Origin of the sequence: Mesorhizobium sp. M0601, assembly GCF_040320845.1 — a bacterium.
Taxonomy (GTDB): Bacteria; Pseudomonadota; Alphaproteobacteria; order Rhizobiales; family Rhizobiaceae; genus Mesorhizobium.
Window position 1 is genome coordinate 1 of sequence record NZ_JAMYQK010000023.1, and the last position, 57,671, is coordinate 57,671.

General features: G+C 63.3%; 43 protein-coding genes and 2 pseudogenes (1 of these 45 running past the window's edge). 19 read left to right on the top strand and 26 right to left on the bottom strand.

Annotated elements, in window-relative coordinates; translation table 11 throughout:
• Window positions 1-39: 39 nt before the first annotated feature.
• Window positions 40-1,368 (bottom strand): omega-aminotransferase AptA, encoded by a 1,329-nt coding sequence (aptA, locus tag NKI41_RS20035; RefSeq protein WP_352471500.1) that lies wholly within the window; start codon window positions 1,366-1,368, stop codon window positions 40-42.
• Between the two features lie 243 nt (window positions 1,369-1,611).
• On the opposite strand from aptA, the gene NKI41_RS20040 reads away from it, so the two are divergent.
• The gene (locus tag NKI41_RS20040) at window positions 1,612-2,253 is read left to right on the top strand and encodes a TetR family transcriptional regulator C-terminal domain-containing protein (RefSeq protein ID WP_023675865.1); all 642 of its coding nucleotides are present in this window, start codon (window positions 1,612-1,614) and stop codon (window positions 2,251-2,253) included.
• Window positions 2,254-2,354: 101 nt separating this feature from the next.
• On the opposite strand, the gene NKI41_RS20045 is transcribed toward NKI41_RS20040, so the two are convergent.
• Window positions 2,355-3,221 (bottom strand): helix-turn-helix transcriptional regulator, encoded by an 867-nt coding sequence (locus tag NKI41_RS20045; protein ID WP_352684711.1) that lies wholly within the window; start codon window positions 3,219-3,221, stop codon window positions 2,355-2,357.
• Between the two features lie 105 nt (window positions 3,222-3,326).
• On the opposite strand from NKI41_RS20045, the gene NKI41_RS20050 reads away from it, so the two are divergent.
• Entirely contained in the window at window positions 3,327-4,178 is an 852-nt protein-coding gene (locus tag NKI41_RS20050) for an SDR family NAD(P)-dependent oxidoreductase (RefSeq protein WP_352684713.1), read from the top strand.
• On the top strand, window positions 4,175-4,897 hold the full coding sequence (locus NKI41_RS20055) for an SDR family oxidoreductase (RefSeq protein WP_352684715.1): 723 nt from the start codon (window positions 4,175-4,177) through the stop codon (window positions 4,895-4,897). The genes NKI41_RS20050 and NKI41_RS20055 overlap by 4 nt, the downstream gene beginning before the upstream one ends.
• A gap of 30 nt (window positions 4,898-4,927) precedes the next feature.
• Here NKI41_RS20055 and NKI41_RS20060 read toward each other — a convergent pair.
• The 6 genes and pseudogenes from NKI41_RS20060 to NKI41_RS20085 all read right to left on the bottom strand — a co-directional run.
• A pseudogene (locus NKI41_RS20060) lies at window positions 4,928-5,305 on the bottom strand (DoxX family protein).
• Between the two features lie 61 nt (window positions 5,306-5,366).
• Window positions 5,367-5,825, bottom strand: a complete 459-nt coding sequence (locus NKI41_RS20065; protein ID WP_352505556.1) for a carboxymuconolactone decarboxylase family protein — start codon at window positions 5,823-5,825, stop codon at window positions 5,367-5,369.
• Between the two features lie 13 nt (window positions 5,826-5,838).
• Entirely contained in the window at window positions 5,839-6,357 is a 519-nt protein-coding gene (locus NKI41_RS20070) for an RrF2 family transcriptional regulator (RefSeq protein ID WP_352684717.1), read from the bottom strand.
• 100 nt (window positions 6,358-6,457) lie between these two features.
• The gene (gene preA, locus NKI41_RS20075; protein ID WP_352542429.1) at window positions 6,458-7,771 is read right to left on the bottom strand and encodes an NAD-dependent dihydropyrimidine dehydrogenase subunit PreA; all 1,314 of its coding nucleotides are present in this window, start codon (window positions 7,769-7,771) and stop codon (window positions 6,458-6,460) included.
• Window positions 7,772-7,773: 2 nt separating this feature from the next.
• Window positions 7,774-9,138: an NAD(P)-dependent oxidoreductase gene (locus NKI41_RS20080; RefSeq protein ID WP_352473535.1), complete on the bottom strand. Its 1,365-nt coding sequence runs from the start codon at window positions 9,136-9,138 to the stop codon at window positions 7,774-7,776.
• Window positions 9,139-9,352: 214 nt separating this feature from the next.
• Window positions 9,353-9,475, bottom strand: a pseudogene (locus tag NKI41_RS20085) (gamma-glutamylcyclotransferase); the annotation flags it as partial.
• A gap of 173 nt (window positions 9,476-9,648) precedes the next feature.
• Here NKI41_RS20085 and NKI41_RS20090 point away from each other — a divergent pair.
• Both NKI41_RS20090 and NKI41_RS20095 read left to right on the top strand, forming a co-directional pair.
• Window positions 9,649-10,425 (top strand): VOC family protein, encoded by a 777-nt coding sequence (locus tag NKI41_RS20090; protein WP_352684719.1) that lies wholly within the window; start codon window positions 9,649-9,651, stop codon window positions 10,423-10,425.
• Between the two features lie 157 nt (window positions 10,426-10,582).
• Window positions 10,583-10,975 carry a DoxX family protein gene (locus NKI41_RS20095; RefSeq protein ID WP_352684720.1) on the top strand — a complete coding sequence of 131 codons (393 nt, stop codon included), beginning with the start codon at window positions 10,583-10,585 and terminating at the stop codon, window positions 10,973-10,975.
• A gap of 20 nt (window positions 10,976-10,995) precedes the next feature.
• Here NKI41_RS20095 and NKI41_RS20100 read toward each other — a convergent pair whose 3' ends face one another.
• The 3 genes from NKI41_RS20100 to NKI41_RS20110 all read right to left on the bottom strand — a co-directional run bounded on the left by NKI41_RS20100 (window position 10,996) and on the right by NKI41_RS20110 (window position 16,017).
• Window positions 10,996-11,802 carry a class I SAM-dependent methyltransferase gene (locus tag NKI41_RS20100; protein WP_352684722.1) on the bottom strand — a complete coding sequence of 269 codons (807 nt, stop codon included), beginning with the start codon at window positions 11,800-11,802 and terminating at the stop codon, window positions 10,996-10,998.
• Between the two features lie 151 nt (window positions 11,803-11,953).
• The gene (locus NKI41_RS20105; protein WP_352684723.1) at window positions 11,954-14,395 is read right to left on the bottom strand and encodes a GcvT family protein; all 2,442 of its coding nucleotides are present in this window, start codon (window positions 14,393-14,395) and stop codon (window positions 11,954-11,956) included.
• Window positions 14,396-14,478: 83 nt separating this feature from the next.
• The gene (locus NKI41_RS20110) at window positions 14,479-16,017 is read right to left on the bottom strand and encodes a trimethylamine methyltransferase family protein (RefSeq protein ID WP_352684725.1); all 1,539 of its coding nucleotides are present in this window, start codon (window positions 16,015-16,017) and stop codon (window positions 14,479-14,481) included.
• A 217-nt stretch (window positions 16,018-16,234) separates the two neighbouring features.
• Between NKI41_RS20110 and NKI41_RS20115 the strand changes: the two genes are divergently transcribed.
• On the top strand, window positions 16,235-16,825 hold the full coding sequence (locus NKI41_RS20115) for a transglycosylase SLT domain-containing protein (RefSeq protein ID WP_352684727.1): 591 nt from the start codon (window positions 16,235-16,237) through the stop codon (window positions 16,823-16,825).
• A 14-nt stretch (window positions 16,826-16,839) separates the two neighbouring features.
• Here the strand turns inward: NKI41_RS20115 and NKI41_RS20120 are convergent, their stop codons facing one another.
• The 6 genes from NKI41_RS20120 to NKI41_RS20145 form a co-directional block, all read right to left on the bottom strand.
• Window positions 16,840-19,248: a dipeptide ABC transporter ATP-binding protein gene (locus NKI41_RS20120; RefSeq protein ID WP_352684730.1), complete on the bottom strand. Its 2,409-nt coding sequence runs from the start codon at window positions 19,246-19,248 to the stop codon at window positions 16,840-16,842.
• 63 nt (window positions 19,249-19,311) lie between these two features.
• Window positions 19,312-20,469 (bottom strand): ABC transporter permease, encoded by a 1,158-nt coding sequence (locus NKI41_RS20125; protein ID WP_352684732.1) that lies wholly within the window; start codon window positions 20,467-20,469, stop codon window positions 19,312-19,314.
• Window positions 20,470-20,481: 12 nt separating this feature from the next.
• The gene (locus NKI41_RS20130) at window positions 20,482-21,516 is read right to left on the bottom strand and encodes an ABC transporter permease (RefSeq protein ID WP_352684734.1); all 1,035 of its coding nucleotides are present in this window, start codon (window positions 21,514-21,516) and stop codon (window positions 20,482-20,484) included.
• A gap of 220 nt (window positions 21,517-21,736) precedes the next feature.
• Complete coding sequence (locus NKI41_RS20135; protein WP_352473524.1) at window positions 21,737-23,389, bottom strand: ABC transporter substrate-binding protein; 1,653 nt, start codon at window positions 23,387-23,389, stop codon at window positions 21,737-21,739.
• A 260-nt stretch (window positions 23,390-23,649) separates the two neighbouring features.
• On the bottom strand, window positions 23,650-29,700 hold the full coding sequence (locus NKI41_RS20140; protein WP_352684736.1) for a translocation/assembly module TamB domain-containing protein: 6,051 nt from the start codon (window positions 29,698-29,700) through the stop codon (window positions 23,650-23,652).
• Window positions 29,700-31,625, bottom strand: a complete 1,926-nt coding sequence (locus NKI41_RS20145) for an autotransporter assembly complex protein TamA (RefSeq protein WP_352473521.1) — start codon at window positions 31,623-31,625, stop codon at window positions 29,700-29,702. Before NKI41_RS20145 ends, NKI41_RS20140 begins: the two co-directional genes overlap by 1 nt.
• Before the next feature lie 273 nt (window positions 31,626-31,898).
• Between NKI41_RS20145 and NKI41_RS20150 the strand changes: the two genes are divergently transcribed.
• The 7 genes from NKI41_RS20150 to NKI41_RS20180 all read left to right on the top strand — a co-directional run bounded on the left by NKI41_RS20150 (window position 31,899) and on the right by NKI41_RS20180 (window position 44,577).
• Entirely contained in the window at window positions 31,899-37,379 is a 5,481-nt protein-coding gene (locus tag NKI41_RS20150; RefSeq protein ID WP_352684739.1) for an alpha-2-macroglobulin family protein, read from the top strand.
• 201 nt (window positions 37,380-37,580) lie between these two features.
• Window positions 37,581-39,671: a penicillin-binding protein 1C gene (pbpC, locus tag NKI41_RS20155; RefSeq protein ID WP_352684741.1), complete on the top strand. Its 2,091-nt coding sequence runs from the start codon at window positions 37,581-37,583 to the stop codon at window positions 39,669-39,671.
• Window positions 39,668-40,411: a M15 family metallopeptidase gene (locus NKI41_RS20160; RefSeq protein WP_502901224.1), complete on the top strand. Its 744-nt coding sequence runs from the start codon at window positions 39,668-39,670 to the stop codon at window positions 40,409-40,411. The genes pbpC and NKI41_RS20160 overlap by 4 nt, the downstream gene beginning before the upstream one ends.
• A 218-nt stretch (window positions 40,412-40,629) precedes the next feature.
• Window positions 40,630-41,658, top strand: coding sequence for a sulfate ABC transporter substrate-binding protein (locus NKI41_RS20165; RefSeq protein ID WP_352473515.1), 1,029 nt, complete (start codon window positions 40,630-40,632; stop codon window positions 41,656-41,658).
• Window positions 41,659-41,676: 18 nt separating this feature from the next.
• Window positions 41,677-42,528 (top strand): sulfate ABC transporter permease subunit CysT, encoded by an 852-nt coding sequence (gene cysT / locus NKI41_RS20170; RefSeq protein ID WP_352473514.1) that lies wholly within the window; start codon window positions 41,677-41,679, stop codon window positions 42,526-42,528.
• Window positions 42,521-43,405, top strand: a complete 885-nt coding sequence (gene cysW, locus NKI41_RS20175) for a sulfate ABC transporter permease subunit CysW (protein ID WP_352473513.1) — start codon at window positions 42,521-42,523, stop codon at window positions 43,403-43,405. The genes cysT and cysW overlap by 8 nt, the downstream gene beginning before the upstream one ends.
• A 131-nt stretch (window positions 43,406-43,536) precedes the next feature.
• Window positions 43,537-44,577 (top strand): sulfate/molybdate ABC transporter ATP-binding protein, encoded by a 1,041-nt coding sequence (locus tag NKI41_RS20180; RefSeq protein ID WP_352465240.1) that lies wholly within the window; start codon window positions 43,537-43,539, stop codon window positions 44,575-44,577.
• Between the two features lie 14 nt (window positions 44,578-44,591).
• Here NKI41_RS20180 and NKI41_RS20185 read toward each other — a convergent pair whose 3' ends face one another.
• Together NKI41_RS20185 and NKI41_RS20190 are read right to left on the bottom strand one after the other, a co-directional pair.
• On the bottom strand, window positions 44,592-44,990 hold the full coding sequence (locus NKI41_RS20185) for a type II toxin-antitoxin system VapC family toxin (protein ID WP_502901225.1): 399 nt from the start codon (window positions 44,988-44,990) through the stop codon (window positions 44,592-44,594).
• Window positions 44,990-45,262, bottom strand: a complete 273-nt coding sequence (locus NKI41_RS20190) for an antitoxin (RefSeq protein WP_352473543.1) — start codon at window positions 45,260-45,262, stop codon at window positions 44,990-44,992. Before NKI41_RS20190 ends, NKI41_RS20185 begins: the two co-directional genes overlap by 1 nt.
• Before the next feature lie 284 nt (window positions 45,263-45,546).
• On the opposite strand from NKI41_RS20190, the gene NKI41_RS20195 reads away from it, so the two are divergent.
• Both NKI41_RS20195 and NKI41_RS20200 read left to right on the top strand, forming a co-directional pair.
• The gene (locus NKI41_RS20195) at window positions 45,547-46,533 is read left to right on the top strand and encodes a sulfate ABC transporter substrate-binding protein (protein WP_352473511.1); all 987 of its coding nucleotides are present in this window, start codon (window positions 45,547-45,549) and stop codon (window positions 46,531-46,533) included.
• A 247-nt stretch (window positions 46,534-46,780) separates the two neighbouring features.
• Complete coding sequence (locus tag NKI41_RS20200) at window positions 46,781-47,230, top strand: RrF2 family transcriptional regulator (RefSeq protein WP_006202816.1); 450 nt, start codon at window positions 46,781-46,783, stop codon at window positions 47,228-47,230.
• Here NKI41_RS20200 and NKI41_RS20205 read toward each other — a convergent pair.
• The 7 genes from NKI41_RS20205 to NKI41_RS20235 all read right to left on the bottom strand — a co-directional run bounded on the left by NKI41_RS20205 (window position 47,227) and on the right by NKI41_RS20235 (window position 55,209).
• The gene (locus NKI41_RS20205) at window positions 47,227-47,772 is read right to left on the bottom strand and encodes a gluconokinase (RefSeq protein ID WP_352684746.1); all 546 of its coding nucleotides are present in this window, start codon (window positions 47,770-47,772) and stop codon (window positions 47,227-47,229) included. The genes NKI41_RS20200 and NKI41_RS20205 overlap by 4 nt on opposite strands.
• A 5-nt stretch (window positions 47,773-47,777) precedes the next feature.
• Complete coding sequence (locus NKI41_RS20210) at window positions 47,778-48,764, bottom strand: ABC transporter permease (RefSeq protein ID WP_352684749.1); 987 nt, start codon at window positions 48,762-48,764, stop codon at window positions 47,778-47,780.
• Window positions 48,761-49,741, bottom strand: coding sequence for an ABC transporter permease (locus NKI41_RS20215; protein ID WP_352684752.1), 981 nt, complete (start codon window positions 49,739-49,741; stop codon window positions 48,761-48,763). Before NKI41_RS20215 ends, NKI41_RS20210 begins: the two co-directional genes overlap by 4 nt.
• Entirely contained in the window at window positions 49,738-51,279 is a 1,542-nt protein-coding gene (locus NKI41_RS20220) for a sugar ABC transporter ATP-binding protein (RefSeq protein ID WP_352473508.1), read from the bottom strand. Before NKI41_RS20220 ends, NKI41_RS20215 begins: the two co-directional genes overlap by 4 nt.
• 80 nt (window positions 51,280-51,359) lie before the next feature.
• On the bottom strand, window positions 51,360-52,484 hold the full coding sequence (locus NKI41_RS20225) for a sugar ABC transporter substrate-binding protein (protein WP_352473506.1): 1,125 nt from the start codon (window positions 52,482-52,484) through the stop codon (window positions 51,360-51,362).
• A gap of 296 nt (window positions 52,485-52,780) precedes the next feature.
• Window positions 52,781-53,812, bottom strand: a complete 1,032-nt coding sequence (gene gntR, locus NKI41_RS20230) for an HTH-type transcriptional regulator GntR (protein WP_352684755.1) — start codon at window positions 53,810-53,812, stop codon at window positions 52,781-52,783.
• A 164-nt stretch (window positions 53,813-53,976) separates the two neighbouring features.
• Entirely contained in the window at window positions 53,977-55,209 is a 1,233-nt protein-coding gene (locus NKI41_RS20235) for an MFS transporter (RefSeq protein WP_352684757.1), read from the bottom strand.
• Window positions 55,210-55,383: 174 nt separating this feature from the next.
• Here NKI41_RS20235 and NKI41_RS20240 point away from each other — a divergent pair, with 174 nt between their 5' ends.
• The 4 genes from NKI41_RS20240 to mocR form a co-directional block, all read left to right on the top strand.
• Window positions 55,384-55,671 carry a DUF3175 domain-containing protein gene (locus NKI41_RS20240; protein WP_352684759.1) on the top strand — a complete coding sequence of 96 codons (288 nt, stop codon included), beginning with the start codon at window positions 55,384-55,386 and terminating at the stop codon, window positions 55,669-55,671.
• 119 nt (window positions 55,672-55,790) lie between these two features.
• A complete protein-coding gene (gene iolE, locus NKI41_RS20245) occupies window positions 55,791-56,702 on the top strand; it encodes a myo-inosose-2 dehydratase (protein WP_352684762.1) in 912 nt (303 codons plus the stop codon).
• 201 nt (window positions 56,703-56,903) lie between these two features.
• A complete protein-coding gene (locus NKI41_RS20250) occupies window positions 56,904-57,110 on the top strand; it encodes a LacI family DNA-binding transcriptional regulator (protein ID WP_352453276.1) in 207 nt (68 codons plus the stop codon).
• Between the two features lie 4 nt (window positions 57,111-57,114).
• Window positions 57,115-57,671, top strand: the 5' portion of a protein-coding gene (gene mocR / locus NKI41_RS20255; protein ID WP_352465252.1) for a rhizopine catabolism transcriptional regulator MocR. 910 nt of this gene lie beyond the right edge of the window; only the first 557 of its 1,467 coding nucleotides appear in the window; the start codon lies at window positions 57,115-57,117; the stop codon falls past the right edge of the window.

Genomic DNA, 57,671 nt, shown 5'->3' on the forward strand with positions numbered 1-57,671 from the left:
CCCTCCCCTCAAGGGGGAGGGAAAGCTGCAGCGCGTTCCTCAATCCACCGCCCTCAGCACTTCGCGCACGTGGTCGATCAATTCGTTGATCTGGCCCTTGGTGATGATCAGCGGTGGCGACAGCGCGATGATGTCGCCGGTGGTGCGGATCAATGCACCGCGCTCGAACGCCTTGACGAAAGCCGAGAAGGCCCGCTTCGTTGGCTGGCCGGCGATCGGCGCCAGCTCGATCGCGCCGATCAGGCCGATGTTTCTGATATCGATGACGTTCGGCTCGCCCTTCAGCGAGTGCAGCGCGTCCTCCCAGTACGGCGCCAGTTCCTCGCCGCGCGTCAGCAGCCCTTCTTCCTTGTAGGTGTCGAGCGTGCCCAGCGCTGCCGCGCAGGCGATCGGATTGCCCGAATAGGTGTAGCCGTGGAAGAACTCGATCATGTGCTCGGGGCCGGTCATGAAGGCGTCGTGGATTTCCTTCTTCACGAACACCGCGCCCATCGGGATGACGCCGTTGGAGACGCCCTTCGCCGTGGTCATGATATCCGGCGTGACGCCGAAATAGTCGGCGGCAAACGGCGTACCGAGACGGCCGAAACCGGTGATGACTTCGTCGAAGATCAGCAAGATGCCGTGCTTGGTGCAGATCTCGCGAAGCTTCTGCAAATAGCCCTTCGGCGGCAGGATGACGCCGGTGGAACCGGCAACCGGCTCGACGATGACGGCGGCGATGGTCGAGGCGTCGTGCAAGGCGACGATGCGCTCCAGCTCGTTCGCCAGTTCCGCGCCATGCTCCGGCACGCCCTTGGTGAAAGAGTTCTTTTCCGGCAGATGCGTGTGGGGCATGTGATCGACGCCGCCGAGCAGCGTGCCGAACATCTTGCGGTTGGTGACAATGCCGCCGACGGAGATGCCGCCGAAATTGACGCCGTGATAGCCGCGTTCGCGGCCGATCAGACGGGTGCGCGAGCCCTCGCCTTTGGCGCGGTGATAGGCGATCGCCATCTTCAGCGCGGTCTCGACCGATTCCGAGCCGGAATTCGTGAAGAACACATGGTCCATGCCCTTCGGCGCGATGTCGACCAGCCGGTTCGCCAGCTCGAACACGATCGGATGGCCCATCTGGAACGCCGGCGCATAGTCGAGCTCGGCCGCCTGGCTCTGGATCGCCTCGGTGATCTTCGGGCGGCAGTGGCCGGCATTGACGCACCACAGGCCGGCGGTGCCGTCGAGAACCTTGCGCCCGTCGCTGGTCGTGTAATGCATGTCCTTGGCCGACACCATCATGCGCGGCGCCTGCTTGAACTGCCGGTTTGCCGTGAACGGCATCCAGAATGCGCTGAGATCGTTCGGCGTGACTTTCAGCCGGTTGGACATGACCAAGACTTCCCCTTGTAACCTGTTTCGGTGCGGCTAACGCTTGGTCTTTCCAACGCTTGGTCTTCGCGACGTTTTCGTGCTACGCAAATTTTTGACCGGTTGGACAAACGTTAGCACCGCCTTATCAGCGGTCAAGGGATTACTAGCGGAAATGCGGCTTTCGAAGTGCGCTCCACAGGGCGAGGAAAAACTGGTCCAGAGAATTGGTCCAGACACTCCTCACGGCGAAGGTTTTGCGGGGTGACGGGGGCGGTCGAAAGCTCCCCTCCTCGCCGCACCCGCATTCAGCTGGAAAAGCGCGAGCTCATCCTGGAGGCGGCGCTAGAAGTCTTCTCCACCAACGGTTTTCGCGGCTCGACCATCGACCAGATCGCCGAAGCCGCCGGCATGTCGAAGCCGAACCTGCTCTATTATTTCCGCCGCAAGGAGGACATCCACGAGACGCTGATGCAGCGGCTTCTCGACACCTGGCTGGCGCCGCTGCGCGAGCTCGACGACATTGGCGATCCCTTGACCGAATTGCGCAGCTACATCAGGCGCAAGCTCGAAATGGCGCGCGACTTCCCGCGCGAGAGCCGCCTGTTCGCCAACGAGATCCTGCAGGGCGCGCCGCGCATCATGCCGATGCTGGAAGGCGAGTTGAAGACGCTGGTCGACGAGAAAGCCAATGTCATCAAGGGCTGGATGCGCGCCGGCAAGATTGCCCGCACCGACCCCTGGCACCTGATCTTTTCGATCTGGGCGACAACGCAGCATTATGCCGATTTCGACGTCCAGGTGCGCGCCGTGCTCGGCCCCGACCGCGGCGGCGACGGCCGCTTCGAGGACGCCGCAAGGTTTCTCGAGCAGCTGTTCATCGACGGGCTGAAGCCGAAGGGCTGAGGCAGCTCGGCTGTCGCAAACCTCCCCCATTGCTTCGTCATCCTGGGGCGCAGCAAGGAGCGGAGCGACGCAGCGCAGACCCCAGGATGACGAAGCTGGGTTCACGCGCTGCGCCGCTCGGCCGGCCGCGCATCGAGCAGCTTCTGCAGCTTGGCGATCGAGTTCTGCTCGGCGAGCGGCGTGTAGACGATCAGTTTCATGTCGTCGTCGATCGACAGGCTCATATGCTCGAACGCCATGGCACCCGCTATCGGATGGCTGACATGCTTTACACCCGATAGGTTACGGGCCACGTCGCGTAGCGGCCACCAGGCGCGAAACTCCGGGCTCGAGCGCGTCATCAGCGCGATCAGCCGCTCGAAATCCGGATCGCCGACATATCTGGCGCTTTCTGCCCGGAATGACGCCAGCACGGCACGTGCCAGTTCCTCCCAATCAACGAGCAGGCGCCGATGCTGCGGGCTGGTGAAAACCATATGGACGATGTTGCGGGCATCGCCCTCCAGCAGGCCATAGTCGCCAAACACGGCTGCCGCGGCAGAGTTCCAGGCCAGCACGTCCCAACGCCGCCCAAGGACATAGGCCGGCTGCAGGACCAGGCTCTGCAGCATGTGCAGCAACGGGCTATCGACCTTTTCCGGCGCGTCGACGCGACGCTCCGGCTGCGGGCGGCCGGCAAGAATGAACAGATGCCGTTGCTCGGCCGTGTCCAGGCGCAACGCCTGACTGAGCGCCGTCAGCACCTCGACGGACGGCCGCACGTCGCGCCCTTGCTCCAGCCAGGTGTACCAGGTCGTGCCGACGCCGGCGATCATCGCCACCTCCTCGCGCCGCAGCCCGGGTGTGCGCCGGCGCAGGCCGGTCGAGATGCCCGTGGCCGAAGGCGTCAGCCTTTCCCGTCGCGAGCGCAGAAAGGCGCCAAGCTCGCGGCGGCGGCTGTCTTCGGCGGAGTGTGTCGGTGAATCCATCGGTGCTATTATAGCAGTATCGATACCAGGATAAAGTTTGAACTGTTTGGCAAGTGGCCGGTGCCCCATCTTTCCGTTCAGAGCGATGACACGGAGGCTCTGAACATGGAACTGAAAGACAAGACAATCCTGATTACAGGATCGACCGACGGCGTCGGCCGCGTCGTCGCGCAAAGCCTCGGCGCCGGCGGCGCTCGTATCCTGGTGCATGGCCGCGACGCGACTAGGGGCAAGGCGACCGTGGCCGAAATCGAAGCCGCCGGCGGCAAGGCCGAGCTGCTGGTCGCCGACCTCTCCTCCCTGGCGGAAGTCCGCCGCCTCGCCGAAGCGGTGCGCGCAAGGACCAAGCGGCTCGATATCCTTATCAACAATGCCGGCGTCGGCACAGCCGGCCCCAACTCCAAACGACAGGTTAGCGCCGACGGCTACGAGTTGCGCTTTGCCGTCAATTATCTCGCCGGCTTCCTGCTCACCATGGAGCTGCTGCCGCTGCTCAAGGCCAGCGCGCCGGCGCGCATCGTGAACGTCGCCTCGGCCGGCCAGCAGGCGATCGACTTCGACGACGTCATGCTGACCCGCTCCTACGACAGCGTCCGTGCCTACTGCCAGAGCAAGCTGGCGCAGATCATGTTCACCATCGACCTGGCGGAGCAGCTGCACGGCACCAATGTGACCGTCAACAGCCTGCATCCGGCAAGCTACATGAACACCACGATGGTGCGGCAGGCGGGCGTCACACCCTGGAGCTCGGTCGAAACCGGCGCCGAAGCCATCATCAACCTCGCCACATCGCCCACGCTGGAAGGGCGAAGCGGCCTCTATTTCGACGGCCAAAGGGAATCCCGTGCCGACGCGCAAGCCTATGACGTGAAGGCGAGGCAGCAGTTGCGCGAATTGAGTCTCGGCGTTGTCGCGCTCGCACCCGTTTCCGCAACATCGAAGAAAGAAAATTCATGACCGAGAAAACGCAGCACGCCGTGATCGTCGGCGGCTCCTCCGGCATCGGCCTCGCCACCGCGAAAAAGCTGCTTGGCCCGGGCATGAAGGTGACGATCACCGGGCGCAACCGGGAAAGGCTCGACAATGCATGGCAAAGCCTTGGCGGCGCGGTCGAAAAAGCTGCTTTCGATGCCGCGAAGCCGGACGAGGTTCGCCGGTTCTTCAACGATCTCGGCCCTTTCGATCACCTGGTGCTGGCCGCCAGCGGCGGCAAGGGGCTCGGTCCGTTCGAAACACTTGACCTGACCGACATCGGCGGCGGCGTCGACGAGAAGGTCCGGCCACAGCTCTCCTGCCTGCAGGCCGCTTTGCCGACGCTGAACAAGAGCGGCTCGGTGACTTTCATCTCGGCGGTGTCGGCACAATTGTCGGCGCCGGGCGTCGCCGGCATCGCCGCCGTCAACGGCATGCTGCTGACCGTGGTGCCGATCCTGGCGATGGAGCTCAAGCCGTTGCGCGTCAATGTCGTGGCGCCAGGCGTCATCGACACGCCCTGGTGGGACTTTTTACCCGATGAACAGCGCCATGCGGTGTTTGCCGACTATGCCGGCAAGACGCCGGTCGGCCGTATCGGCCGCGCCGAGGACGTCGCCGAGGCAATTGCGTTCCTGGTTTCGAACAGCTTCGTCACCGGCCAGGTCCTGACCTGTGACGGCGGCTTGCGGTATGCGGCGTGAGCGGCCGCCTCCAAGAGGCGTCAGTAGCTGTCAAAGCGACTGCGCGATCAGCGCCAGAAATCCTCCGGCCAGCGCGACGTTGCCGGCAAAGCCATTGATGCGGGACGCGCGCTCCGGGCCCTGATGGTCCTAGAAGTTATGGAACATCGGCGTGGCGACGATCAGGAACAGGATCAGGCATGCCGCCGCCGGAGCGGTCCAGATGCCCGCGATCACCAGTGCTCCGGCAATGATCTGCAGGACGATCCCCAGCCAAAGAACCAGCCGTGCCTGCGGCACGCCGCGCGTCGTCATCAATTGGCTCACCAACGCCGCGTTCTCAATGTTGCGCAGGCCGGCAAAGACAAAGGCGCCGCCAAGCAGCAGGCGGGCGGCGAATAGGACCTCACTATCAAAGTTTGAAAACATGCTGTCGGGTCCTTGGGCAGAAAAGAGGCGCGCGGCGGAAGGCCGCGCGCCTGGTCCATGCTCAGGCGGCCAAGACTGCTGGCATCGGATGGATTGCATGAAACGGAACGCAAAGCCGGTTCCAGGTGTTGATCATGCCGAGCGCAACCGAGAGCTTGACCAGCTCCTCTTCCGAGAAATATTCGAGCGTCCTTGCATAGAGTTCGTCCGACACACCGTTGTCGGCAATCCTGGTCAGCGCGTCGGTCCAGGCCAAGGCCGCGCGTTCGCGCTCTGAAAACAGCGGCGATTCCTTCCAGGCGGAGACGAGATAGAGCCGCTGCTCGCTTTCGCCGTCGCGGCGCGCTTCGCGGCTATGCATCTCGACGCAATACGAGCAGCCGTTGATCTGCGACGCCCTGAGCTTGATCAGATGCAACAGGCTTTTTTCGAGCCCGCATTCGTCGACTGCCTTGTTGAGCGCTGACACCGCCTTCATGATCTCCGGCGCCGCGCCGAAAAATTGCAGCCTCTGTTTCATCGTCTGTAGCCTTTCATGCTTGCTTGGTTGAACTTGATTTCTGCGGCCGCCGATGGCGCTCGACGAAGGCGCAGTTCGCGGCGACCGAACGGGGATCGGCATCGGCCGTGTATTCTGCAACGATGTCGGACAGCCAGGCGTCGGCGAGCGCGGCGCGATAGGCGCGCTCGGCCTTCAGCATGGCTACGTTGATGCCGCAGGGTTTGACATAGACCGAGGCATCGAGCTTCGCTGGGCCGCGCTGGCGGATTTCGGCGCAGCGGAACGCCGGTTCACGCCCCTCGACGGCCAGCACGATGTCGAGCAGCGTTATGCGTTCCGCCGGCCGCGCCAGCCGGTAGCCGCCGGACGGCCCCGGCACTGATTCCAGAATGCCGGACGCAGTCAGCGCGTTGAGATGCTTAAGCAGATAGCTCGGCGACAGCCCGAACGCTTCGGCCATGGCAGCACCTGGCAAGGTCGCGGCGCCATCAACGCCGGCGAGCATCGCGGCGCAGTGGATGGCTGCTTCGACGCCTTCGCCCAGCTTCATTTCGCTCTCCTGTTCATGGATATAGATTATCTTGGATATCTTTTATCCGCAATAGGAAAGTCAAAAAGCGGCGCCCATGGACGCCGCTTTTTTCGCAATGCTATTCCGCCGCCACCTTGGCCATCGGATTGTTGGGATGCGTCGTCCAGTTGGCATAGATCGGCGACACTGGCCTACCAGTGCGCTCATCGATCGCGCCAACCGCCAGTGGCTCCATGGTGATGCAGTTCTCGACCGGGCAGACATTGACGCAGAGATTGCAGCCGACGCATTCGGCCTCGATCACCTCGAAATGCCTGACGCCGTCGACCATGCTGGTGATGGCCTGGTGCGAAGTGTCCTCGCAGGCGATGTGGCAGCGGCCGCATTTGATGCAGGCCTCCTGGTCGATATGCGCCTTTGCGACGTAGTTGAGGTTGAGATACTGCCAGTCGGTGACGTTGGGAGTGGCGCGGCCAATGATGTCGTCGAGCGAGGCATGGCCCTTCTCGTCCATCCAGTTTTCCAGGCCGGCGATCATCTCCTGCACGATCTTGAAGCCATAGGTCATCGCCGCCGTGCACACCTGCACATTGCCGGCGCCAAGCGCCATGAACTCGGCGGCGTCGCGCCAGGTGGTGATGCCGCCGATACCGGAGATCGGCAGGCCCTTCGTTTCCGGGTCGCGCGCGATCTCGGCCACCATGTTCATGGCGATCGGCTTCACCGCCGGGCCGCAATAGCCGCCATGCGAACCCTTGCCGTCAATCGTCGGCTCCGGTGCGAAATTGTCGAGATTGACGCCGGTGATCGAATTGATGGTGTTGATCAGCGACACCGCGTCGGTGCCGCCGGCAAGGGCAGCTCGTGCCGGCTTGCGTATGTCGGTGATGTTGGGCGTCAGCTTGGTGATGACAGGCATGCGGGTGTTGGCCTTGCACCAGCGCACCACCATTTCGATGTATTCCGGCACCTGGCCGACCGCCGCACCCATGCCGCGTTCCGACATGCCATGCGGGCAGCCGAAATTGAGTTCGATGCCGTCAGCGCCGGTCTCCTCGACTACCGGCAGGATCGCCTTCCAGGCATGCTCCTCGCAAGGCACCATCAGCGAGACGACGATCGCCCGGTCGGGCCAGTCCATCTTGACCTGCTTGATCTCGCGCAGATTGACCTGCAGGTCGCGGTCGGTGATCAGCTCGATGTTGTTGAGGCCGAGCAGACGACGGTCGGCGCCCCAGATCGCGCCGTAGCGCGGACCGTTGACGTTGACCACCGGCGGGCCCTCTTCGCCGAGCGTCTTCCATACCACGCCGCCCCAGCCCGCCTTGAAGGCGCGAATGACATTATAGGCCTTGTCGGTCGGCGGCGCCGAAGCCAGCCAGAACGGGTTCGGCGACTTGATGCCGACGAAATTGTTGCGGATGTCTGCCATGCTCATGCCCTCCCGTTCGAGGTCAGTGCCCGATGAATGCTCTCCGCCGCATCGCGGCCTTGCGCGACGGCTGAAACAGTCAGGTCGTCGCCGCCGAAAATGCAGTCGCCGCCAGCCCAGACATTGGCCAGCGAGGTGCGCCCTTCCGCGTCGACCTTGATGCGGCCGGCTTCCAGCGCGACCTCCGCACCGCTGCCGTTGAGCGCAGCTGGGACAAAGCTCTGGCCGATCGCCTTGAACACCTGATCGGCGACGAGCGTCAGCCGCTCGCCGGTGCCGACGAGCCTGTCGCCGTCCATCGCGGTGTATTCGAGCTCGATCGCCGACACCTTGCCGGCATCGGCAATGACCCGCTTCGGCTGCAACCAGTGCCGGATGATGACGCCGTTGGCGGCAGCCAGATCCTGCTCGAATTCGGAGGCATTCATGTGCTCCGGGCCGCGCCGATAGCAGATCGTCACCTCTTCGGCTCCGAGCAGCTTCGATTGCACCGCCGCGTCGATCGCCGTCATGCCGCCGCCGATGACGACAACACGCCGGCCGACCGGCAGGCTGGCCAGATCACTGGCCTGACGAAGCTCGGCAATGAACTCGACGGCATTGGTGACGCCTTGCGCCTCCTCGCCATCCGCTCGCAAGGCATTGACGCCGGCAAGCCCCATGCCGAGGAACACCGCATCGTAATTCCTGGTCAGGTCCGACAGCTGGTAATCACGGCCGAGCGCCTTGCCGTTCTGGATGTCGATGCCGCCGATCGACGTGACATAGTCGACTTCGGCCTGGGCAAAATTGTCGACGCTCTTATAGGCGGCGATACCGTACTCATTGAGCCCGCCGGGCTTCGGGCGGGCTTCCAGGATGGTCACGTCGTGGCCGTGGCGGGCAAGCCGATGCGCGGCCGCAAGCCCGGCCGGTCCGGCGCCGACCACGGCGACCGTTTTGCCGGTCGGTTCGGAGCGGTTGTAGAACTGCTTGTTTTCGGCCATGGCGACATCGGTGGCGTAGCGCTGAAGGCGACCAATCTGCACTGGCTTGCCTTCGGCCACCTCCCGCACGCAGACTTCTTCGCATAGCGTCTCGGTCGGGCAGACGCGGGCGCACATGCCGCCCAAAATGTTCTGATCGAAAATCGTCTTGGCCGAACCGATCGGATTGCCCGTCGAAATCTGGCGGATGAACAGCGGGATGTCGATCGAGGTCGGACACGCATTCATGCACGGCGCATCATAGCAGAAATAGCAGCGGTCGGACTCGACCAGCGCCTCGTGATGATCGAGCGGCGGGTGCAGGTCGGCAAAATTATCGGCATATTGTCCCGGCGAAAGCCGCCCGCCGGCAATGCCTTGCTTGAACTGGCCTTCTGGCATCGTCAGTTCCCCATGTTCTTGTTTTGGAGAAGGCTAGCACGTTTTATTTTTTTATCAATTGGTCAATTTTCTGTGCAACTGCTGAAAAGCCACGACTAAACATGACAAGTATACTCATGGTACAAAAGCCGCCGACAGGGAAGCTTGGCCATAGCGGCACTGCCGTTGCTGGACTGAGTGGTCAGCCTGGTAAGCTTAGCGTTGGTTTTGATCACCGAAGGCAAAGGGCCCTGAAGTCTTCGTCCGTCAGCTGCGTCCAGCTGCCATCGGCGCCGGGATCGGCCTCCTCCCGATGGCACAGCGCGACAAGTTCGGAAGTGAGCGACATCCGGCGCATGGATCAACAACCCCTCGTTGACTGCGAGCAAAGTCGAAAACCGCAGGGCGCGCAACCCGGTAACATTTCCAATTTGCCGTCATCTTTTTTGGTTGGCTGTCGGATTTTCGTCGTGAAGATCGTCCTAGAATGGATCGCGCATGATCGATGTACAAACCGCAAGGAGCACGACAATGCCACAGTCCCCCATGCCCTTCTTCTGGTACGAGCTGATGACCACCGATCTCGACGCCGCCGAGGCGTTTTACACCTCAGTGGTGGGCTGGAGGGGGCAGCCTTTCGAAGGGGCCCAGGGCATGCCGCGCTATATCGTCATGAATGTCGGCGAGCGCGGCGTCGGCGGGATGATGACGCTGCCCGATGACGCGCGCAAGATGGGCATGCCGCCGGCCTGGGTCGGTTATATCCTCACCAGGGACATCGATGCCGCAACGGCCTCCCTCAAGAAGGCTGGTGGCGCGGTTCACCGCGAGCCCGACGACATTCCTGGCGTCGGCCGCTTCGCCGTCGTTGCAGACCCGCAAGGCGCGATGTTCAACTTCCTGCAGCCCAGCGGCCCCGACCAGCCGCCGCTACCGTTGGCGACCCCCGGCAACATCGGCTGGCATGAGCTCTACACGTCAGACTGGAAGGCGGCGTTCGATTTCTATTCCAGCCAGTTCGGCTGGGAGAAGGGCGACGCCATGGATATGGGTCCGATGGGCGTCTACCAGCTTTTCGCCTTCGGCGGCGAGCCCGTTGGCGGCATGATGAACAAGCCCGAGCAGATCCCGACGCCGGTCTGGCAGTTCTATTTCAACGTGCCCGGCATCGACGCGGCAGCCAAGCGCGTCACCGACAATGGCGGCAAGATCCTGATGGGTCCGATGGAGGTCCCCGGCGGCAGCTGGATCGTACAGTGCACGGATCCGCAACGCGCCCATTTCGCGCTAATGGCACCGACGCGGTAACAGGCCGCGCCAATTGCGGGGCCGCCATCGTGCGGCCCCAAGGCTGCAGCACGCCTCACGACTCACTCACCGACAGTTGAATGCAGGCCGGACTATGTGAATGGTCCGGCCTTTGGCGATGACCTATGGCCGGGCTAGGTGAAAAATGGAGTCGTAGATGAAGCTTTTCGAAGGCCTCGCCGGATATCAACCGTTCGCCCTTGCCGCCTTGCGCATCATGACGGCGCTGCAGTTCATTGAGCACGGCACCCAGAAACTGTTCAATTTCCCCGTCGGCGACCATGCCGGCACCATGAGCGGGCTATCGCTGACCGCGGCCATCCTGGAATTCGGAGGCGGCATCCTGCTGGTATTGGGGCTTTTCACCAGGCCGGTGGCATTCCTTCTCAGCGGCGAGATGGCGATCGCCTATTTCATGGCGCACATGCCGCAGAGCTTCTTCCCGGTCAACAATGGCGGCGATGCCGCGATCTCCTTCTGCTTCATCTTCTTCTATCTGGTATTCGCCGGCCCCGGCGCCCTGGCACTGGACAACCGCAAAACATCGTAGCCGGGCGGATCAGCGCGCGCTCAGCCCGACTTGCGCGCAATCAGGCCCGCGAAGGCGATGAACCCGAAGAACTCTCCGGCTTCGACACGCCGGCGCGCCTCGTGCTTCAGCCCGTCGCCAAGCGCCTTGTCGAGTCGCTTCCAGCCGGCCAGAACATCGGCGCCGCGATCGACCAGAGTCAGCATGTAGTCGGGCGCGGCAATTTGGGCGTAGCCGTAGCTGTCGAATTTTTCGACGACAAAGCCCGCCGATTTCGCCAGCAGCGGCAGCCGGCGCGTCAGCCAGCGGTCATTCACCAGCGCCGCCATTGCGGCATCCACGCAATCCTGCAGCGGATCATGATCGCCGATGGCGACCGTCGTCGTCGCGTAATCGCCGTCGAAGATCGCCAGGCAGCCGCCTGGGCGAAGCACGCGCAACGATTCCGTCAGGGCCTTTTCGGGACCGGGCACATGGGTCAGGCAGGTATGGAAGATGACCACATCGAACGAGTTGTCCTCGTGCGGCAGCGACCTGGCATCCCCTTCGACGAAGTTCAGGTTGGGGATATCCGCGGCAAGCTCGCGCGCCTTCGCCAGAAATATCGGCGACGGATCGAGCCCAACAACCTCGTTCACCCCCGGCCAGCGCGCAAGCTCGCGACTGATCGGTCCCGAGCCGCAGCCGCCTTCGAGGACGCGTGCCCTTTCCGGAAAATCGATCGAGGAGAAAAACGAGTGGCGGATTGCCTTCTGGCGCGGGTCTGCGGCCCGCAACTCCATCGCGTTGATAAGAACCGCGACAACAGCCGGATCAGCGGTTGTGATCTGCGCATACACATCGGGCATGGTGGACCTCCGAAGCAATTGCCCAGCCTTCCGCCGCAGCTCGACAATAAAACCAAAGGTCACCGCGCGAAAGAATTTTCACTATCGCGAAATCGTCCTCCCCCTTTCATCGTGCCACCGGCACGGCGACTTCGCCATGCCACTCGGTTCCTCAACCGCGCATCCGCTCGAAATTGGCGTCAAACAGCGGTGTCTGCTGCATACGTGCGGCGTAACGCTTGCCCAATAGCTCGATCTCGAAACCGTTGGCCTCATCGGCGATCTCTTTCGGCACGTAACCGATGGCGACGGACTTTTTTGAATGATGCGCGTAGCCACCCGACGTGACCCAGCCGCGCACGGCACCGCCATACCAGATTGGCTCGTCGCCGATGACGTCGGCATCGGCAGCATCGACGACAAAGGCCCGCAACCGCAGTCTGCCGCCTTGCTTGCGCTCCGCCAGCGCTGCCTGCTTGCCGATGAAATCGGCCTCTTTGCCATAGGCGACGAAGCGGTCGAGGCCGGCCTCCAGCGGCCCATAGATCGGCCGGTATTCGCGCGCCCATGAGCCGTAATTCTTCTCGAGCCGCAGCGCATTGAGCGCGCGCGAGCCGAACAGGCCGATGCCGAATTCCTCGCCCGCCGCCATCAGCGCCTGATAGGCGGCACGCTGATATTCCGGCGCCACCCAGATTTCGTAGCCGAGGTCGCCGGTGTAGCTGACGCGCCCGACCAGGCACGGTGCCATGCCGATATCCATCCTGCTGATGGCCATGAACGGAAAGGCCGTATTCGACACGTCAGATCGTGTGACCTTTTCAAGAAGGTTCCGCGCGCTCGGCCCGGCGATCGACAGGCCGGTGAGTTTTGCTCCCAGCGCCTCGATGTTAACAGAGCCGTCCTTCGGCAGATGCGCTTCGAACCAGCGCATGTGGTACTGCTCGGCGACACCGCTGCCGGCCAGGAACCAATCCTTGCTTGCAGAATTTGGACCGCCGAGATTGGCCAGCGTGAAATCGCCGATCAACCTGCCGTCTTCCTTCAGCATCGGCGCCAGCGTCATGCGGCCGGGCCTTGGCAATTTGCACGCGAGCATACTGTCGAGCCAGGTTGCTGCGCCCTCACCGGTCACTCTGTATTTGGCGAATGACGAGATTTCCGACAGACCAACGCGTTGCCGAACCGTCTCCACTTCTTTCGCGACATGCTCGAAGTCGCTCGAGCGGCGCCAGGAGAATTCGTCCTTGACCCCTTCGGGCGCATACCACAGCGGCACTTCCAGCCCATAGGCGACGCCCCATTGCGCGCCCTCGGCCGACAACAGACCATAGACCGGCGTCGTCTTGAGCGGTCGCCCAGCCGGCAGTTCCTCGTTCGGGAAGCGGATCGAAAACCGCCGCGAATAATTCTCGCGCACCTTGGCGTTGGTATAGGCCATCGTGGCCCAGTCACCGTAGCGTGACACATCCATCGCCCAGATGTCGGCGCCGGGATCGCCCTCGATCATCCAGTTCGACAGCGCCAGGCCGACGCCGCCGCCCTGCGAGAACCCCGCCATGACACCACAGGCCACCCAGAACCCCGGCAGGCTGCGCACCGGCCCGACCAGCGGATTGCCGTCCGGCGCGAAGGTGAAGGGTCCGTTGATGATCTGCTTGATGCCGGTGTTCTGGAACGCCGGGAAATGCCGGAAGCCAACCTCCAGCGACGGTGCGATGCGGTCGATATCGGGCTCCAGCAGTTCGTGGCCGAAATTCCATGGCGTCTGGAATTCGGACCATGGCTTGTTGGCCTTTTCATAAGTGCCCATCAGCATGCCGCCGCGTTCCTGGCGCAGATAGAGCTCGCCGTCGAAGTCGACCGCATGAATGATCTCCGTGCCGGTCTTCTGGTTCCAGGCGGCGACCTCCGGCATGTCCTCGGTGATCAGGTACATGTGCTCCATCGCCAGCACCGGCAGCTCCAGCCCGACCATGCGGCCGACCTCACGCGCCCACAGGCCGCCGGCATTGACGACATGTTCGGCCACAACCTCGCCCTTGTTGGTGATGACGCGCCACAACCCGTCGGCGCGCCGCACAATGTCCTCGACCTTGGTGAAACGCTCGACCTCGGCACCAAGCTTCCTCGCCGCCTTGGCGTAGGCGTGGGTAACGCCGGACGGGTCGAGATGACCGTCCTCCTTGTTGCGCACGGCACCGACGAACTGCTTGGGATCGAGCAACGGCATCAGCTCGGCCGCCTCATCAGGCGATATCTCCTCGAGCTCGATGCCGAGATAGCGGCCCTTGGCGACGACGCCGCGCAGCCAGTCGAGCCGCGCCTCCGTCGCTGCCAGCAAGACGCCGCCAGTCAAATGCACGCCGGTCGCCTGGCCGGACAGTTCCTCGATCTCCTTGTAGAGCGAGATTGTGTATTTCTGCAGCTTGGCGACATTGGGATCGCCATTGATCGTGTGCATGCCGCCGGCGGCATGCCAGGTCGAGCCGGAGGTCAATTCATCGCGCTCCAGAAGCACGATGTCTGTCCAGCCGTGCCGGGCCAGATGGAACAGCACGGAGCACCCGACAACGCCACCGCCGATAACCACGACCTTTGCATGCGATTTCATGGGATTCTCGTCGTTTCAAAGAGTTGGATGGGTTTCATGATTCTGGAGGAGAAGAGAATGAAGCCGAACAAGACGAGCGGCGCTTAAGGCTCGCCCGCCCCGATCGCTTCCTTGCGCTTGGCCACGTACGCCTCAAGCGCCTCGCGCCTGGAGACTTCCATCACCGGCTCGACATAGTCCTCCAGCGCCTTCTTCCAAAGCCTCGTCGCCCGCGCCGTGGCATCGAGCCCGCCAGCCTCCTGCCAGGCCTCGAAATTCTGCCAGTTGGACAGCATCGGCTGGTAGAAGGCCGTGGCGTAGCGCTCCAGCGTGTGCGGCTCGCCGAAGAAGTGGCCGCCGGTCGGAACCGCACCCAGAGCCTCGACGGCAAGCTCGGCCTCGTTGACCTCGATCGGGCGCAAAAACTCCATCATGTGCTGGATCATCTCGACGTCGATGATGAACTTTTCGAACGACGCTGTCAGTCCGCCCTCTTGCCAGCCGGCGGCATGGTAGACGAGGTTGCCATGGCCGAGCACCGCGCCCCACAGCGCCATCAGCGTCTCATAGGCGCCTTGCGCGTCGGCGGCATTGGAAGCCGAGCCCGGCGTTGTGCGATAAGGCAGGTTGTAACGCCGCGCCAACTGTCCGGACGCGATATTCGCCTTGGTGTTTTCAGGCGTGCCGAACGCCGGCGCTCCCGATTTCATATCGACATTGGAGGTGAAGGCGCCATACATCACCGGCGCGCCGGGGCGGACGAGCTGCGTCAGCACCACGCCGAACAGCGCCTCGGCATTCTGCTGGGCGAGCGCGCCGGCAAGCGTCACCGGGCTCATCGCTCCCATCAGCGTGAATGGCGTTACCGCCACCGACTGGCCGAACTCGGCCATCGTCATCAGCCCCTCGGCCATCATCTCGTCGAAGCGGCGCGGCGAATTGACCGAAATGATCGTGGTGACGCCGGGATCGTGGCGCATCTCGTCAAGCGTCAGTCCGCGCGCGATTGCCATCATTTCGATGCCGTCGAGCGCCCTGCCGCGGCCGATGGCCGAGACGTGAAAGCTTTTGTCGGTCAGTGTCAGATTGGCGAAATAAGTGTCGAGATGACGGGAATTCGCCGGCAATTCTACCGGCGCGCAGACCTGGTTGCCTAGCATGTGGATGCAGTTGAAATGCTGCGCCAGCCGGACGAGATCGGAATAATCGCGCAAATTGCCGGCACGGCGGCCGCGCTCCATGTCGTGCACATTCGGCGGCCCGGCGACGAGCGTGAAGTTGATGGTATTGCCGCCGAGGTGGACGGCATGGGCGGGATTGCGCGGCGTCAGCGTATAGCTGGACTGCGTCGTCTTCAGCGCTTCCTCGATCATGCCGCGATCGATGCGGACGTTCATCGTGGCATGATCGACCTTGGCCCCGGCCTTCTCGAACAGCGACAGCGCCCGCGGGCTCATCACCTCGATGCCGAAATTCTCCAAGATATGCATCGACGCCTGGTGGATCGCCTCGATCTGGTCGGCCGAGAGCATCGCCATTGGCGGATAGGGATTGGTGACGCGGCGCAACGGCAGTTGCGGGATGGCGGTCGGTCCCCTGTTGCTGGTTCGCTCGGCGCCGCGCTTGCGTCTTGGTTCGCTCATGCCGCGCATCAAAGCGCCGGCACGAGGATCGAGCTGTCAAGAATCCGCCACCTGCGGGCGTGATTTTAGCCAAGGCGGCATTCCGGGAATTTCACATCGGCAAAAGCGACAACAAACGTCGGAATGGTTATACTTGTTCCGCGTCAGGCAAAGCGCCGATGAGCCGTTAAGGAAGACAGCAAGATTCCTTTTATGTTTTCGGCCTAATGCTCTTGCAATGCGTAGGTTGAGTTTTAGTAAAATTATAGCGATTGCCGTGCCGCTGGCGCTTTCGGCCTGCGCGACGCCGCCGGACCACATCAACGATGTCTGCGCCGTTTTCGACCAGAATGACGGCTGGTTCGACAATTGGCAGGCGGCGGCACAACGCACCGAGCAGAAATACGGCGTGCCGGTTCCCGTGCTGATGGCGACGGTGCGCAAGGAATCCGGCTTCAAGAGCAACGCCAGGCCGCCGCGCACCAAGCTGCTGGGCTTCATTCCCTGGAAACATATCTCCAGCGCCACCGGCTTCTCGCAGGCGCTCGACGGCACCTGGGCGCAATACCAGAACGAGACCGGCAGCTGGGCGGCGCGCCGCACCAGGTTTGCCGATGCCGTCGATTTCGTCGGCTGGTATCATTCCAGGACCGCCGACACGCTCGGCGTCGCCCGCAACGACACCTACAATCTGTATCTCGCCTACTATCTCGGCTGGAATGCCTACAAGCGCGGCAGTCGCGGCGACGCCGACGTGCAGCGCTATGCGCATGCCACCGAACAGATGGCGCAGGACTACGCCGCGCAGCTACGGCAATGCGCGCCCTAGCCTATTAACGGCTCTCAGCCGCCCTTGGGTTTGCGCGGCTTGCGCGTGGCGTCCTCGGCCTGTCGGCCGTCGCCGACAGTCGGCGGCATGATTGGTGCCACCGCGCTGTCGGCAGAGCTTGAGGTGCCGGTCTCTGAAACCTCGTCGCGAACCTCGTGACGGCGGGCTTTGGCGACCGCTTCGGCATTCTCCACTGCCTGGCCCTCGGCATCGGCTTCAACGCTGCCAGTCTTTCCATGCGGGCGCTTGGGCGGATCTCCGGCAAAGCCCGGGCCAACACCGTGGTTTGCATCATCCGGCACGCCCTCATTTGCGGCGTGCTCCTTGTCGAATTTGATCACCGGCTCCATTTTCGCCAGCACGTCGTCGGACAGCCAGCATAAGCTCATATGGCCGTCGCCGAGATTTTTGACTGGCGGCACCATGGTTTCGCAAAGGTTGTCCGGCACCAGTTTCTTGTAGCCGCAGCGCGTCTGGAACGGACAGCCGGACGGCGGGTTCATCGCCGAAGGGATGTCGCCCTCCAGCACGATGTGCTTCTTGACCACGCTTGTGTCGGCGATCGGGATCGCCGACAGCAATGCCTCGGTATAGGGGTGATAGGGCGGCGCGAATATCTGGTCGGTCGTGCCTTGCTCAACGATATAGCCGAGATACATGACGACGACGCGGTCGGCGATGTAGCGCACCACCGACAGATCGTGGCTGATGAACAGCATCGTCGTCTTGTTCTTGCGCTGGATGTCCATCAAGAGCTCGGTGACCGCCGCCTGGACCGACACATCCAGTGCCGAGACCGGCTCGTCGGCCACCACCACCTTGGCGTCGCCGGCAAAGGCCCGCGCCACGCCGATGCGCTGTTTCTGGCCGCCTGAAAGCTGGCGCGGCTTACGCGTCTCGAATGCCCTCGGCAGCTTCACCAGGTCGAGCAATTCCAGCATCCGCTTGCGGCGGTCGGCCACCGTGTCGCCGACATTGAACTTTTCCAGCGTACGGATGATCTGCGAACCGACCGAATGGCTGGGATTGAGCGTGTCGAACGGATTTTGGAACACCATCTGGATCGATGACACCGTGTCGACGCTGCGTTTCTCGATCCCGGTCGACTGGATCTCCTTGTTGCCGAGCTTGACGCGGCCGGAGCTTGCCGTTTCGAGACCAAGCAGCACCTTGGCCAGGGTCGATTTTCCGCAGCCGGATTCGCCGACGATAGCGACGGTCTCGGATTCGCGCGCCATGAACGAGATCGTCTCGTTGGCCTTGACGACACGGCCCTCGCTCGAGCCGAACACTTCGCTGCCGCCGACCTTGTAGTACTTCCGGAGGTCTTCGATCTGGAGCACCGGCGCACCGGGCACCACCCGCTCGTTGACCTTCTTGGCGCCGGGTGGCAGCGCCTCCCAGTCGATCTCGTTGAAGCGCACACAGCGCGAGAAATGCCCGTCATGGCCTTCGACCGCCATCATCGGAATTTCGGCGGCGTTGCAGACGCCCTCGACGAAATGGTGGCAGCGCGGGCCGAAATTGCAGCCCTTCGGCCGCTCGTGCGGTAGCGGCAACTGCCCTGGGATGGATATCAGCGGCCGCGAATTCTTGTCGGCGCCCGGCAACGGGATCGAGCGGAACAGGCCTTGCGTGTAGGGATGGCGCATCCGGTCGAAGACGTCCTTGATCTTGCCGGTCTCCACCGCTTCGCCCGAATACATCACCGTGATGCGGTCGCAGGTCTCCAGGATCAGGCCGAGGTTGTGCGACACGAAGATCATCGAGGTGCCGAACTTCTCGCCCAGCCCCTTGACCAGGTCGACGATGCCGGCCTCCACCGTCACGTCGAGCGCTGTCGTCGGCTCGTCGAGCAGAAGCAGCGCCGGCTTCGACAGCAGCGCCATGGCAATGACGATGCGCTGCTGCTGACCGCCGGAAAGCTGGTGCGGGTAGGAACGCATCATGCGCTCGGGATCCGGCAGCTTCACCGCGCGCACCATTTCCAAGGCGCGTTTGTAAGCTTCGTCCTTCGACACCTTGTCGTGGATCAGTGGCACTTCCATCAGCTGCTGGCCGACCTTCATCGCCGGGTTCAGGCTGGCCATCGGTTCCTGGTAGATCATCGCGATCTTGTTGCCGCGGATGGCGCGCAGTTCCTCGTCGGACAATTCTCCCATGTCCTTGCCCTGGAATTTGATCTTTCCGCCGACGATCTTTCCGATGTTGGAGAGGTCGCGCATGATGCCGAGCGACACGGTCGACTTGCCGCAGCCGGATTCGCCGACAATACCCATCGCCTCGCCGGGCATGACCGTGCAGGAAAAATCCATGACCGCCGGGATCTCGCCCTTGCGGGTGAAGAAGGAGATCGACAGGTTCTCGATCTCGATGATCGGGCCATTCGTCGGCTTGGCGGGATTTCGAACTGCCTCATTCATGGGTCGCTCCAATCCTTGTTCTTCAGGCATGTCGGGCCGAACCCGGCATCGATCTTCCCGGCATCAATCTTTCATAGACTGTTCACGCAACGAATCCGCCAGGAGGTTGAGGCCGAGCACGAACGACATCAATGCGATCGTCGGCGGCAGCGCCGGGTGGATGAAGGAGCGCAGCAGCCGGCTTGCATCCTTGATCGCCGTGCCCCAGTCCGGGCTTTCCGGCGCCAGTCCCAGCCCGAAATAGCCGAGCGTACCGAGCAGGATCGTGGTGTAGCCGATGCGCAGGCAGGCGTCGACGATAAGCGGCCCGCGCGCATTGGGCAATATCTCCCACAGCATGATGTACCAGGGCGATTCACCGCGCGTTTGTGCCGCCGCAACATAGTCGCGCGTTTTGATATCCATGACCAGGCCGCGCACGATGCGGAACACGCCGGGGCTGGAGGCGAACACCACCGCCACGAAGATGTTGAGCTGGTTGGGATCGATGTGGATGATCTTGAACGGATCGGCATCGAAGACAAGGCCTGCATAGATCCAGCCGCCAAGTACCAACGTCAGGCCAAGCAGGATATAGAGGCGGTCGGGGCGGTTCTTGTAGCGCGTCCAGAACAGCACACTGAAGAAGATGATCGGAAACAGGAAGAACAGCCCTGCCATCGCGTAGGGGATCGGCGTGTCCATGATACCCGGCGTCACCAGCAGGTAAAACAGGAGGATCACCGGGAAGGCCAGCACAAGGTTGGCGAGGAAGGACAGCACCGTATCGATCTTGCCGCCATAATAGCCGGCCGGCAGGCCGAGCGTAATGCCGACCATCAGCGCAAAACCGGTCGCCGCCGGCGCGATGATCAGCACGATCTGGCTGCCATAGACCATGCGGGAGAACACGTCCCGGGCGAGCTTGTCGCCGCCGAAATAGTATACAAGTTTCGACGCCGGCTCGATTGCGCCCGGCAGCGCGTCCTTCATGATCGGCACTTGGGCGAGCGGATCGAAGGGCGAGATGGTCGACGCGAAGATCGCCGTAAACAGCCAGAACAGGCAGATGCCGACGCCGACGATGCCGACGCCGCTGTCGAAAAGCTGGCCGTAAAGCCCTAGCTTCTTCTTGTAGCCGAAGCTCGCCCCCATCACCAGGGCGAGAGCGATCCAGACCGGCCAGAAGCGGGCAACCACGCCGAGTACGACGTTGAAGGCGCTGAGATATTCGACCTGCATCCGCCCGGTCTCCTATTGAACTCTGATGCGCGGATTGAGGAACGCGTAGCCGACATCGGAGATGAGCTGTGTGATCAGGACGATAAACACCGAGACCAGCGAGCAGCCGAGCAGAAGATCGATGTCGTTGTTGCCGGCGGCCTCGACCAGGGTGTAGCCGAACCCCCGGTAGCGGAACATCACCTCGACGATGACGACGCCGGTGAGCAGCCAGGGAAACTGCAGCATGATGACCGTGAACGGTGCGATCAGGGCGTTGCGCAGAGCGTGCTTTACCACCACGCTGCCGAAGGAGAGGCCCTTCAGCCGGGCGGTGCGGATATATTGCTGTGTCATCACCTCGACCATCGAGGCGCGGGTCATGCGAGCGATGTAGCCGATGCCGTAGATCGCCAGCGTCATCACCGGCAAGGTGAAATTATAGAAGGTGATGCCCTGGCTGGCCGAGGCCGCCGAACCGTTCAGCACGCCGAGCCAGGAGGCAAAGATCACGGTGAAGATGACGCCCGAAACATATTCGGGCGTCGCCGTCGAGGCGATCGAAGCCACCGACAATGTGCGGTCGGTGCGTGAACCCTCGCGCATGCCGGCGAGAATACCGATCAAAAGCGAGATCGGCACCATTACGGCCAGCACGCAGAGCATCAGGATGCCGGTGGCGCTGAGCGCCGGAAAGAGTTTCGAGGCAACCGTTGTCTTGAACTTGGTCGAGCAACCGAAATCGCCTTGCAGGATGCCGGAGAATGTCGGCACGACCGGATCGTTGCAGAAGGAGAAACGCTGTGCGGGCTTGCCGGTCGCCGGGTCGGTCACCGGCTGCTTGGGCATGATGCCAAGCCATTGGCCGTAGCGGATAAAAAAATTCTGCCGATAGCCATGGTTGACCAGCCAAGCCTCAAGCTGCTCGGCGGATGTGTGCATTTCGGTCTGGCTGATCGCGAGCTTCTTCAGATTAGGCCCGAGATTGACCAGGAAGAAGACGATCATCGTCAGGCACAGCATCGTCACTGCCATGGTGCCGAGACGCCTGATAACGAAAGAAAGCATGGCGGTCCCCTGCCGGTCGGGTTGGGGGTGGAACCGGTTTGCAAGCCGTGCGCTGCCGCCAGCGGCAGAACAAGCCTTCAGACCAGTCCCAGATGCAATACCCTTTTTATTGCAGACCCAGGCCGAAGAGTCCGCAACTTTTTGCTGCGCCGACTTCCGGTCCAAGGACCATGCAAAGAGCGAGGGAAAGGGGCGAGACGCCCCTTTCCGGATCGTCCGGTCAGGCCTGGTCGAGCCAGACCTTGCCGTAGTCGCGCTCGAAGGTCGGGTGCATCTTGTAGTTCTGCACCGCCTTGACCGAATGGCTGTAGAGCTTGCGCCAATAAGGCTGGATGATAATGCCGGAATCCTGCAGGATCTGCTCGATGTCCTTCATCATTTCCTTGCGCTTGGCGGCGTCGGCAACTGCCAGCGCAGCGTTGAGCTTGGCATCCCACTCCGGATTCGACCAGGCCGTCTCGTTCCAGGCCTCACCTGTGCGATAGCCGATCGCCAGAACCTGGACGCCGAGCGGCCGCATGTTCCAGTTGGTCATCGACAGCGGATACTTCGTCCAGTCGTTCCAGAAGGTTGAACCCGGCAGCACCGTACGCTTGACCTTGATGCCGGCGTCGCGCATCTGCGCGGCGATCGCATCGCCTGTGTTCTTGTGCCAGTCTTCGTCGACCGTGATCAGTTCGTGCTCGAAATCGGCCTGGCCGGCTTCGGCCATCAGCGCCTTTGCCTTGGCCGGGTCGCGAGCAATCTTCGGCAATTCATAGTATTCCGGATGGATCGGGGCGACATGGTGGTTTTCGGCAACCGTGCCGGCATTGCCGTAGCCGAGTTGCAGGACGACATTGTTGTCGACCGCGAGCTGCAGGGCGTTGCGAACCTTCTGGTCGCCGTAAGGCTTGTTGGTCACATTGGTACGGCAGACGATCGTCGAGGCGGTGACGATCTCCGACTTCACCAAATCCATGCCGTCGAGGATCGACACATAGTCGGCCGACGTCTCGAAGTTGGTGTGCACCTCGCCTGCCTCGAAAGCGCTGACCATCGCCGCCGGATCGGTGCCGTAGTCGATGAACTCGATGCCGTCGAGGAAGACGTCACCATCCCACCATTTGTTGTCTTCGCGGCGCTTGTAGACCACTTTCTGGCCGACATCGTAGGAGACCAACTCGAACGGGCCGGTTCCGATCGGGCAGGACTTGAAGTCGCCGCCCTTCTCGTCGAAGGTCTTGTGGACGATAAGGCCGGGATAGTCGCACACGTTGGGAATGAGGGCGATATCCGGCTTGCTGAGCGTCAGCTTGACCGTGTGATCGTCGACCTTGGTAACCGCGCTCTCATCCAGCTTGTCATCCTTGACCAGCGAACCGAGGCGACCGGGCATGGAATTGCCTTCGGCTTTCTTGTCGGCCCAACGCTTGAGGTTGAAGATGACGTCGTCTGCGGAGAACGGATCGCCGTTGTTCCAGGTGACGCCCTTGCGCACATGCAGCGTGTATTCGGTAGCGTCGTCATTCACGTCCCAGCTCTCCAGCAGATAGGGGCGGAACGTGTATTCGGTGGTGTATTTGACCAGCGGCTCGAGCGCCTGGCGCTCGGCATTGGCGATTTCCGACCAGTCGGCCTTGCGCGGATCCTTCGGATCCTTGATCCATTGCGCGACCTTCAATACGCCGCCTTTCTTGCCCTGGACCTCTTCCGCCTTGGCCGGCGTCGGGTCTGCAAGGCCAAGCATGCCATAGGCCATCGCCGTCGACGCGCCGAAGACGCTGGCGAGAGCTAGAAATTCGCGACGATCCATCTTGCCTGCCTTGGCGTCTTCGGCCATGGCCAGGATGTGATCGGGAACGCGGTCGCCGTTACTCTTGTAGATCGTCATGACTTACTCCCATTGTTGGCTTTCTGCCTTTTAACATTCCGCATCCTCGCCATGATGTCAAAGACGGCAGGGATTGGGAACATGCCAAGGAATGTGCAACTTTGAAAGCAGGGCGGTTCGCGCGATAACGACAGTCTTGGCGCAAATTTGCTACTGCGCCAGGGATTTCGTCCGAAATCCCCACAGGCAATTAAACTGGGACATTCGCCGCTGCGCCACTCGTTCTCAGGCAACCAGTTGTTCTGCGCGAACGGCCGGTTTCAATATTCCCGTTCGTAGAAAACACCGCCTTTTGCTTCGCCGGCGTCGGTTGCCTCGCCACGCAGCTTGACGCCGCGCCCAACGTCGAGATCGACGGTTGCCTTGCCCGAGCCCGGCCTGTCGCCCTTCTGGATCGTCACATAGGTACGGTCGTTGAGATACTTGCCCGCCGAGACGGCGGTGCCACCCTGTTCATCGGTGATTACGTCGAGATCGTCGACGCCGATTGCGCTGCGCAGGTTCTGCAGCAGTGAGGTCGAGCCGCCGACGCCGGCCAGTTGTCCGGCAGCCTCGGCAAGCTGCGCGATCTGCAGCGGCGACAGGTTCGACATCGAACGGCCGAAGATCAGCTGCGCCAGCACCTCATCCTCCGGCAGCGCGGGTACCGAGGAGAAGGTGAATTTCGGGTTGTTCGCCTCGCCTGACACCACGATAGTCACGGTGGCGCTGGTCGTCTTCGATTGCGCCGTGAGATTGAGGTAGGGCACCAGAGAGCCGGAAAAGCCGACGGTGCCTTCCGTGAAGGTCAGCCGCTTGGCAAGGATCGTCAACCGTCCGCGCCGCAAGGTGAAGGTGCCGACCGCCTGGGGTGACGATGCCGGGCCGGTCAGCCGCAGCGAACCGCCGAGCTCGGCGTCGACACCCCTGCCCTGGATGAAGATCTGGCTCGGCGCATTGACCGTGACGTCGAGATTGAGGCCGTTGCCGCCGCCGCCACTGCTTGCAGCGGCCGGGCGCAACGCCTTGTCCTGCGCACGCACGGCGGCCGGCGCATTCTTGTGCTTGACGTTGAGCTCGGCCAGCGAGCCGGGCAGCTTTTCGGGTACGGTGATGACGGTCTTGGCCAGGTTGACCGTACCGGAAATCACCGGCGCGGAGGTGAGCGGTCCCTTGACGGTCAGGTCGCCGCCAAGATTGGCGGTGACCACCTTGCCGTCGGTATAGCGGCCATCGACGAGCTTGACCGACAGGTCGGCCGGAAAACCTTTTGCCGGATCGATGCCGACGGTGCCGCTGGCCGAAAGGCTGCCGCGTGTCGACAGCGTGCCGGTCAGGCGGTTGATCCTGGCCACGCCATTGCCGATAGCGACATCGGCAGTGATGTCGTTGATCGCAAGCCCCGATCGCGCATCGACCAGACGGGCGCCCGACGTGCGGACCGTGCCTGAGATCACCGGCGACGTCGCCGGGCCGCGCACCTGCACATCGACGTCGGCCGTGCCGCTGAGGGACAGGCCTTGCGCGGCGAGTGTCCTGGTGAGGAAGGCGAACGGCACCTTGCCGGAAAAGTTGAGATCAAGGGTGGGCGCGCCTGATGTCGTCATCGTGCCGCCGCCCTTGAGGCCGAGGCCGGCGGCATCGCTCATGTTGGCGTCGAAGGTCAGTCTGTTGCCCGAATACGTACCTGAGGATGAAACGCCCATGCCGCCGAAACCTGCACCACGGGTCTGCGACGTCTGAACGCCTGCGGCGTCGATCTTGAAGGCAACGGCCGGATTGGCCGGCGCGCCCGTCACCTTCACCGTGCCCGAGATGGAACCGGCGGCATCGAGGCCCGGCGAAAAACTGTTGGCTATCGAGATCGGGACGCGGGCCAGCGTCGCGTTGAGGTCGAACGCCTGCCCAGCCTTGCCCGTGATCGTCGCCGTGCCGCCGCCGAGGTTGAGCACCAGCCTGTCGAGGCTGGTCACTCCATTGGCGATGTTGATGGTCGAGGCCTGGGCGATGGCCGCCTTGATGCCGCGGATGGTCGCCTCGCCGGAGGCAAGTTCGACCGTCGTCGTGCCCTTGACCGCCTTGACCCGGCCGGCCGCCCTCAGCGGAATATCCTTGACGGTGGCGCCACCGGAAAAGCCGGTCCATTCGCCGTCGCGCTTGAGATCGACGTTGACGCCCCGAATAGCCGTTCCGCCGGAAGTTACGCTGTCGGCACGGATTTTGCCCGAGATCACCGGTGCCGCCAGATAGTTGGCGATCAGCGCATCGATGCTCACGGCCTTGGCCGAGACATCGCCGCGCGAGATCGAGACCGTCGTCGCCTTGACGGCGACTTGCGGCACGGTACCCGCCTTGGAGAAGGCGATCGTGCCGCGCACATCGCCATCGGCCTTTTCCAGTGCCAGGGCCGCAAGCGGACCGATATCGGGCAGGTCGAGCGCCACGGTGCCGGCCGGAACGAAGGCATCGTCGAGCGCCAGGTCGCCGGAGATACGGTTCTTGCCGAGCGACAGCAAAAGCCCGTTGATGGCGCGTTTGCCGTCCGATGTCGCCAGCACGGCGCTGCCCTGCAGCGGTTGGCCGCCGACATTTCCGGTGAGTCGCACATTCGCAGCCGGGTTGGCGGCATCAGCCTTGCCGGTGGCAGTAAGCTTCAGACCGGTGATCTCGCGCGCCGCGACCGAAAGCCTGTCGCTGTTGACAGTCAGCGACAGATCCGGCGCGATGCTGGCGCCTTGCGCATTCAGCGCGAAAGAGATGGCGCCTTTGGCGTCCTTGGATAGCAGCGAGACGTCGCCTAGCGCGCCTTTGACGTCGGCGCTGAGCTTGTTGTCGGCAAGGCTCGCCTGGCCGTCTGCCGTCAGCGAACCGGACGACAGCCTGACGGTATTGGCGGTGACACTGCCATTGGCGTCCCGCTTCAGCGCGGCACTGAATTGCGTTCGCTCGGCGAGCACGCCACGCACCGCCCCCGGCAGTGCCGCCGAGGCGGCGTCCGCCTTGACATTGAGGTCGATGGCGCCGTCGGCCAGCGAGACCCGCCCGTTGAAGCCGCTGTTCAACGCGTCGCTGGTCACCGTGCCGCTATCGATGACGATGGCATCGGCGGCAAGGCTGCCGGCGAGTTTGGTGGTGACCTTGCCGGCGATCAGCGGCGCGATAGTCGGATTGTCGATGCCGATTTTTTCGGCAGTCACGGTGCCGGAGATCGGCCCGCTCCGGGCTTTCACGTCAAAGCGATCGGAGTGCAGCGCAAGCGTGATGCCCTCGATCATAGCTAGATTGGTGGCGGCCGATGGCAGCGTCGCGGAAATGTCGAGCTTCGGCTGGGCGCCCTGCCCGGCCGCCGTTAGCGATATCGCCTGTAGCTCGAGCTTGATCGGGCTCTCCTTGCTGGCAAGCGACAACGGCAGGCTCGGACCGGTAGAGGCCAGGTCGAGCGAAAAATCGCTGGCACCGTTCGGATTGATGGTGCCGGCTGCCTTGCCGGAGATTTTCTCGCCGGCAAGCGTCGCCTGCTCGATGGCCAGGCCGCTGGCCGACGAGAAACGGCCTGCCGCGTCGAGATCCAGCGGCCCGAGGCCAGCCTGCCGGGTCTGGCTAGTTTCGGCGCCGCTGAGGCGGGCGGTGAAGCGAATATCTGGGGCAGTCGACGATCCGGTGACCTGCGCGGTGCCGCTAAGCGCGCCCACGGCATCGAGACCCGGTGAAAAATCATTGGCAAGCGCTGCCGGCACCGCCGACAAGGTGGCAGCGAGATCAAGCGTCTGGCCGGCCGTACCCGACACGGCAACCGAACCACCGCCGACACCGAGCGCCAATTTCTCTATGCTCACCCTGCCATTGGCGATTGTCAGCGCTGATGGCTGCGCGACAGCTGCCTTGATGCCGCGGATGGTCGCCTCGCCCGAGGCAAGCTCGATGCTGGTGGTGCCGTTCGCAACCCTGACCCGCCCGGACGCGCTGGCCGGAATGCCGGCGACCGTGGCGCCGCCGCTAAAGCCGGTCCAGTCGCCATCGCGCTTCAGGTCGACATCGATGCCGCTGATCACCGTGGGTCCGGAGGTGATCGTGTCGGCCTTGATCTTGCCGGCGATTGCCGGTGCTTTGAGATAATTGGCGACCAGCGCGTTGACGGCGATTGTCTTCGCCGCCAGTTCGCCGCGCGAAATCACGGTGCTCGTCGCATCGATCGCGACCGTCGGCGCTCCGTTGTCGTTCGCAAAGCGGATGGTGCCACGCACGTCGCCGGCTACCGACTGGCCTGCGAGTGCGGCCAGCGGAGCAATATCGGCGGCATCGAGGGTCAACGTGCCGAGCGGCAGCAGGTTGCCGTCGAGCCCGAGGTCGCCGGAGACCTTGTTGTCGGCTAACGAGACGGCAAGTCCATTGATGGAGCGCTTGCCGTTGGTTGTGACCAGCGATGCCTCGAGGTCGAGCGGCTGGTCGTCGACCGAGCCGGTCAGCGAGACATCGGCGGCGGGACTGGCGATATCGGCCTTGCCGCTCGCGCTCAGCCTGATCTGCTTCACCGCATGGCCGGACGCCGTCAGGCTGTCGCTGTTGGCCGAAACCGAGAAATCCGGTGCGCTGCGCGCGCCGCTTGCGGTAAGCCCGAAACCGACGGCGCCGCCGACCTTGGCGCCGACCAGCGGCGACAGCACCGACACGTCGCCCAGCGTACCCTTGATATCGGCCCGGATATCGGTGCCTTGCGCACTTGCGGTGCCGCTGGCGCTAAGCGTGCCGGAGGTGAGTTGCAATGCGTTGGCGGCGAACGCACCGTCCGGGTCGCGTGTCGCGGTTGCGGAAAACTGCACGCGCTCGCCGAGAACCGAGCTGATTTGCGGCGGCAGCGCCGTCGAAGCCGCGTCGGCATTCATCTTGAGCGTCATCGACAGATCGGCAAGCGCCACTGTGGCTGTTACGGACGCATTGAGCGCGTCGCTGCGTAGCGTCCCTTCGTCGACGACAATCTGTTCCTTGCTGACGGAGCCGGCGAGACCGGCGCTGACCCTGCCCGTTATCAGCGGCGCCAAAGTCGCGACGTCGGTGTTCAGGCCGGCCGCCGTCAGCTTGATGGTGACCGGCCCGCTACGGCTCTGGATGTCGAAACCATCGGAATGCACTTGCCCGATCAGGTCGTCCACCCGCGTGCCGCCCGCCACCACCGAGACCAGCGACGCGCCGATATCCATCATCGGCGCCTTGCCATCGCCGAAAGCGCGGGCCGTGGCATCCTTGATTGCCACGGTGATCGGTTGCGCCTCGCTGCCGAGGCTGAGCACGATCGGCGGCCCCTTTGCGGCGAGCTTCACCGAAAGGTCGCTGGCGCCGTTCGGATCGACAATGCCGGCGGCGGTCGCGTGCAAGGCGCCGCTGTCGATATTGGCGCGCTCGACATCGACGCCGCCGGCCGCGGTCGCCGTGCCGGCGAGGTCGAAGGTGGTCTTGCCGGCAAACAGCGGTTTCAGGGTTTCGGGCAGGAAGCGCTCGAATTCGCCATCGCCGTTGGCCTCGACATAATGACCCTTGTCGGTGAGCTGATGGCGACCGGTAAGCTGGGTGACGATCCGGCCGTCGACAACGAAGGTCCCGATGCCATTCCAGTTGGCGAGCGGTCCGGTGCCGGAAACGACAATGTTGACCGGCGGCGCGCCCGGCAGGTTGAGCAGGTTGGCGATGATGCCGCCGGCCGGCTCGGATGCCTTAAGGTCGAGGTCGAGCTTGTTGTCGGCCGGCGCGAAATGGGCTTTGGCGTCGACCGTGCCTTGCTTGCCGTCGTGGCGAACGATGTTGAGGTTGGTCTCGATCGCCAATGGAGAGGCGTCCGCCTTGAGCGCTCCCTTGGCTGCAAGTTCGGCCACACCGCTGCCGGCCAGAGCCTGCCCGAGCGCGATTTCGGGAAGGTCGAGTTGCCTGACGTCGATGGAAACCGGCAGCGTCGTCGCTCCGCTTTGGCTCGGCTGTGTATTGGCCACCGGCAGCCTTGCCAACTCGATACGCTCGGCCCCAATGCGATCGGCGCTGAAGCTCTTCGACAGGAGTGCCAGCGGCGACCAGTCGACGGCCACGTTGCGCGCCACCATCCAGGCGCCTTCGCGATCCTCCAGAACGACATGATCGACCCTCAGCGCGCCCGACCAGATGCCGTCGATGCCGACGACAGTCACCTTGCGGTCGCCGGTCGAGGCCATGGTCGAGATGATGCCGGCAAGGTTTTCGCGGCCGCGCTCGGTTTTGGTCAGCACGACGAGCGCCCCCACCGCCGCTGCCACGACGATGAGCAGCGTGTAGAAAAGAATACGGAGGATGCGCCTGAATATTGCCATCAGAATGCCTGGCCGATGCCGGCATAAATGCCGAAATGAGGATCGTCAGGACCGCGGTTGAGAGGCACCGCCGCGTCGACGCGCAGCGGCCCGAACGCCGTCAGATAGCGCAAGCCTACACCCGCGCCGACCTTCATGTCCGAAAAATCGGGGACCTGCCTGGTCGACACCGTGCCGGCATCGACGAACGGCACGACGCCGATCTTGTCGGTGACGGCGATGCGCATCTCGACCGAGGTCTCGAAGAAGGAAAGCCCGCCGATCGGCTCTCCATTGCTGTCCTTCGGGCCGATGCCTTGATAGGCATAGCCGCGCACCGAACCGCCGCCGCCTGAGTAGAAGCGTCGATCTGCCGGAACATCTTGAAGACTGGCGCCGATGATAGAGCCGATGGCGACACGTTCGGCGAAAACGAATTTCGAGGCCGAATCGAGTGACTGGTAGGCCGACCCCTCGCCCTTCAGCTTGACAAACGCAGCCCCGCTCAAAATGTCGTAGCTCGGCTCGCCATAGGCCAGCACCCTGAAGCCCCGGGTCGGATTGAGCTTGCTGTCGCGATTGTCGTAGACATATTGCAGTGGAATGCTGGCGATCAGATAGGTGTGCTTGCCGAAAGCGTCGTGGATCCTCGAATAATCCAGCGCGACCTGCGCGGAAACCGTCTGCTTCTTGTCGAGTTCGTAGGACAGGCCGGTGCTGCCCTTGACCGAGAAATGGTCGTAGGCGTCGGGGTGTTCCAGCACGGTATTGACACTGGCAATGAATTTCGACGCCGGCCCGACCACGCCCGGCTTTTCGAACATGACGCCGGCATTGTAATTGAGTTGGGTCAAGTCGTTGCTGCCGATGCCGCTGATCTTGCCGTCGATGCGCAGCTTTTCGGCGCGGCCAAACAGATTGCGATGCCCCCAATAGCCTTCGAGGCCCAGCCCTTCGGTGTTTGAGAAGCTGCCGCCAATGCCGAAATAGCGCGGCTTGCGTTCGCTTACCTGGACACCGATCGGGATGTTGCCCTCGGCGTCCAGTGCGTCGGCTTCCTTCACCGTCACGCTGTTGAAGACCTCGAGCCCGAGCAGCCGGTCGCGCGCATCGTCGATCTCATCGGGCGAATATTGGCGCCCGCGCTTAAGGCCGGTCATATATTCGGTGAAGTCGCGGTCGACCTTTTCCGTGCCCTCGACAGTGGTGTCGCCATAGCCGGCGACCGGGCCGGCCGCGACGGCAAGCGTCACGTCGAGCGTCGAACCGGCGTGCTCGGCGACGATCTCGCGGCCCGTCACCTTGGCCAGCGGCCTGCCTTCTTGCTTGAGTGCCCGCACGATCGCCGCCTCGGCCTTGAGCACGGCGCCCGAACTGGCGTCACCGCCGGCGATCAGACCGAAATCGGCACTTGCCAGCCCCGCCGCATCGCCTTCCAGCCTGATGTTGCCAAGCGTGAATTTCGGCCCGGCTGCTATGCTTATCACCACCGGTATCGGCTGCGGACCCGAAAACTCGGCATCGGGCGGCAGATCGTCGAGCGGCTTGCCCTGAATAGTGATGGTGACGACACCCTCGTAGCGGGCGTCAGTGTAGAGTGCGGCAACAAGTTGTTCACGGTCGCTGCGCGCCTTGGCCAGCAGGCCGAGAGAACCGGATACCGGGTGTTCCTCGTCGGCCTTCAACGCCGAGGCGTTTTCGAGCTTCTCGGCGAGATCCTTGTCGGCGTCCGGCGCCTCGATCGTCACCGCATAGCGCAGCGGGTCGACGATATCGGCATCTTCGTCTTTGGATCCCCACAGCTTGATGCCGAAAATCTCGAAGGCTGCCGCACTTCCGGTTTCGGCAACAAGTGCCGTAGAGCACAACAATGCGAAAAGCAGGGCGCGCGAAAGCGCGCGCCGTGGCGCGGTTCCTCCCGACATCTGCCTTTCATACGCCGGCATTACGCTCCTAGCCTAGCTCGCAAACCTAAAATTGGAATGAAGTTCTGAAGCACTCGTAAAGGGGCCACAATCCAATTGCTGAAATAGACAGGGCTTGGAACTCACACCTTCTGCGTCGCCGCAAGAAAGCGTGATCCCCTGTCCTATGGAGCTACTACCGGTCACCGGCCGGAAAGCAAACCGTTGGCAGGCGGATCCTGCCGCGTCCCGATGTTGACAAGCGCGACTGAAGCTTGAAGATTTCTGGACGTAAGCACTTGTCTGGAGGGGTTTATGGCAATGCGCGCGGCTCGTGGTCTATCGATTCTTTTCCTTCTCTTTTTTGCCTGGAGCGGTGTCGCGCAAGCGGCCGAAGCCCGGCGGGTGGTGACATCGGACAATTCCGACTATTTCGGTTTCGATCTCAGATCCGACCAGAATGTCAGCCTCGACGAGTGCAAGAGCACCTGCCTCGGCGACCCGGCCTGCCGCGCCTTCACCTACAACCTCAAGGCCAAATGGTGCTTCCTTAAATCCGATTACAATTCGTTGAAACCCTTCGGTGGCGCCGTCGCCGGCAAGGTCGTCAACATCGATGGCGATCCCGACATCGGCGCGCCACCCGAACTCGCCTTCTTCCCTAACTGGATGGCCGACCAGGCCCAGCAATACCGCAACAACCTCACTGGCCCGACCTACACCAAGCCGACCGAGGGGCTGACGGCGCTGAGGACCGCCGCCGAACGGTCGGCGCTGACGGGCGACCATCGCTCGGCCATGTACAAATACGAAGCGGCGGTTTCGATGCTGCCGGATGATGGCCAGCTCTGGCTCGAGCTGGCGCGCGAAACGCTTGCCGTCCATCCGACCGCCAACAGCTCGGAGCCGTCGACCCTGCCGGCGAACGCCACTTCCGCCGCCTTCAACGCCTACAAATTGCTGCGCACCACCAAGACGCGCGCCGACGTGCTGGCGCTGCTCGGGGACGGCCTTGATCGCCGCGATCTCTACAGGCCGGCTCTGCAGGCCTACGAGGCGAGCCTCGCTCTCGTCAATTCGCCGGCAGTCAGGGCCGCCTATCAGGATCTCAAGGCTCGCAAGGGCTTCCGCGTCATCGATCATACCGTCGATGCCGACACCAGCGCGCCACGCATCTGCGCGCAGTTCTCCGAGGAACTGGTCAAGACCGGCGTCGACTACTCGCAGTTCGTTACTGTCGACAACGCCGCTCCCAAGGGCGTCGAAGCCAAGGACAAGCAGATCTGCGTCGAAGGACTCGAGCACGGGCAACATTACGACGTGACCTTCCGCGCCGGCTTGCCGGCCGCCATTGGCGAAGTCACCGCGGCACCGGTGGTTCTGTCGATCTACGTGCAGGACCGCGCGCCTTCGGCCCGCTTCACCGGCGACAGCTTCGTGCTGCCCGCAGGCGCACGCCGCGGCATACCGGTCGTCACCGTCAACATGAATGCCGCCGAAATGAAGCTCTTCCGCATCGGCGACCGCTCGCTGGCCCAGCTTCTGTCGGGATATCAGTTCCTGCGCCAGCTTGACGGCTACGACATTTCGAACATCTCCGAACAGATGGGCGAGCCGGTCTGGCAAGGCCAGCTCGACATCGCCAACGACCTCAACAAGGAAGTCACCACCTCCTTCCCAATCGACGAGGCTTTGCCGAAGCGCAAGCCCGGCGTCTATGTGCTGACCGCAAAAGCCGTCGACGATCGCAGCGACGACTATGATTCGCACGCCACGCAATGGTTCGTCGTCTCCGATATCGGCCTGTCGACCTATACCGGACAGGATGGGCTGAACGTCTTTGCCCGTTCGCTCGCAACCGCCAAGCCGATCGCCGGCGCCGAGCTGACGCTGCTGGCCAGGAACAATGAAATCCTCGGCACCGCGACCACCGACGCGGAAGGGCGGGCGGTGTTCAATCCCGGCCTGACGCGCGGCGACAGCGGCATGGCGCCGGCCGTGCTGATGGCCAAACAGGGCGACGACGATTTCGTCTTCCTCGATATGGGCCGCGCCGGCTTCGACCTGTCCGACCGTGGCGTCGCCGGACGGCCGGCACCTGGCGCGCTCGACGTCTATGCCTGGACCGAGCGCGGCATCTACCGCGCCGGCGAAGATGTCCATGTCGCGGCCCTTGCCCGCGACAGTGCCGCCAAGGCGGTCGAGAACCTGCCGCTGACCTTCATCTTTTCGCGGCCCGACGGCGTCGAGGACCGCCGCATCGTCAGCGATGGCGCATCGGCCGGCGGTCACGCAGTCGACCTGCCGCTGGAACCCAACGCCATGCGCGGCACCTGGACGGTGGCGATCCATACCGATCCCAAGCAGGCGGCGGTCGCCAGCCAGATGTTCCTGGTCGAGGACTTCGTACCGGACCGCATCGAGTTCGACCTGTCCTCCGACAAGCAGGAGATCGCCCAGGGCGAGACCGCCAACATTACCGTCGACGGCCGCTTTCTCTACGGCGCGCCGGCCGCGGGCCTCGCGCTCGAAGGCGAATTGACGCTGTCGACCGCCAGCGATTGGGACCGCTTCAAAGGCTATTCCTTCGGTCTGGCCGACGAACAGTCGGCTGAACCGACTGTGACGCCCTTCACCGGCCTGCCGGTGGTCGGCGAGCACGGCAAGGCGACCTTCCCGGTCTCCGTCGATCAATTGCCATCCACCACCAAGCTGGTCGATGCAAAGGTCACTGTCAGGATGCGTGAAACCGGCGGCCGTGCCGTCGAGCGCTCGCTGAATATCGGCATCCGCCCGCAGGGCCACATGATCGGCATCCGCCCGGATTTCGACGACGACGAGGTGCCGCAAGGCGGCACGGCCAAGTTCAGCCTGATCGCTGTCGACCCAGACGGCAAGCGTGAGGCGCTGAAGGGCGCGCAGTGGTCGCTGGTCAAGGTCGAGCGCAGCTACCAGTGGTACCGCTCGAGCAACTCCTGGAACTATGAGCCGGTCACCTTCACCAAGACGGTGGCCAACGGCCAGGTCGACCTGAGCGCCGATGGCGAGGCGACGGTGTCGCTGCCGGTCGACTGGGGCCGCTACCGGCTCGAGATCGAGACAGCGGATCCGGAAGGCCCGGCCACCAGCTACGAGTTCGACGCCGGCTGGTATGTCAGTTCCACCACCACCGAAACGCCCGACGGCCTAGAGATCGCCCTCGACAAGGATACCTATGCGGCGGGTGAAGTGGCCAAGCTCAAAGTGTCGCCGCACTTTGCCGGCGAGCTGCTCGTCACCATCGGCGCCGACAAGCTCCTGAAGACCGTCACCGCCAGCGTGCCGGCCGGCGGCAGCACCGTCGACATCCCGGTCGGCGACGACTGGGGTGCCGGCGCCTACGTCACGGCAACGCTGTTCAGGCCGGGCGATGCGCAAGAGACGCGTATGCCGGCGCGCGCCATCGGCGTCAAATGGCTGAAGCTCGATCCCGGCTCGCGGAAGCTTGCCGTCAGCTTGGCGCCGCCGGACAAGACCATGCCGCGCCAGCAGCTGTCGATCCCGGTGGCCGTAGCCGGCGTGCAGCCCGGCACCAACGCCTATGTCATGGTCGCGGCCGTCGACGTCGGCATCCTCAACCTGACCAACTACAAGGTACCGGATCCGGAGAACTGGTTCTTTGGCCAGCGCATGCTCGGTCTCGAGGTTCGCGACATCTATGGCCGGCTGATCGACGGCTCGCTGGGCACAACCGGTAAGCTGCGCACCGGCGGCGACGGCGCCAACATGCAATCGCAAGGCAGTCCGCCGACCGAAAAGCTGGTCGCCTTCTTCTCCGGCCCGGTCCAGCTCGACTCCGACGGCAAGGCGCGGATCGACTTCGACATACCGCAGTTCAACGGCACCGTGCGCGTCATGGCCGTCGCGTGGACAAAGGAAGCAGTCGGCCATGCCCAGTCCGACGTCATCGTTCGCGATCCGGTGGTGATCACCGCCGGCCTGCCGCGATTCCTGGCGCCCGGCGATTCCGCCGTCATGCGGCTCGATGTCGCCGACACCGACGGCCCTGCTGGCGACTACAAGCTGACCATCGACACGACGGGCGACCTGTCTACCGGCAGTGCCGCCTTGCCTGAAAAGCTGACGCTGGCCAAAGGCAAGCGGCAGACGCTGACCGTGCCGTTGATTGCGCGGACCGCGGGCAACGCCTCGATCACCATCAAGCTTGCGCATGCCGACGGCACCGCTGTCGAGCAGACGCTCTATGTGCCGGTGCGCCCAGCGCAACTGCCGGTGACCACCCGCATGGTCGTCGACCTCAAGGGCAATGGCGGCGCGCTGCGCGTCGACAAGGAACTGCTGGCGGCAAGCCTGCTCGATGGCGCTTCGGTCAGCGTCGGCGTTTCGCAGGCGGCTGCCTTCGATGTACCGTCGCTGCTGATGACGCTCGACCGCTATCCCTATGGTTGCGCCGAACAGACCACCAGCCGCGCCATGCCGCTTCTCTACGTCAACGAGATGGCTTCCGGCATCGGCATGGCCAGCGACCCCGATCTGCATGGCCGCGTCCAGGACGCTATCTACAAGGTGCTGAGCTACCAGGCATCGGCCGGCAGCTTCGGCCTGTGGGGTCCGGGTTCCGGCGATCTGTGGCTCGACGCCTATGTCACCGATTTCCTGACCCGGGCGCGCGAGCAGAAATACGACGTGCCGGCCTTGGCGATGAACCAGGCGCTGAGCAATCTGCAGAACGCGATCGGCTACGATCAGGACGTCCAGGATCGCGGCAGCGAGATCGCCTATGCGCTTTATGTGCTTGCCCGCAACAAGAAGGCCTCGGTCGGCGATCTGCGTTATTATGCCGACACCCAGCTCGAAGCCTTTACCAGCCCGATGGCCGTCGCCCAATTGGCGGCGTCTCTCGCGCTCTACGGTGACACCCAGCGCTCGGAGGCAACCTTCCAGGCCGCGCTGCAGCTGGCCAAGTCGACGCCCGAATATGACTATTACCGGTCCGACTATGGCTCGCCACTGCGCGACGGCGCGGCGATCCTGGCGCTTGCCGCGGAAAGCAAGCCGGCGCCGACCATCGTGCCGGCGCTGATCCAACTAGTGACCAGGGAACGCGCCGACGCCAGGTGGACCAGCACACAGGACGAGTCCTGGATGCTGCTGGCGGCCCGCGCGCTGAAGGCCGGCAATGATTCGATCGCGCTGACCGTCAACGGCGCACCGCATGCCGGCGGCTATTCGGACCAGATCGCCGGTGGCGACCTGGCCGACAGTCCGCTCACCATCGTCAACACCGGCAGAAATCCGCTGCAGGCGGTCGTCACCACCGTGGCCTCGCCGATCCAGCCTCTGCCGGCCGGCGGCAACGGCTTTACCATCAGCCGTACCTACTACAAGCTAGACGGCACAGAGGCCAACGTGACGGAGGTCAAGCAGAACGAACGCTATGTCGTCGTGCTCAAGGTTTACGAGCAGAACACCTGGCCTTCGCGACTGCTGATCACCGACCTGTTGCCGGCCGGCTTCGAGATCGACAATCCGGGCCTGGTCTCCAGCGCCCAATTGACGAACTTCTCCTGGCTGGCGCAGACCGATGCCGCTCATCTCGAATTCCGCGACGACCGTTTCGTCGCGGCTTTCAATCCCAACGACGGCGACGGCGACCGCAACATCACGCTCGCCTACGTCGTGCGCGCGGTGACGCCGGGCACCTACGCCCACCCGGCGGCAACGATCGAGGACATGTACCGGCCGCAATATTCGGCCCGCACCGCCACCGGCATGATGGAGGTCAAGGCGCCGTAAGGATAGGAATATGGCGATGGCGCTGCCCCTCATTGCCCTGCCGGGCATTTCTCCCCGTATAGAGACGGGGAGAAAGAGCCATGCGCCGAAGTTTTCGCCGAACTTTAACGTCGCAGAAAAGGCGCCAAGGGTCGCGACAGCCCCCTTCTCCCCGTCACTAAACGGGGAGAAGGTGCCGGCAGGCGGATGAGGGGCGGCGCCATGCTCTCCAGAAAATTCCTGCGCCGAGCGGCCATCACGGGCATTTCCTTGGCCGGTCTCGCGGCAATCACCGCCGTCGCCCTCTGGCAGCTCGACCGCGCATTTCCGCCGCCGCTGCCGGCTGCTTTGACGGTCTCGACCGAGGTGCAGGACCGAGACGGCCAGCTGCTGCGCGCCTTCGCTACGCCGGATGGCTACTGGCGGCTCGCTACCAGCCTGGACCAGGTCGACAAGCAGTTCGTCGACATGCTGGTCACCTATGAGGACAAGCGTTTCTGGGATCATCAAGGCGTCGACGTGCTGGCACTGGCGCGTGCCGCCGGCCAGTTCGCGACCAGCGGCCATATCGTCTCCGGTGGTTCGACGCTGCCGATGCAACTCGCCCGGCTGATCGAACCGCGCGACAGCCGCAGTCTCGGCTCGAAGATCAAGCAGATGCTGCGCGCCCTCCAGATCGAACGGCGGCTTTCCAAGCGCGAGATCCTCGAACGCTATCTGACGCTGGCGCCCTATGGCGGCAATCTCGAAGGTGTGCGCGCCGCTTCGCTTGCCTATTTCGGCAAGGAGCCGAAACGGCTGACGGTCTCGGAGGCGGCCCTGCTCGTCGCTTTGCCGCAATTGCCGGAAAAGCGGCGCCCTGACCGCAACCTCGACGTCGCCCATGCTGCCCGCGACCGCGTGCTGACCCGCATGGTCTCGGCAGGCCTGCTCGGCGAACGTGAGGCCGCGCGTGCCGCGCTCGACGATGTGTCGGGGCTGCGGCGGACCTTGCCGGCGCTCGCTGCCCATGCGGCCTATACGATGCTGTCCAAGGCTGTTCCCGGCCAGAAGCTGCAACTGACGATCCGCAAGAGTGTCCAGGAAGGGCTGGAGCAGGTGGCCAAGGATGCGGCCGCCAGGCTCGGCCCTCGCCTCTCGGTGGCCATGGTACTGGCCGATGCCCGTACCGGCGATATTCTTGGCGAGGTCGGCTCTGCCGATTTCTTCGATGCCAGCCGTTCGGGCTGGATCGACATGACCAAGGTCGTTCGCTCGCCTGGCTCGACGCTGAAGCCGTTCATCTACGGCCTCGCCTTCGAACAAGGCCTGGTGGCGCAGGAGATGCTGATCGAGGACAGCCCAGCCGATTTCTCCGGGTATCGGCCGAAGAACTTCGACATGGGCTATCAGGGCGATGTCAGCATCAGGCAGGCGCTGCAATTGTCGCTCAACGTGCCGGCGATCCGCGTGCTCGACGCGGTCGGCCCGGCCCGGCTGATGGCACGCTTTCGCCAGGCCGATGTGACCCCTATCCTGCCCGTCAACGAAGCGCCCGGCCTGGCGATCGGCCTCGGCGGCGTCGGGGTGACCCTGCGCGACTTGGTCCAACTCTATGCCGGCCTTGCCAATGGCGGCAAGGCACACACGCTGCATGACGGCACCGAGCCGGCGAATGCCGAACGCTCGACCACCACCATCCTCGACGGGCAGGCGACCTGGCAGATCACCGACATCCTGTCAGGCGTCAAGCCTCCCCAGGGTGCCGCCCAACGCGGCATCGCCTACAAGACCGGCACCTCCTACGGCTATCGCGACGCCTGGTCGGTCGGCTTCGATGGCCGCTACGTGCTCGGCGTCTGGGTCGGCCGCCCCGACGCCGGTGCGGTGCCCGGCCTGTCCGGCTATGTCTCGGCTGCGCCCATCCTGTTCGAAGGCTTTGTCCGTTCCGGCCTGGCCGCCGTACCATTGCCGAGCCAGCCGTCCGGCGTCCGGCGTCCGAAACGCGAGGAGCTGCCGGTGACGCTGACGCGCTTCGGCGCCGGCACCGATGGGCTGGTGCAGGCGACGCCGAGCGAACCTGCACCAACCATCATCTTTCCGCCCGACGGCGCTCGCGTCGATCTCGGCACTTCCTCGGCCGACGCCTCGCCGCTGGTGCTCAAGCTGCAGGGCGGCCGCGCACCATTCCGCTGGCTGGCCAACGGCAAGCCGCTGGTCGGCATCGACCGGCGGCGCACCACGACCTGGCAGCCGGACGGCGCCGGCTATTCGACCCTGACCGTGATCGACGCGGCGGGACGCGCGGCCAGTGTGAAGGTTTTCGTCGAGTGAAAGTTCCCTTGAATAATTTCCGGCAGGTGATTCAGGGGATTGGGTTTTACGTCTTGTTTTCGGCCGCCGGTATTTCCTCGGCCTTTGCTGACACCCTCCCCGCCAGCTTTGTTCGGCTAGCCGACATCGATCCCAAAATCCGGCAGGATATCCGCTATGCCGGCCTCGAAAATTTCCTGCATCGCAAGGTAAGCGGCTACGATGCGCCGGTATGCGTCCTCACCAGGCAAGCGGCGCAAGCGCTTTCGGCAGTGCAGAAAGCGATTGCCGCCGAAGGACTGACGCTGGTCGTGTTCGACTGCTATCGCCCTGCGCGGGCTGTCTCCGACATGCGTGAATGGACAAAAACGAGCGGGCCACCGGACCCGCAATGGTACCCAAAGGTCAAGCGCAAGGATCTCATAGCCAAGGGCTATATCGGCGAACTGTCCACCCATTCGCGCGGATCGACGGTCGATGTCGCGATCGCGCGAGCCGACCGCAAGAGCGCTCCGAAACCGGCCTGCGGCGCGACCGATGCCGACACGCTCGATTTTGGCACGGGTTTCGACTGTTTCGATCCAGCGAGCGAAACGGCTCACCGACCGATAGCCAGTGAAGCGGCGGCTAACCGCAAAAGACTTGTCGAGGCGATGCGTGCCCGCGGCTTCAAGAATTACGCCCGCGAATGGTGGCACTTCACGCTGGAGAACGAGCCGTTTCCAAAAGAGCGCTTCAACTTTCCCGTTACCGCCGAATAGCCGGCCGCAACCTTCGGGCGCGACGCAGCCATTGCCGAAGAGCTAGCCGTCTCTAGATAATCGCGTCGGGAGCGCAATCATGGTCCATGCGGGGAAAATAGTTTCTCGTATCGCCGAAACTAGGCGAAAAATTGCTTCAATAGGCCAAAAAAGGCAACATTGAATGCATCTAAATTCTATCAATTCGGTAGATTGGCGCGAGTTCAACGGAGGCGGAAATGACCAAACCTCATTTCAGGAAACTGCTCGGCGCACTGGTCGCCACATCTGTCCAGTTCGGCACGCTCGGTTTCGCGTTTGCCGACACCACCATTCTCAACGTGTCCTATGACCCGACGCGTGAGCTCTACAAGCAATTCGATGAGGCCTTTGTCGCCCACTGGAAGGCCGAGACAGGCGAGACCGTCACCGTCCAGCAGTCGCATGGCGGATCCGGCGCCCAGGCGCGCGCCGTGATCGACGGGCTCGACGCCGACGTGGTGACGCTGGCGCTCGAAGGCGACATCAACGCCATTGTCTCGAAAACGAAGAAGATCAATCCCGACTGGCGGACGAAATTCGAAAACAATTCGGCACCCTACACCTCGACGATCATCTTCCTCGTCCGCAAGGGAAACCCCAAGGGCATTCATGATTGGGGCGATCTGGTCAAGGACGATGTCCAGGTGATCACGCCCAATCCGAAGACCTCCGGCGGCGCGCGCTGGAACTATCTTGCCGCCTGGGCCTATGCCAGCGCCAAGGATGGCGGCGACGAGGCCAAGACCAAGGAATTCGTCGGCAATCTCTATGCGCATGTCCCGGTTCTCGACACCGGTGCGCGCGGCGCCACCGTGACCTTCGCGCAAAAGGGGCTGGGCGACGTGCTGCTCGCCTGGGAAAACGAGGCCTATCTGGCGCTCGACGAGTTCGGCGCCGACAATTTCGATATCGTCTACCCGCCGACCTCGATCCTGGCCGAGCCGCCGGTAGCCGTGGTCGACGCCAATGTCGACGCCAAAGGCACGCGCAAAGTTGCCGAAGCCTATCTGAGCTACCTCTATTCCAAGGAAGGCCAGACGCTCATCGCCAAAAACCATTATCGCCCTTCGAAGCCCGAACTGGTGCCGGCGGAGGACTTGGCCAAGCTGCCTGAGATCAAGCTGGTCACCATCGACGACCCGCTTTTTGGCGGCTGGAAGAAAGCACAGCCTTATCATTTCGGCGATGGTGGTATATTCGACCAGATCTACAAGCCGGCCCAGTAGCATTTAGATCAGGACGACATGACCACAGCACCCGCCAAGGCGGGGTGGCGATTCAGGCAGCCGAGCGTCATTCCGGGTTTCGGATTGACGCTCGGCTTCTCGCTTGCCTACCTCACCCTCATCATCCTCATTCCCCTGTCCGGGCTGGTCTGGCGCTCGGCGGCGCTCGGCTGGACCGACTTCTGGGCGATCGTCACCGACCGCCGCACCATCAACGCGCTTGAAATCAGCTTCGGCACCGCCTTCATTGCCGCTGCGGTCAACGTCGTCTTCGGCACGATCGTCGCGTGGGTGCTGGTGCGCTACAGCTTTCCAGGCCGCCGCATCGCCGATGCCATGGTCGACCTGCCCTTCGCGCTGCCGACGGCGGTTGCCGGCATCGCTTTGACCACGCTTTACGCACCGAATGGCTGGATCGGAAGCCTGCTGACGCCGCTCGGCATCAAGGTCGCGTATACGCCGCTCGGCATCGTCATCGCGCTGATCTTCATCGGGCTGCCCTTCGTCGTGCGCACTGTGCAGCCGATCATGGAGGAAATCGACAAAGAGGTAGAGGAAGTGGCCGCCACGCTCGGCGCCAATCGCTTCCAGATCATCAGCCGTGTTCTGCTTCCCGGACTGGCACCGGCCATCGTCACCGGTTTCGCGCTGGCCTTCGCGCGCGGCGTCGGCGAGTACGGCTCGGTTATCTTCATCGCCGGCAACCTGCCCTACAAATCCGAGATCGCACCGCTTCTGATCGTCATCCGGCTCGAGGAATATAATTATGCCGCGGCTACCGCGATCGCGGCGATCATGCTGGCGCTGTCCTTCGTGATGCTGCTGGTCATCAACCTGGTGCAGACCTGGAGCCGCAAGCGCTATGGCTGACCCGGAGATCAAATCCTACGCGCCGCACCACGAAAGCCGCTCGGCGGCGGTAACCGAAAGCCGCCCTGCGCAAGCCGTGCTGATGGCGGTAACGTTTGCGTTCCTCGCCATCTTCCTGCTCTTGCCGCTGATCATCGTCTTCAAGGAAGCTTTCGCCAAGGGCATCGAGGCCTACACACAGGCGCTAGGCGAACCGGATACGCGCTCAGCGATCCGCCTGACGCTTCTGGTCGCGGCGATCTCGGTGCCGCTCAACATCGTCTTCGGCATTTCCGCCGCCTGGGCGATCGCCAAGTTCGAGTTCAAGGGCAAGGCGTTCCTGACCACACTCATCGACCTGCCCTTTTCCGTCTCGCCGGTCATTTCGGGGCTTGTCTACGTGCTCTTGTTCGGCGCGCAAGGCCTGCTCGGCGCCTGGCTGAAAGCGCATGGCATCGTCATCCTGTTTGCCGTGCCGGGCATCGTGCTGGCCACCGTCTTCGTCACCTTCCCCTTCGTCGCCCGCGAATTGATCCCGCTGATGCAGGAACAGGGCAATGGCGACGAGGAGGCTGCCCTGTCGCTCGGGGCCAATGGCTGGCAGGCGTTCTGGTACGTGACGTTGCCCAACGTCAAATGGGGATTGCTCTACGGCGTGCTGTTGTGCAATGCCCGCGCGATGGGTGAGTTCGGCGCCGTCTCGGTCGTGTCGGGCCACATACGCGGGCTGACCAACACCATGCCGCTGCATGTCGAAATCCTTTATAACGAGTACAATGCCGCCGCCGCCTTTGCCGTCGCTTCGCTGCTTGCCGGCCTGGCGCTCGTCACGCTGGTCTTGAAAACACTTCTCGAGATGCGCTACGGCGCCGAGATCGCCGCGACGCGCGGACACTGACAAATGCATGTCGCCCAAAAGTGTGTAGCGGTTTTTGGACAACGACATGCATAAAACAAAGATTTGATGTCGCCCAAAAGTGGGAACCGGTTTTGGGATAACGGCATGCATCAACTACAAAAGGGATTTGCATGGAAGTTCGCGTTGCCAACGTGCGCAAGGAGTTTGAGCGGTTTCCGGCCCTCCACGACGTTTCGCTCGACATCAAGTCGGGAGAACTGATCGCCCTGCTGGGACCCTCCGGTTCCGGCAAGACGACGCTGCTCAGGCTGATTGCCGGATTGGAGCGGCCGACCCGCGGAAAGATCTTCTTCGGCGAAGAGGATGCCTCCCAAAAGTCGATTCAAGAGCGCAATGTCGGCTTCGTCTTCCAGCACTACGCGCTGTTTCGCCATATGACGGTTGCCGACAATATCGGCTTCGGACTCAAGGTCCGGCACGGGCCGTCACGCCCGTCGGCGAAGGAAATCCGCCGCCGCGCCTCGGAACTCCTCAACCTCGTTCAGCTTTCCGGTCTGGAAAAACGCTATCCGGCACAGCTTTCGGGCGGCCAGCGCCAGCGCGTGGCGCTGGCCCGCGCCATGGCGATCGAACCGGCCGTGCTTTTGCTCGACGAGCCGTTCGGCGCGCTCGATGCGCAGGTGCGCCGCGAACTGCGCCGCTGGCTGCGCGACATCCACGACGCCACCGGTCACACCACGGTCTTCGTCACCCATGACCAGGAAGAGGCACTGGAGCTTGCCGACCGTGTCGTGGTGATGAGCCAGGGCCGCATCGAGCAGGTCGGCACCGCCGACGAGATCTACGACACGCCGAACTCTCCCTTCGTCTACGGCTTCATCGGCGAATCGAGTTCGCTTCCGGTCAAGGTCGAGGACGGCCAGGTCTGGATCGCCGACCGGCCGATCGGGCTTTCCGCGCCGCACGCACCGCAAGGCGAAGCGACGCTGTTCTTTCGCCCGCACGACGTCGATCTGGTGGAAGAATGCAACGGCTGCATCGCCGGCACGGTCGCCGCCAGCCGCCGCGTCGCCGGCACCAGGCGGGTCGAGCTCGAAATCGGCGGCGAACGTCAGCGGGTCGAGATCGAATTGCCCGTCGATCATCCGGCGGCGCAGAAAAGTCGCGTGGCTTTCAGGCCGCGGCGCTGGAAGCTTTTTCCGGCTGCTTGATCCTCTATCAGGCGCTACACCAGCCAGTTCTCGACCTTCAGGCCTTTGATCCGGTTGAACTCCCCGGTGTTGGCGGTCACCAGGGTAGTTCCAAGCGCACGGGCGTGGGCAGCAATAAAAAGGTCATTTTGGGCGATGGTCTGGCCCCTGCCTTCCAGTTCTGCGCGAATCGCGCCGTACTCGGCATCCACCGGCACATCGAGCGGCAAGACGGGAATCTCAGTTAGCAATTCCTCGACCTTCTTGTGCAACTTGGCTGATCTTTTCTTGACGCAGCCATATCGCAGTTCCGACGCGACCACGATGCTGGTACACACGGCGGCGTCTCCCACGCGCAGGACAGCGCTTGCGGCTTTCCCGGCCGGATTTCGGATCATGTCGCTGACAATGTTCGTGTCCAGCATGAACCGCATCAAAAAAATTCCTCGGATTTGACAGGCATATCCTCGACTTCGGGAAAGTCTTCCTCGGCACCGGGCGGCGGCTCTTTCGCCCATTGCGCGAGCAGTGCGGTGAGGCCAGGTTTGCGGACCGGCTCGATGATCAGGCGGTCGCCTTCACGGCTGATCAAGACCTTTTCGCCGGGAAGTTCGAACTCGACGGGAATGCGCACCGCCTGGCTGCGATTGTTACGAAACAGCTTCGCCTCCTTCGGCGGGGTTGTTGAATGGCGGTGTTGAGACATGACAACAGCTCCCTTGTATATACTATTTGTATATGCCAGACGGGGCGGCGATGCAATCGCCTTGCACCGCGTTGGCCGGCCGGGAACCATCGTGCACGCCGACGGCATCGGCGCCGCTGCCAAGCTGTCCTGAGACTCTGCTTGAAAGAAAAAACCAGAAATCGCCCACAGCGGGAATATTTCTTCTATCGACAACGTGGAGCGGCCGCTCTGCGTGCCTCGTCGCGCACGATGCCTTGCCGCTATGGTCCGGCATTAAGCTCATGGCATTGGAGCCTGTTTTCATGAAGCGATTTTTGCTTGGCATCGCCACGTTGGCCGGCCTCTTCCTCGCATCCTCCCAAGCTTGGTCGGCCGACAAATTGCTCAATGCTTCCTATGATGTCGGGCGCGAACTGTTTGCGCAGGTCAACAAGGCGTTCGTCGCCGGCCACCCCGGCGTCACCATCGATCAGTCGCATGCCGGAACCTCGGCACAAGCACGCGCCATCGCCGAAGGCCTCGGCGCCGACGTGGTCACGTTCAACCAGGTCATCGACATCGACTTCCTGGTCAAGAAAGGCCTCATCTCCGCCGACTGGCAGAAGGACTTTCCGGACAACGCCTCGCCTTTCTATTCGCTGCCCTCCTTCCTGGTGCGCGCCGGCAATCCAAAGCACATCAAGGATTGGAATGATCTCGTGCGCGACGACGTCCAGGTGATCTTCCCTAATCCGAAAACATCGGGCAATGCGCGCTACACCTATCTCGCGGCCACCGCCTACGCCAAGGAAGCCTTCAAGGGCGACGATGCGAAGGTGAAGGAGTTCGTGACAAAGCTGTTCAACAACGTGCCGGTGTTCGACAGCGGCGGGCGCGCCGCGACCACCACTTTCGTGCAGCGCGAAATCGGCGACGTACTCATCACCTTCGAGTCGGAAACGCGCGGCGTCCGCAAGGAGTATGGCGAGGACAAGTTCGAGCAGGTAACGCCTTCGGTCAGCCTGTTGGCGGAATTTCCGGTGGCGATCGTCGACACGGTTGCAGACGAGCATGGCACGCGCGATCTCGCCAAGACCTATCTCGACTTCCTCTATACACCCGAGGGCCAGGACATCGCCGCCCGCAACGGCCTGCGGGCCCGGGACGCGGCGGTCGCTGCCAAATATAAGGCTGAGTTTCCCGATGTCCGCCTGCTGACGGTGGAGGAGGTCTTCGGCGGCTGGGCCAAGGTCCAGGCCGAGCACTTTGCAGCGGGCGGCCTGCTCGACCAGACTTATGGCAGCCGCTGAGGCGAAATTCCAACTTTGACAGAAGCCGGCTTTGCCGGCTTCTTTGCTTTCGCGCCGCGAAAGGTGATTTCTGGCACTTTCCGGGCGCATTCCGTCCAAAAGGTTACAAAGAATCAACGCGTTTGTGCCTACCGTGAGAACGGACGGCTTGTTTTCGCGAACGGCTTCGCGTGATCAAACCGTCATGATTTGCACACAAACAGCCGCCAGACGCAGGTGGTTGGGGCTTCATGGGTTGACTCGGGGCATGCTTACCAAAAAAGGCAAATACGGCCTCAAGGCCCTCGTGCATCTGTCGGGCCTGCCGGTCGGCCAGCTCGCATTCGTCAACGACATTGCGGTCGCCAATAACATCCCCAAGAAATTCCTGGATGCCATCCTGGGCGAGTTGCGTAACGCCGGCTTCGTCCAGAGCCGCAAGGGCAAGGAAGGCGGTTACCGCCTTGCCCGGCCGGCTTCCGAGATCAAGATCGGCCATGTCGTGCGTGTCCTCGACGGGCCGCTGGCGCCGATCCCTTGCGCCAGCCGCACCCAATACCAGCGCTGCGAGGATTGCGACGAGGCGACCTGCCAGGTTCGGCACATGATGCTGGAGGTCCGGCAGGCGATCGCCGAGGTGCTGGACAACCGCAGCCTCGCGGCCATGCGCGACGCCGACAATGACGATTTCCCAGTCGAACTGACGTCGCAAATCTAGCGCGCGAGCAGGCTCAAGGCAGTCGCGACGGTGTCGGCGACCGGACGCGTGCCATCCAAGGCCATTGCCGCCTCGTCCGCCGCTGGCGCCTCGAGCGTGGCGAACTGGCTGTCGACCAGGCTTGCCGGCATGAAATGACCCTTGCGATTGCCGACGCGCTGTTTTGCTGTTGCCGGGTCGATCTCCAGGTAAACGAAAACGATATCCGGGCAAAAGCGGCGCAGGCGATCGCGGTAGCTGCGCTTCAGCGCCGAGCAGGCGGCGACTACACCTTGCCGGCTTGCGACCGACGCGGCCATCCGCTGGCCGATCGCGTCGAGCCAGCCTTCGCGCAGCGCGTCGGTGAGCGGCTGGCCGCTCGCCATGCGCGCGACGTTTTCGGGCGGATGCAGCCTGTCGCCTTCGATAAAGACGGCGCCCAATGCCGCTGCAAGCGCTTCGCCGACAACCGACTTGCCGCAGCCGGCAACGCCCATCACCACGATGGCGGGTACCGTTCGAACAGTGCTCGCCGGCTTATATGCCACGTCTTTACCGGTCATGCAGGTCAGCGGCTTGCCGGCGCGCGGCCATAGAGCAGCAGCATGGCGACGATGACGACGCCGTAGATGATCTGCCGTCCCGCCTCCGGCATCTGCATGACAGAGAGAATGGACTGCAGAAGCGTGATCAGGATTACCCCGGCGACTGTGCCGAGATAGGAGCCGCGCCCACCGAGGATCGACGTGCCGCCGAGCACCACCGCGGCGATCGACGGCAGCAGATAGGCGTCGCCCATCGACTGTGCCGCCTTGGAGGCATAGCCGGCCAACAGCACGCCGCCGAAGGCGGAGAGCCCGCCCGAAACCGCAAAGGCGATCATCACCACGCGCCTTGTATCGATGCCGGAAAGATAGGCTGCGCGCTCGCGATTGCCGATGCCATAGACGGTGCGGCCGAAGCCGGTGCGGGTCAGCACGAACACCATTGCGGCGCCGATCAGCGCCCAGATGAGGACGGCGTTGGGCACGGCAGGAACGGCAAAGCCGGTCGCCAGATAGCGCATCGCACCGGTCGCCGAATCCTGCGGCGAGAAACCGCCCGTGTAGACCACCATCAGCCCCTGCGCGACGGCGTTGGTGGCAAGCGTGATGATCATCGAGGGAATGCGCAGATAGGCGACGCCGATGCCGTTGACGATGCCGATCAGAACACCGCAGAAGATGCCGAACGGAATGGCAAGCGCCACGCCGACCGGGCCGTATGCGGCCGCGGCACAGGCCATCATCGCGCCGGCCGCCACCGACCAGGGCACCGACAGGTCGATCTGGCCGAGCAGGATGACCAGCATCATGCCGGTCGCGATGACGCCGAGAAACGACGCCACCTTGAGCTGCTGCAAAAGGTATTCAGGCGACAGGAAGCTGCGCGAATAGAGGCTGCCGAGGAACAGCAGCAGCGCGATACAGGCGAACGCCGTCAGCACCGCCGGGTCGGCGCGGCGGAGGAATTTCGGCATGCGGCCGGCGAGACCACTCACAGTCGTTTCGCTCACAGGAACCACTCCAGCCGGTTGCGGACCCGAAACAGGGCGAAGGCGCCGAGGCTGACCGCGATCAGCAGAATGACGCCCTGGAACAGGGGCTGCCAGAGCGGATCGAAATCGAAGACGAACAGCAGGTCGCCGATGGTGCGGAAGGCAAGCGCGCCGAAGATCGCGCCGATGGCGCTGCCCTTGCCGCCGAACAGCGACACGCCGCCAAGCACGACCGCGGCAATCGAAAACAGCGTATAGGCGTTGCCGCTGGCATAGGCCGCATCACCGGTATAGGTGAAGAACGTCAGGAACAGCCCGCCGATCGCGGCAAGCAGACCGGCAAGCGCATAGGCGGCGAACTTTCCACGCCGGATCGGCACGCCGGACATGTAGGCCGCCATCTCCGAGGAGCCGGCCGCATAAGCGGCGCGGCCGAGCACCGACCGGCTGAACGGCACCCAGACAACAAGCACGACCGCCAGCAACGCCACCAGGCTCGCCGGCACGATACCAAACAGGCGGCCGGTCAGCGCGTCGGCGAGCCCCTCATTGACCGAGCCGCCCGGAAACGGCCGAAGCAGCAGCGCAATGCCGAAATAGACCGCACCGGTGGCGATAGTGGCGACGATCGGCTGCAGGCGTCCATAGATGACGATGGCGCCGTTGATTGCCCCGCACAGCAGGCCGGTGCCGAGCACGGCGATGACGCCGAAGGCGGTCTCGATGCCGGTGCCGACGACCAGCCACGACGCCAGGCAGTTGGTCAGGGTGAAGATCATGCCGACCGAAAGATCGATGCCGGCGGTGATCACCACCAGCGTTTGCGCCATGGCGACGAAGGCGAGCAGCACGCCCTTGTTCGAGGCCGTTTGTACGACGTTGGCGGTGAAGCCCGCCGGATGGTTCGAGGTGTAGATGACGAACATGACGACGAAGATGCCGAACGCCAGCAGCGTTCCGCGCTGTTCGGCAAGCCAGTAGCGCCAATCCTTCACGCGTCCGCTCCTTGCTTTGGCATCTCTTCGTGAATGTTGAGCGCGCTGGCGATCAAGGCCCGCTCGGTGATTTCGGCGCCGACCAGTTCGCGCTTGACCGCGCCGTCATAGAGCACCAGCACGCGGTCGCAGCAGCCGATCAGCTCGTCATAGTCGGTCGAATAGAAGAGGATCGCCGCACCCTGGTCGGCAAGCTTGCGCATCAACTGGTAAAGCTCCTGCTTGGTGCCGACATCGATGCCGCGCGTCGGATCGTTGAGCAGGATGATGCGCGGCTGCCGCATCAGCCATTTGGCGATGACGACCTTCTGCTGGTTGCCACCGGATAGCGCGCCGACCGGAATGTCGAGGCCGGCGGTCTTGATCGCCAGGAGACCCACCATATCGTCAATCAGCCGCTGCTCGGCGGCGCGATCGATGATGCCGGCCCTGGACAGCCGGTCGAGGGCAGCGAATGAGAGGTTTTCGCGCACCGTCATCGGCAGCATCAGCCCCTCGGTCTTGCGGTCCTCCGGGATCAGCGCCATGCCGATCCGGTCATCGCGCGCCGCGGCCGGGCTGGCGATCGCCACCGGCCTGCCGTCGATCAGGATCTGGCCCGACAGGCCACGCAGCACACCGAAGAAGGCGAGCAGCAATTCGCGCTGGCCTTGGCCGTCGAGGCCGCCAAGCCCGACCACCTCGCCCGCCCCGACCGATAGCGAGACATCGTGCAGCCGATCCGTCCAGGACAGGCTGCGCGCCTCCAGAACCGGCGTGGCTGCGGCAGCCGCCCGCGCGGGCTTGGGCGGAAAGATGTGGCTGTATTCGCGCCCGATCATCAGTTCGACGACCTCGTTGTCGCTTTTTGTACCGGCCGCGTAGCTGGCGACATTGCGGCCATTGCGGAACACCGTGCATTGGTCGGCCAGCTCGGCGATCTCGTTCATGCGGTGCGATATATAGAGCAGCGCCAGCCCTTCCGAACGCAGCCGCTTCAACACGGCGAAAACTCTGGCGACGTCGGCCGCGGTCAGCGCCGAGGTCGCCTCGTCGAGGATCAGGATGCGTGGCTTGCGCGCCAGTGCCTTGGCGATCTCGACCATCTGCCTTCTTGAAAGAGGAAGATCCTTGACCAGCGCCAGCGGATGGATATCGGAAGCGCCGGCGCGAGCGAGGGCTTCTTCGGCGATGCGGCGCTGCGCCTTGCGATCGATCATGCCGAAACGCTTCGGCGGATCGGAAATGACGATGTTGTCGGCAACGCTGAGTTCGGGGACGAGCGACAGTTCCTGGAAGATGCAGACGATGCCGGCCTGGTTGGCAGCGGCCGGCGAAGCGAAGCTCACTTCGTTTCCGTCCAGCATCATGCGGCCCTCGTCGGGCGCAACGACCCCCGCCATGACCTTGATCAGCGTCGATTTGCCGGCGCCGTTCTCGCCGAGAATGGCGTGGATGCTGCCCGGAGTGACCGACAGTTCGGCCTTCTCCAGCGCGCGCACGCCGCCATAGCGCTTGGATATGCCTTCCATGCGGAAGAGCGGAACCGCACCGTCCATCGGCCCTCCCCAGGCGCTTGGCAATTAGGATGTCGAGCGCCGACGCCGCGGGATCTCCCGCGGCGTCGGGCTGTCGGAGTTTACTGGTTTTCCTTGCTCTGGCCCATGATTTCCTGCGCCGTAAAATTGATGCCGCAGGTCGGGAAGGAATTGCCGACGAAGAAATTGTCGGATTGGTCGGGGAAGTAGTCCTGGCCTGCCTTGAAGTTCGGATCCTCGACGATCGCCAGCGGCAGCTTGACCGCTTGCGGCACGACCTGGCCTTCAAGTGCTGCAATCGCCGTCTTGATGGCAACCGCGACCTGCGCCGGGCCGGTACCGGCCGACGAGCATTTCAGGCCGTCAGCGGCGAACTTGGCGCAGAATTTGCGGAAGCCGTTCTCCGTCTCGCCGCCGAACGGCACGAACGGATGCTTGGCATCGATCATCGCCTGAACGATGCCGGTATCGCCGCCCTGTCCGGTAATGCCGTCGAAGGGGCCGTTGGTGGCAATGGCATCGGCCGTAGCCTTTTGCGCAACGCCGTCATCCCACTTGCCGACGACCTCGGTGACATCCCATTTCTTGCCGGAAGCGTCGAGAACCTCGTGGATGCCGTTATGGCGGTCGGTATCGACGGACGTGCCGGCGACGCCGCGCACTTCCAGCACCTTGCCGCCGTTCGGCACGTGCTTGACCAGCCAGTTGCCCCACAATTCGCCAAGGCCTTTCTGGTCGACATTGACGTTGATGGCATCCTTGGTGTCGAGGATGTTGTCGAAGGCGACCAGCACCACGCCGGCTTCCTTGGCCCGCTTGATGACAGGACCGAATGCGGTCGGGTTCTGGGCGTTGACGACAATCGCGTCATAGCCGGAATCGATGAAATTGTTGATCGCCGAAATCTGGGCCGGCACGTCTTCGCCGGTCGAGACCACCTTGAATTCCTTGAGCTTGGCCGCGACGTCCGGCTGCGCTGCATAGGCCTTTGCCGTCTGCACCATCTGGATGCGCCATGTGTTGGCGATATAGCCGTTGGCCAGAGCGATGCGGTACGGGCCGTCTTTCTTGGGGAACTTGAAGAACTGCGTATCGGCCGACCAAGGCGCGAAGCAGTCAGGCTCGGCCGATGGCCCCTTGACGATTTCAGGATCGGCGATCGCCGACGAGCTCAGCATGACGAAAGCAGTGGCGGCAACGATACCGCCAACGAGTGACTTGATCATCGATATTCCTCCCAGTTGCAGTTTTGTTTGTTGTTACGCCGATGAATTTGCGCGTTTCCGGCCCGGCACCTCCCGCCGTGCCCGTCGCGCGTTCATGTGGCCGAATGCCGACCCGATCCCCTCCTTTGCTGCCCGGCTAGTCCCGCAAAAACTATCATATTATACATAATAAACAAGCATGAGCTGTCGCTTATGTATAATAAACAGCCTCCCATCGTCGGGGCGAAGTACCGCCCGGCGATAACTGGTAGCGCTACCATGACGTAGTGTAAAGCGCCATTGCGTTGAAGCGCGCTTCAGCGCGACGTGCTTTCACGCCGCTTGAGTTCGAAGCCGAGGTCGACGACCCGCTGTTCCGGCCTGTTGCCTTCGATCGCCGCAAGCGCCATGGCGACCGCCCGCCGGCCGATCTCGTAGCGATACGTCCGAACGCTGGTGACCGACGGAAAAGCCACCTCCATCATGTCGAGATCGTTGAAGCCGACGATGCCGATCGTCTTCGGTACGGCGATCGAAGCGCGGTGGCATTCGAACAGCACCCCGAGTGCTATATCGTCATTGTTGCAGAACACGCCGTCGAGGCTCGGCACCTTGGCCAGCGCGTCGCGGAACAATTCGCGGCCGAGGGTGACGCTGGAGGGTACCGGCGTGGTGGTGGTAAGCCGCGCATCGAACAGGCCGGCCGCCTCCATCGCCGCGCGATAGCCGGCCAAGCGCCGCTGCGAACGCGGATCCATGCGCGCGCCGATGAAGCCTATCCGGCGATAGCCTGCCTCGATCAGATGTTCCGCAGCCGCCCTGCCGCCCTCGAAATGTGAGAAACCAACCATCATGTCGACCGGATCGGGCCCGGTCTCCATCACCTGCACCACCGGACAGCCCGCCGTTTCCAGCAGTTTTCGCGAGGCCGGCGTCTGGTCGATGCCGGCCACGATCAGCGCCGCCGGGCGTTGCGGGCCAAACACCTGCAGCAGCCGCTCTTCCTCGAGGCCGGAATAGTGGGTGTTGCCAAGCTGGATCCGGAAAGGGCCGTCCGACAGGCTGTCGTAGATGCCGCGCACCACTTCGGCAAAGACGTTGTTGGTAAGCGACGGCACCAGAACGCCAAAGACCTCGGCGCGCGCCGAAGCCAGCGCCCGCGCATTCGGGTCGGGCACATAGCCGAGCTCGTTCACGGCCGACTCGATCTGGCGGCGCAGATCTTCCGAGACACGCCCCGGCTCGCGCAGGGCGCGCGATACGGTAATGGCGCCGACGCCGGCCTTGCGGGCGACATCGGCGATGGTCGGGCGGCCGCCGCCGCGGCGCGTGCGCGGCTTGATCACCATACTGGTCCCGAGGCCGGGCAACCGCCCAGACGCGACCGTGAGACGATGTTCAGGGTCTTTGCCACTGCTGCCAACCTGGCCCGTTGCCACACCTTGTCTGGCGTCGCGCAGCCTTCGGCTATTGTCAAGCGACGGCGGAGAGACTGTATCCGTACCGCTGTGCTTCAGGCCGCCACAGCAGCGCTGCGCCGGGCCTTCCACAGCAGCAGCACCATGGCCAAAATATTCAGCAGGTTCCAGGCAATGCCGTTGAGGAACGCGGCGGCATAGGAGCCGGTCAGATCGTAAATCCAGCCCGACATCCAGCCGCCGATCGCCATGCCGAAGATGGTCGCCATCATGACGATGCCGACGCGCTGGCCAGCCTCCTTGGCTGGCATATATTCGCGCACGATGATCGCATAACAGGGCACGATGCCGCCCTGCGACAGGCCGAAGACCAGCGAGACGACATAGAGCGAGGCAAGCCCGTCGAACGGGATATAGAACAACAGCGACAGGCATTGCAGCACCGAACCGATCAGCAGGGTTTTCACGCCGCCGATGCGATCGGCAAGAAAGCCCGAGCCTAGCCGGCTGACGACGCCCGCCGCCAGCATGATCGACAGCATATCGGCGCCATGCGCCACGCCGTAGCCGAGATCCATGCAATAGGCGACGATATGGACTTGCGGCATCGACATCGCCACGCAGCAGCCGAGCCCGGCCACGATGAGCAGCGCCTGCAAGGCCGCCGGCGACAGGGAGATCGGCTGCACCACGCGGCTGCCCGGCGATCCCGGAGCCGCCTGGGGCGGTGCGCCGCGCCGGAGCAGCAGGATCAAGGGCACCATGGTGACCAGGCAGACGGCGCCGATCGCGGCATAGGTGAAGCGCCAGCCTTGCGCCTGCATGACATAGGGCATCGCCGTCGGCCAGATCGCTCCGGCGAGATAGTTGCCTGATGCGGCAGCAGTCACCGCGACGCCGCGGCGCCGGTTGAACCAGTGCGAGATGTCGGCGATCAGCGGCCCGAAGATCGCCGACGAGCCAACGCCGATCAACAGGCCCTGGACGAGGGTGAACTGCAGGATCGAACTGTTCAGCGACGCCAGCAGGAAGCCGGCGCCAAGTGTAATCGCGGCAATCAGCGCCGGGATCCAATACCCCATGCGGTCGATGGCGCGGCCGAACAGCACATTACCGGCGGCAAAGCCGACCATGGTCGCGGTGTAGGGCATCGAGGCAGCGGCGCGATCGACGCCGAATTCTGCCTGCACGGCAGGCAGCACCACGACCACCGCCCACATGCCGACCCCGCCGATCGTTGCCAGCAGCATCGAGATGCCCAGCCGTATCCAGGCATAGGCACTGTCGATGCCGGAACTTCCTGCCTGGCTTGAGACGATTGGGGTCAAGAGCGTTTCCTGTCCGCAGTTCTTGAATCGGCGGTTCTGACCACTATCGGCGCATTCGCATCGCCGAGCAGCGCCACGACAGGCAAATCCGTGGCTCCAGGGATTCGGGCCGAAGTGGAACAGGGGTGCGCCATAAGGCGTTTTCCGGCAACGACCTAGTGGAAGGAGTTTGCCATGACCGCGCAACGGAAATGGTCCGCCGACGTCACCGAGCACAGCGAAGCGCTGGACCTCGAGGAACACATCTTCGAATCCCACGATCCCAAGAAGATCGCCGCCTCTTTGAAGCGATCGGCCGAGCACAGCGACCGACGCAAGGCAGGGCCGTTTCAATCCGCCATGTCGATGCTGAATTTCTACATCAACCGCGCCGGCAAGAACCTGCCGGCGGCGCAGAAGAAAGTGCTGGAGGACGCCAAAGACGAGCTGCGCGCCCTTTTTGGCCGCCCAAAGGAAGATTAGGGTCGGTCTCCATTGATTGGTTCTGCCAAATTCGGCTGAACTGGACCTAGTGACAGGGCCTCTTTGTCGCCAGTCTGCAGGCTCGGCTTGTCTTCCCAAGCCCGCAAAAGCCTGGCGTCATGACGGTCAAGATCGGCATCAATCCCATCACCTGGAGCAATGACGACGTTCCGGCGCTTGGCGGGGATACGTCCTTGGAGACCTGCCTGTCGGAAACGGCGCTGGCCGGCTACCGCGGCACCGAACTCGGTGGCAAATTTCCGCGCCAGGCTGAAGTGCTTGGGCCGCTCCTGTCTTCCTATGGCCTGGAACTCGTCTCCGGCTGGTATGATGGCCGCATTCTCGACCGCACGGTCGACGAGGAATTCGCGGCGATCACCCCACATCTTCAGCTGTTGCGAGACCTTGGCGCCAGGATCGTCGTCTACGCCGACACCTCGCGCGGTCGCCATGACGGCATTTTCGCACCGATCTCCGAGCGTCCGCGCCTCGCCGACAGGGACTGGCCGTCCTATGGCAAGAAACTGACCGCCCTCGCCGACCGCATGGCTGCATTCGGGGTCGGCATGGCCTTCCACCACCACATGGGCACCATCGTCGAGACGGACGATGAAGTCGACAGGCTGATGGCGGCGACGGGCCGAAGCGTCGGCCTGTTGTTCGATACCGGCCACTGCCTGTTTTCGGGCGGCGACCCGCAATCGCTGTTGCAACGGCATCTCGACCGCATCGTGCATTTCCATTGCAAGGATGTTCGCAGGGCGATGCTGGAACGGGCACGCCGCGAGGACATGAGCTTCATGGCGGCGGTAATCGACGGCATTTTTACCGTGCCCGGCGACGGCTCGGTCGATTTCCTGTCATTGCTGAAGCCCCTCGCCGCGCGCGGCTATGAAGGTTGGCTCGTTGTCGAGGCCGAGCAGGATCCGGCCAAGGCGCATCCGCTGACCTATGCCAGCAAGGGCTATTTCTCGCTGCTCGCCACCGCCCGCGAGGCCGGCTTCGAAGTGGCGACGCGGCAGGCAAACTGACCGGCCCGCATTTGCGAGCCGGGGGAACACGATGGGCGCGCGCCTCGATGGGGTTAGCGACGCGAAAGCGCCCGGCGATCCGCGCCGCCTTGCTCCCTGCGCGGCGCGGATCGCAGAATCCCGGCTCTGGATTGCAAACCCCGACTTTCAAGCTTGAGGCCGACCGGAAGCCGTGCCTTGATGCAACCGAGGAGGAGCGACATGGCTTTCGAAGCTGCGCTTGGCATGGAACGGCTTTGCACCATCCGCGAGATTGCCGAGAAGGCGGAACTTGGCGCCGCCACCGTGCATCGCGCGCTGAAGAACAGCCGCGAGATCCGCCCCGAAACCAGGCGACTGGTGCTCGACACCGTCTGCCGGCTCAACGAGGAAAAGATCGCCCGCGCCGCCCGGTTCGTCGGGGGATAGTGCCGTGGCCGACCACATGCGCCTTTCCCTCGACATCATGTCGGTCGACCGCGCTTCGGAAGAACCGATGCATCGGCAGATCTACGGCGCCTTGCGACGCTTCATCCTTGACGGCCAGATCCCGCAGAACACGCTGCTGCCGTCGACGCGCTCGCTGGCCGAAGATCTGAAGGTCGGGCGCAACACGGTCATCGCCGCCTATGACCAGCTCCTTGCCGAAGGTTTTATCGAGGCGCGCGCCGGATCGGGCACCTGGGTGGCGCCGATCCAGCAGAACCGCCCCTTGGCATCCCTGCGCGCCGGACTGGCAGCGCCGCAAAAGCTGTCGCGGCGTGGCCAGACCATCGTCAACGGCCCGCAACCGCCGCGTAATGCCGGCGTCATCAATTTCCATCCCGGCGTGCCTGAAACGGCGTCGTTTCCGTTCACCATCTGGTCAAGCCTTCTGGTGCGCAATGCACGCAGCCGCGACGAGAGCCTGCTTGGTTATCTCTCCTTTGCCGGCCACCCCGGCCTGCGTCAGGCCATTGCCTCGACCATCGGCCTGTCGCGCGGCATCAG

What these genes read in the sequence shown, in the direction of transcription:
- cysW (WP_352473513.1), top strand. Translation starts at nt 42,521, where the DNA reads ATGGCTGACCCGGAGATCAAATCCTACGCGCCGCACCACGAAAGCCGC.
- NKI41_RS20240 (WP_352684759.1), top strand. Translation starts at nt 55,384, where the DNA reads ATGACCGCGCAACGGAAATGGTCCGCCGACGTCACCGAGCACAGCGAA.
- NKI41_RS20150 (WP_352684739.1), top strand. Translation starts at nt 31,899, where the DNA reads ATGGCAATGCGCGCGGCTCGTGGTCTATCGATTCTTTTCCTTCTCTTT.
- NKI41_RS20095 (WP_352684720.1), top strand. Translation starts at nt 10,583, where the DNA reads ATGAAGCTTTTCGAAGGCCTCGCCGGATATCAACCGTTCGCCCTTGCC.
- pbpC (WP_352684741.1), top strand. Translation starts at nt 37,581, where the DNA reads ATGCTCTCCAGAAAATTCCTGCGCCGAGCGGCCATCACGGGCATTTCC.
- NKI41_RS20250 (WP_352453276.1), top strand. Translation starts at nt 56,904, where the DNA reads ATGGCTTTCGAAGCTGCGCTTGGCATGGAACGGCTTTGCACCATCCGC.
- NKI41_RS20190 (WP_352473543.1), bottom strand. Translation starts at nt 45,262, where the DNA reads ATGTCTCAACACCGCCATTCAACAACCCCGCCGAAGGAGGCGAAGCTG.
- NKI41_RS20220 (WP_352473508.1), bottom strand. Translation starts at nt 51,279, where the DNA reads ATGGACGGTGCGGTTCCGCTCTTCCGCATGGAAGGCATATCCAAGCGC.
- NKI41_RS20125 (WP_352684732.1), bottom strand. Translation starts at nt 20,469, where the DNA reads ATGCAGGTCGAATATCTCAGCGCCTTCAACGTCGTACTCGGCGTGGTT.
- NKI41_RS20070 (WP_352684717.1), bottom strand. Translation starts at nt 6,357, where the DNA reads ATGAAGCTGGGCGAAGGCGTCGAAGCAGCCATCCACTGCGCCGCGATG.
- NKI41_RS20130 (WP_352684734.1), bottom strand. Translation starts at nt 21,516, where the DNA reads ATGCTTTCTTTCGTTATCAGGCGTCTCGGCACCATGGCAGTGACGATG.
- NKI41_RS20080 (WP_352473535.1), bottom strand. Translation starts at nt 9,138, where the DNA reads ATGCCAGAAGGCCAGTTCAAGCAAGGCATTGCCGGCGGGCGGCTTTCG.
- preA (WP_352542429.1), bottom strand. Translation starts at nt 7,771, where the DNA reads ATGGCAGACATCCGCAACAATTTCGTCGGCATCAAGTCGCCGAACCCG.
- NKI41_RS20185 (WP_502901225.1), bottom strand. Translation starts at nt 44,990, where the DNA reads ATGCGGTTCATGCTGGACACGAACATTGTCAGCGACATGATCCGAAAT.
- NKI41_RS20050 (WP_352684713.1), top strand. Translation starts at nt 3,327, where the DNA reads ATGGAACTGAAAGACAAGACAATCCTGATTACAGGATCGACCGACGGC.
- NKI41_RS20055 (WP_352684715.1), top strand. Translation starts at nt 4,175, where the DNA reads ATGACCGAGAAAACGCAGCACGCCGTGATCGTCGGCGGCTCCTCCGGC.
- gntR (WP_352684755.1), bottom strand. Translation starts at nt 53,812, where the DNA reads ATGGTGATCAAGCCGCGCACGCGCCGCGGCGGCGGCCGCCCGACCATC.
- NKI41_RS20165 (WP_352473515.1), top strand. Translation starts at nt 40,630, where the DNA reads ATGACCAAACCTCATTTCAGGAAACTGCTCGGCGCACTGGTCGCCACA.
- NKI41_RS20120 (WP_352684730.1), bottom strand. Translation starts at nt 19,248, where the DNA reads ATGAATGAGGCAGTTCGAAATCCCGCCAAGCCGACGAATGGCCCGATC.
- NKI41_RS20135 (WP_352473524.1), bottom strand. Translation starts at nt 23,389, where the DNA reads ATGACGATCTACAAGAGTAACGGCGACCGCGTTCCCGATCACATCCTG.
- NKI41_RS20110 (WP_352684725.1), bottom strand. Translation starts at nt 16,017, where the DNA reads ATGAGCGAACCAAGACGCAAGCGCGGCGCCGAGCGAACCAGCAACAGG.
- cysT (WP_352473514.1), top strand. Translation starts at nt 41,677, where the DNA reads ATGACCACAGCACCCGCCAAGGCGGGGTGGCGATTCAGGCAGCCGAGC.
- NKI41_RS20090 (WP_352684719.1), top strand. Translation starts at nt 9,649, where the DNA reads ATGCCACAGTCCCCCATGCCCTTCTTCTGGTACGAGCTGATGACCACC.
- NKI41_RS20145 (WP_352473521.1), bottom strand. Translation starts at nt 31,625, where the DNA reads ATGCCGGCGTATGAAAGGCAGATGTCGGGAGGAACCGCGCCACGGCGC.
- iolE (WP_352684762.1), top strand. Translation starts at nt 55,791, where the DNA reads ATGACGGTCAAGATCGGCATCAATCCCATCACCTGGAGCAATGACGAC.
- aptA (WP_352471500.1), bottom strand. Translation starts at nt 1,368, where the DNA reads ATGTCCAACCGGCTGAAAGTCACGCCGAACGATCTCAGCGCATTCTGG.
- NKI41_RS20105 (WP_352684723.1), bottom strand. Translation starts at nt 14,395, where the DNA reads ATGAAATCGCATGCAAAGGTCGTGGTTATCGGCGGTGGCGTTGTCGGG.
- NKI41_RS20180 (WP_352465240.1), top strand. Translation starts at nt 43,537, where the DNA reads ATGGAAGTTCGCGTTGCCAACGTGCGCAAGGAGTTTGAGCGGTTTCCG.
- NKI41_RS20065 (WP_352505556.1), bottom strand. Translation starts at nt 5,825, where the DNA reads ATGAAACAGAGGCTGCAATTTTTCGGCGCGGCGCCGGAGATCATGAAG.
- NKI41_RS20100 (WP_352684722.1), bottom strand. Translation starts at nt 11,802, where the DNA reads ATGCCCGATGTGTATGCGCAGATCACAACCGCTGATCCGGCTGTTGTC.
- NKI41_RS20195 (WP_352473511.1), top strand. Translation starts at nt 45,547, where the DNA reads ATGAAGCGATTTTTGCTTGGCATCGCCACGTTGGCCGGCCTCTTCCTC.
- NKI41_RS20140 (WP_352684736.1), bottom strand. Translation starts at nt 29,700, where the DNA reads ATGGCAATATTCAGGCGCATCCTCCGTATTCTTTTCTACACGCTGCTC.
- NKI41_RS20225 (WP_352473506.1), bottom strand. Translation starts at nt 52,484, where the DNA reads ATGATCAAGTCACTCGTTGGCGGTATCGTTGCCGCCACTGCTTTCGTC.
- NKI41_RS20205 (WP_352684746.1), bottom strand. Translation starts at nt 47,772, where the DNA reads ATGACCGGTAAAGACGTGGCATATAAGCCGGCGAGCACTGTTCGAACG.
- NKI41_RS20200 (WP_006202816.1), top strand. Translation starts at nt 46,781, where the DNA reads ATGCTTACCAAAAAAGGCAAATACGGCCTCAAGGCCCTCGTGCATCTG.
- NKI41_RS20045 (WP_352684711.1), bottom strand. Translation starts at nt 3,221, where the DNA reads ATGGATTCACCGACACACTCCGCCGAAGACAGCCGCCGCCGCGAGCTT.
- NKI41_RS20115 (WP_352684727.1), top strand. Translation starts at nt 16,235, where the DNA reads ATGCGTAGGTTGAGTTTTAGTAAAATTATAGCGATTGCCGTGCCGCTG.